Below are 57,671 nucleotides of genomic sequence, written 5' to 3'. Positions count from 1 at the left end.
CCTCGGCACCGGCAGTGGGAGCCGAGACGACCGAGACGACCGCCGCGAATGCACTCACACCGGCTACCAGAATTCCACGCATGTTCGACACTCTCGCAGAAATCACGCCGCTGCAGGACGGAATCGGAAGAGACAACTGGACAATCGTCCTAGACGGCATCGAGGGTGAGGCGCGGTCTCAGGCGGTGAGTGAAGGAAATTATCAGGCAAATAGCATCATGGCTGGAACTGATCCGAGTCGGAGCACTCGGCCCACACCCGCAGAAGGAATCGCATGCAGCTGACTCAATTCGTTCACCGATCCCTGCGAGCATCACCCGATGCGGTGATGACGATCTTCGACGGCCGGCTGCGCACGTGCCGGGAATCGGTGGACCGGATGAGCAGACTCGCCGGAGGGTTTCAGACTTTGGGCCTGCGCACCGGTGACAGAGTCGCAATCTTGGCATCGAACTCCGACTACTACCACGAGGCGCTCCTGGCCTGCTGGTGGTTCGGAGCAGTGGCCAGTCCGGTCAATTCTCGCTGGAGCACGGCGGAAATCACGTACGCCCTGGAAGATTCAGGATCGACGGTATTGCTCGTGGACGAGAACTTTGCTTCCGTCGGATCTACCCTTCGCGAGGCGTGTCCAGGCCTGACCACTGTCGTCTACTGCGGCAGCGGCCCGGTTCGCGACGGAATGCTCGACTATGAACGGGTGATCGCGGAGGCGACTCCGGTCGACGATCTGCGCGTCGGCGGCGACACGCTGGCACTACTCCTCTACACCGGCGGGACCACCGGAGTGCCGAAGGGCGTGATGATCAGTCATCAAGCGCTGATGACCTCGGCGCTTGGTACTCTCGCGGCAGGCAGCGTGGCTGTCAGCAACGGAACGAACCTCGCGATCAACCCTCTGTTTCACATCGCCGGGATAGTCGGATGGTTGGCTCAGTCGCTGATGGGTGGCACCCAGGTGTTCATGCCGAACTTCAGCCCACGCACGTTCCTCGAGGCCGTTGATCGCCATCGCCCGACAACTGTGGGTCTGGTGCCGACGATGCTTCAGATGTTGGTCGACTACGAAGACTCGACCACCTATGACTTGTCCAGCGTCAGGATCCTGAGATACGGCGCCTCGCCCATTTCGCCGACGCTTCTCGAACGAGTCATGCAGATGTTCCCCAACAGCTCGTTTGTGCAGGGCTACGGGATGACTGAAACCGCGCACATCAGCATGCTGAGCCCGGCTGATCACCTCGAAGGTGGTGACCTCCTCCGCAGCGCCGGTCGAGTACTGCCGCACTGCGAGGTGAAAATCGTCGACCCGACCGGCGCGGAACTCCCACCCGGCGAGGTGGGCGAAATCGTCACGTTCGGCAGCCACGTCATGCTCGGATACTGGAACAAACCGAAAGAGACCGCAGAAGTGCTCCGCGACGGGTGGATGCATACCGGCGACGCCGGATACCTGGACGCCCGCGGTTACCTGTTCATCGTCGATCGCATCAAGGACATGATCGTCACCGGTGGCGAGAACGTCTACTCCACCGAGGTCGAAAACGCTCTGGCACAACATGAATCCGTCGCGTCCTGTGCCGTGATCGGCCTGCCCGATACCCAGTGGGGCGAGCGTGTCCATGCCGTAGTCGTCCTTCGGCATGGTTTCGACGCCGACGCCGACGAACTGCGCGCTCACGTGAAAACGCTGATCGCCGGTTACAAATCTCCGCGTACCTTCCAATTCGTCGATGCATTGCCACTGTCGGCAGCAGGCAAGATACTGAAGCGCGATCTTCGTTGCAACGCAACGTAATCCTCTACGACAGTCAGGATTACAGCTGCAATGTCGGTTCTGGATCAGTGATCAAGCGGTGCAGTGACGGCGATGCAGCTACGGCCTCTCCCAGTTGCGTAGCGCTCGCGATTTCGTCGCCGAACTCCGATCGCCAGGCATGCAGTCGTCGGGTGAGTTGTTGCAAGCGGTATTCGCGGGTCATGCCGATCGCACCGTGTGCCTGGTGGGCGGCGCGCACGCTCGCGAGCGCATTTTGTGAAACCACCAATTTGGTTGCGCTCACTTCGAAGTCGGCATCGCCTCTGGTGAGTGCATGTGCAGTGCGATCGACAGCCAGCGTGGACATCGATGCCATCTGAGCGAGAGTGACGATATGCTGCTGGACGGCTTGGAACTGCGCGATGGGCCTACCGAACTGCACCCGCTCCGACACGTAGCGACGGGTCAACGTCGACACCGACTCCATGGCTCCTGCCATCTGTACCGAGCGCAAGAACGCGCCGAGCCTGTTGAGAATCCGCGGGTCGACAAAGTTGTCGCCATCGACAATCCGCGCTTCTGCGAACGTCAGGCTCTGACGCGGTTGCCCGGCAAGATCCGTCCCTCCACCGATCTCGGCGTCGGAGATGTTCAGGAGTACAACGCGATCACCGAGAACTGCTGCCAGCACTGATGCGGCGCTACCCCACGGCACATCGTGAAAGGTGCCCGACAGGAAACCGTCGTTGGTGCGACGCACATCGTCGCGCTGCGATCCCGGCGCGACGGTTGCGATTCCGGAGGGCACCGGTAGCCCGGCCGCTGCTGCCAGCCTGCCCGCGAGGTACGTCTCGGCGAGCGGCAACGGCGCAGCGTGCCTCGCCGCCGCGCGCTGGACAGTCACGGCGTCGAGGAGCGAGCCACCGGAACCACCAACGGATTCGGGAAGACCGACCAGCGGCAACCCCAGTTCGACTGCCGCGCTCCATAATCCGGTGGACAGACCGTCGATCTCCGCCTGCGCTACCACCTCGGTGCCGGACTTCTCGGCGAAAAATTGTTCTACCATCGATTCGAGGTCGGCGTCGAATGTGTACGCGTTGATCTCTGACCCCGAATTCATCGGTTCAATCCTTTCACGATCACGGTGCGGAGAATTTCGTTGGTTCCACCGCGAATCGACCACGACGGCGCCACCAGCACGGCCCGGGCGAGCAGCGACTCGTACGGATCGTCGGAGGCAAGGTCTGGAGCCCGGCCGAGGTGCCGCGCGACGGTCGCAACACAGTCCTGTTCGAAGCGTGTTGCCATCTCCTTGATCAGCGCGGCCTCCGTGACCGGCGAGCGACCGGAGTCGACCATCCGTGCAATGGACAGCGACATCCCACGAAAAGCCCAGCAGCGCGCCGTAATCGAGCCCAGATCGGCGAGGGCAGAGGGACCGCCCTGCGCCGCCTGGTTGGCTGCCCAGTTCTCGAGGACCGGCATCAGCGACATCCAGCGGTCGACGCCACCTCGCTCGAGTGCGAGTTCACCGGTGTTTTGTCCCCAGCCCGCTCCGACGTCTCCGAGGCGACGCGAGTCCGGCACGAAAACGTCCTGGAACGACACCTCGCAGAAGTCCTCGCTTCCGTCGATGAACGGAATGGGTGAGACGGTCAGGCCCTCGCTGTCGCGATCGACGATCAGCTGAGTGAGTCCGTTGTGCTTGTCTGCCGAGGTTCGCAGCAGGGCGAGTATGTGTGTGGCGTGGAAGGCGCCGGTGGTCCAGATCTTGGTGCCGTTGACTTTCCAGCCACCATCGACACGTTCGGCGCGAGTGCGTACCGATGCCAGGTCCGAACCCGAGTCGGGCTCACTCATCCCGATCGAGAACGAGAACTCACCGCTCGCGATACCGGGAAGGAAGTACCGCTTCTGTTCTTCCGTGCCGTTGGCGGCGATGCTCGGACCCGACTGTCTGTCTCCGATCCAGTGATAGCCGACCGGCGCTCCCCGCGCGAGAAGTTCTTCGACGACGACCAATCGATCCACTGCTGACCGTCCGCCCCCGCCGTATTCCTTCGGCAGTGACATTCCGAGCCACCCACGGCTACCGAGATCTCGCGAGAACGCCGGATCCACAGCCCCGGACATCCCGAGTCCGAGGGGGTAGCTGCCGGGGGTTAGCCGCTTGTCGAGGTACTCCCGCACTTCGGCCTGAAGCGCGAGTTCCTCGATCGTCAGTTCTGTTGCGTCGAAACGCATGGACGTACTGCGTACCACCATCGTGACTTTCTCCTTCGCGGCAGCGGACAGGCTTCAGGGTACCGAGCCGAGGAACGAATGCATGAACCGAACCGCCTATAGCAGCGACGACCCGATGCACCGTTCACGAACACGGAATCCCGCTCAGGAGCTGACGAACGACTCGACCATCCGTCGCTCGGCGGCCCTGTCTGCAAGAGGCCACGCCAACAGCATCAACACGATCCGAACCACCCACTGCGACTGTTGACCTTCGGGATCCAATCCGGCAAGTTCGAGTGCAGTACGCGGCAGCAACGGAGAAGACACGAGATACTCGTCGATACCGTTGGCCCGCGCCGCCGCAAGTCCGTGACTCATGGCGGCGTCGGCTCTGATCGCGTCGACGGCGACGAGGATCGACTCCACGATCCGCTGGTCGCCACGCAGTGATTCGACGGCAGCCGCAACCTGGCTCGCCACGGACGCCGCACCTCGCGACAACAGCCCCTCACGGATCGCGGACTTGCCACCCACGTAGCGGTAGAGCGTCGCCCGCGAACAGCCTGCGCGGGAAGCGACGTCGTCGGCATTGAACCGATCGAATCCCTGTTCTCGAATCAGCTCTGCTGCAGCCGCGAAGATGCGCTCGGTTGCGAGTTCACGGCGGTTACCGCCGGCCAACCAGTCGGCGGCGCGGCGCTCGTTTGCACCGGTCACTCTCCGTCACCTCGTCTCACTCTGAGACAGATTCAATCAGAAATCTCAAGGCTATGGAAGGCCGCGAGCCTCTGACCTGGGAGAAGTACGAGGGGGGGTTGAAGTGCGTGAGATTTTCTCAAAATGCCAGTTCAGAGGCATTTTCCACCTGTTGACTTCTCCTCGACGGCCGTGAAATCTTCCATTCGTGACACCACCGACGCTGGACATCAACCCCTTTCTCCCGTCGAATATCGACGACCCTTACCCGCTCTACGACGTACTCCGGCGCGAGCACCCCGTGTATCGAATACCCGATACCGACTTCTATCTGGTGTCGACGTGGGAACTTGTCACCGAAGCCGTTTCCCGTACCGAGGACTTCTCCTCCAACCTCACCGGCGTACTGGTTCGAACATCGGACGGATCTGCCGTGACGTTCGACATAAACGGCGGCGGGCAAGCCGTTCATGTCCTCGCGACCGCCGACGAGCCCGACCATCAGCACCAGCGCAAACTTGTGCTGCCGACACTGGTCGCCAAACGCATACGAGCACTCGAGCCGACGATGCGCGAGTACACGCAGCAGTTGTGGGACAACGGCTTCGACGGTCGCCACATCGACTGGGTCACGTCGATAGCGGACACCCTCCCACTGCAGATGGTTGCCGCACTGATCGGCTTGCCGACAGCCGACGTCCCCCAATTGCTGGCGTGGTCTTACGACAGCACCGAACTTCTCAGCGGCATCGTGACGGCGGAACGGTTTACGGACGTCGTCACCTCGGCGGCCGAACTCACCGGGTACCTCTACAGCAAGTTTCGTGAGGCGCGGACAAACCCGATCGACGATCTACTCGGAGACCTCGTCCGTTGCTGTGACGCAGGCGAACTCAGCGAAGACGTGGCCGTTCTGATGCTGGTGCAACTCGTCGGTGCAGGCGGCGAATCGACCGCCGGACTGATCGCCAACTCTGCTCGGCTACTCGCCGAGCGCCCCGAGATACAGACGCAGCTGCGCGAGGACCCTCTACTCGTGACCGCATTCCTGGAGGAGACGCTCAGACTCGAGTCGCCTTTTCGCGGACACCACCGACATGTCAATGCGGACACAAACCTCGGCGGAGTGGCGCTACCCGCCGGCAGTCATCTCATACTGCTGTGGGGCTCGGCGAACCGCGACCCGGAGTCGTTCGCCGAGCCACACGCGATGAACCTCGACCGGGCCAATCTCCGAGCGCATTTCGCCTTCGGCAAGGGAGCACATTTCTGTGTCGGGGCCGCGCTGGCCAGGCTGGAAGCAAAGACCGCCATCGCCGTACTTCTCGAAAACAGTTCGCATGTCACAGTCGATTCCGAATTCCCGCCACGTTGGGTCCCCAGCATGTTCGTACGCCGCCATCAGAGTTTGCGTCTCGCTGTCACCGGATAGTTTCACTCAGTTGTCGAAATTGTGGGCTATCCAATCGATTGTCTGCATTCCGAACAGGTCTGTCCCCCAACTGTATGGATCCGCGACTGCGCGATCCATACTGCAGTCGGTGGGCTGATAGCTCACGTCCGTCCCTCGGCTTCTGTACGTGTCCGCCAGTTCTCGCGCATCAGCTGCCGGTACAAGTGACATCGGGGAGTCGTCCTTTGCACACGAAGTTATCAATACCTTCGACGCCGGAGCACCGTGACCCAATACGTTGTCGTCGTACGCACGCTGGAAGCTGGGTTCTGTGATCGGATCGATTCCCGGCTCGAAAAGGCTTGCCAACGGCACGAACGGAAGCGTGAAGTACGCCGGCATCTGGCACTCACCCCGGTACACGTCGGCAATCGCTCGGCCCACGGGATTGAGCTTGTCGTTCAACTTCATCTCGGGATACCTCGGTTCGAGACCGAGGAGCGTCGCAAATCCGAAGCCTGCGCCGACCGAGGAATCTGTTGTCTCCATGAATGTTCGGGGCTTGATCACCATGCCCTCGAGGACTGTCGAGACGATGTCGAGTTCCGGCGCGTAGGACTGCGCAGATTCTGCGGCGAATGCCGAACCGACTCCACCACCAGCGATTCCGAACAACGCAATCTCCGCCTCCGGATTCAGCTCGGAATCCTGCAGGTGAAATGCTGCGCGCACTGCATCCAACTGGGCGTGCCCGGCGAACTTACCCGCGAAGACACCGTGGGGATCACGGTCTCCGTTGTTCCCGACGTCGGAAATCACTACGGCATAACCTTTTCCGAACATCAGCGCCAGCGGACCCAAGGCCGACCAGGAGGCGCCGTCCAGCGGATCGCCGCCGGTCCAGTGTGAACTCGGATGACAGTAGCCGCCGACGCTGTCGTTGGCCTCCTGATAGCTGATGATCTTCTTCTCCGACGCCGGCGTTCCGTCGATCGGGATCATCATGATTCCAGTGCTCACTACCGGCGTCGAACCGTCGATTCCGGTTGTGACATACATGATCTTGTAGGCGTCGAGCTGTCCCGGTTTGTATCCGGTGAACAGTACATCCACCTTCTTCGACTTCAGGAGATCACCGGGACGCTCGGCGCCGGTCAACACCGGCTCGTCGTAAAACGGATCAGCGGCGGTGAGAGCAGTGAAGATCTCCTCTTCGGATGCGAACTCCCCTGAACTGAGAGCACCGACGGTGAACCCGTTGAATACCTCTCCCAGAGTTGGGGTGTCGGTCCGAAACTCCTCGGATACAGGAGTTTGCACGTCTTTCGGGACATCATTGTCCGGCACCTCAGCCCCCGCAGTTGCAGGCAGAACCAGCGCAACGGTCAGCGCTACCAACGGCGCAAACCTTCGGTACGTGGCCGCCGACATCACTGAACCGTCACTTTCAAACTGGAGAGGGCCGATTCGAGAGTTTGTGGGAGGGTCATCATCGGGCGGTGGCTCTCCAATTGAATTTCGTAGGGAACACTCAATGTGGCTGCGAGCCGTGGCCAATCTTCTTCGACCATCGCTCGGTACTTCGGCAATAGCTGTGAGGTGATGTAGTCCCACCGGTCCTCGTACACCGACCAGTTCCAATCCGGCAGTGGCATCGTCACGTTCGCGGTGCGTCCGTCAGCAAGTGTCGTCGTGAACTCGAGGGGCCGGAACGAGCGAGGCGGGACCACGCCGGCGACCGAGGGCGAGCCGGCAACGGTCGATGCGTAGGTGATCGCTTCTCCCACATCACCTTTGTAGGCGCGCACGGTATCCCACTGGTCGCGGATGATCACCCCTTGCTCACGTTGGAGCAGCGCAACGTTCCCCAGTGCGATCCGATTCGAATCACTGGACGCGACATCACGCCAGGCGTCCATGACATCCTTGCCGAATAGTCCGGCACTCTGCATTTCCTCCAGTGCGGGAAGCCCTTCATCCACGTACGCCTGATGCATCGGCATCAGATCCGAGAAGATGTTCTTCTGCATCACCAGGATCATCCCCAGCGCATAATCCAAGTCGTCCGCCGTGACGTTCCTGCCCACCACCGCGAGTGCGCGCAGCCCTGCCGGCAATTGGTTCAGCGCTTGCACGCCAACCTGATCCGTGACCTGAGAAACTATCGAATTGGCAACCTGCTGGAGATTCGGAAACGAGTACACGTCCGCCATCAGTTCGAAGTCGATCAGTCCCCCGCCGAAATCCGCGCCTACCTGTCCGCCCATGCCCGCCCACTGCAATTCCGGGTGACCGAGTTGCAGATCCTCGTAGTAGCGGTACGACTTCACCAGGTTCGTGCGATTAGCCGACACTCCGGCGCGCGGATTCCACGATGAGAGATCGATTCCGGCGGCTTCCGTGGCAGCGACCAATCGATACTGAAACAGCAAGGCAGCATAGGATTCCGGACTGCGACCACTGGCGCGGGCTTCTTCCACAAGGGCTTGCAAGGTGCCGAGATCAGTCGGCAACGCGGGATGGACACCGCCCGGACCGTGTTCGGCATTGCGATTCACAAGGGGCAAATTCACATACTCGTGCAGTTCGGACGCCGACGCCGATATCTGGACCGACAGCAACGCGGACATCGCCAGCGCACATGCCGCCGTGGCTGCCAATACGTCTCGCGCCCAACGACGTCGCCGAACTACTGCCCCCAGGTTTAACCGCATATCGGTCCTCGTACTCAGGTCGGCAATCGCCCCGATCGATCACCGACACCAAACTTACTTTGCAGTAAGATAGCTCGAGACCTGAAGAAATACCAATTCCGTACGAGCACTCTTGGCACTTCTACACGTCGTTGCCACCTGCAGTTGCTTATCCCGTTCCCGAATCGCCGAAACCTCACCAGCGGGCGACCGGCCGGTTACCTGTTGCCCGACACGATCAGAGCATGCGGATCCACGCCTGTGCCCCCGGGTCCGCAGACTCGGGGGCACAGACGAGATATCGAGTGATCAGCCGCTACCCGAAGTCAGGCATGTTCTGCCCGCTGTCCTTGTAGAACTTCCACGTGCCGTCCTGCGGCGACTCCATGATGCGGTAGACCTCGGTTGCCCCGACAATCCACAACTGGCCGTCGTACCAGTGCAGAGTGGAACCCGATTCGACACGGCCACTTGCGAGTTCGTTGCCGTCGGCGTCGACCACTGCAACCTTGTTACCACCCGCAGTCCAGCCGCCGGTGAGGCCGCCACTCTCGACTGTGTCCGTCAGAACCGGCTTCGGATCCGCCGAGGGAGTGGTCTCCGGCGACGTGGTTTCCGGGGTGGTCGGTGCCGGAGTCGTCGTGCTCGGTGCCGTCGTGGTCGTGGCCTCGGTTGTACTGGTCGGCTCGGTGGACGTTGTCGGATCGACGGTCTCGCTCGTGGACGGAGCTTGGGTAGTGGTCGTCTCCAACGCATCCGGCTCGTTCGGCACCATCGCTTCGGCCTGCATCCTGCTCAGAGGGTTCGCCCCGTTCGGGGCCGGGGTAGTCGGATCCCAGGTGGAGACGTTCTCCCACGCCTGGTTCTCCAAGCGCCACGGATTGCCTGAACACGTCGTGTCCTGGGCACCATTGTGATAGAAAGCCGACCGCAGAGATCCACTCGAGACCTGACGATTCACCGGGAGAATTGATAGGTCTGTATCACTGACAACTTGAACGACGATGTTGTAGGTTCCCAGTCCACCTGTTCCGTAGTCAAAGTTTCTTGAAGTGTTCGTCTGGTACCACGGTCCACCCTTGACAGAAGTTCCCTGAACGACGGACACCTTGTAGCTGGTTCCTGGCCCCGCCGAAGGCCAAGACATCGTCGCATCCCGAAAGCCAGCCCATCCGTTATTGCTGCACGAAATGTTGCCAACAGGCAGCGGCGTCGGATAGAAGTTACCCGTCGCCACCTGTGCGCCAGTCGAATTGACCGCATCAGTCGAATTGGCCAACGTCCCGGTGGCCTGAGCCAGGCCGAAAGCCATTGCAGCAGCGCCGCCGATGGCGATCAACGACCGCAGCGACTTCATGCGGGTGCTAGCCCGACGCATTTCAATCATTATGAGCCTCCTGAAGCTCCCCGCAGGTTTCGTCAGCATCGACGCGGGCGTCATTTGTAGTGGCGGCGCAGGCATTCTCCAGACGCCGGTCTTTAGTTCGTCCAAATGCGATGACCAGCACCGCGCCTACCAATCCGCCACCGAGGAAAGTTGCGAGCGGACTGGAAAGCCAAGCAACGACATAGCCGAGCCCACCGACACTGGTGAACACGCGGTCCGCCTCGGTGATGGTGTACGGCAGCCGATCAGCCACATTGTTGGCATCGCCCTTGAGCGTGGCGAGCACGGTGTCCGCTCCTGCCGATTCGAGTGCGACCACACGGTGGGTGATACGCACGCCTTGGTCGTTGTCGACGCTGATCACGTCGCCGACAGCGAGTTCAGTTGCAGGCACGGCCTTCGCCAGGGCCAGCGCACCGGTGGAGATTGCAGGTTCCATCGAACCCGAGCGGAACACCAGTGGTTTGATCCCGAATATCAGGGACGCGAGAGTGGCGATTATGCAGATGAGCCCGGCGACCGCAGCCACATTCAGGGCAATTTCCTTGCCGCGACTGCGTCCCACGGTCACCTCCTCATCGGTGCTGTCCATCGCGATGATCACTGCCCCGTTGCGGTGAAGTTGAAGCCCAGATCGGCGATCTTGAACTGCTCCGTCTGACCTGCGGTCGAATCGACGGTCACCTTGATACACACCTGCTCCGAAACACCGGCAGCGAGTGATCTGCCGGAGACGAGTGTCGGGTTGCCGGAGAACGCTTGCTGCGTCCCGATGATCGGTCCTGAACAGGTACTGCCGTCGTTGGCGCCGCTCTGATGTAGAGAAACCTTGAGCTTCCCGATCAGCGCGGACGAGCCGGTGGCCGTTGCCGATACTGCCCACTGGAAGTTGGCCGTTCCGGTGTTCTGAACCGTCAATGCCCCGGCCTCACTCTGGCCTGGCAGCATGCTGTTGCGCTTGAGTTCGGTGAATTGGTGTGCGGGCCGCTGGTTGTCGACTTTCAGCTGGACCGACGAAGTGCTGAACATGCCGGTGGTCGCGGTAGCGCTGTCGGACCACGCCGCCATCGTGCCGACCGCTCCGAGGCCCAGGACCATGCCGAGAGAGAGCACGGCCCGGGTACGTATCCAACCGGTCTCGCCCAGACGGCTTCGCATCCGCGCCCCGAGACGCGCGCCGCCGCCCGATTTCTGTTCTGTAGACATTCTGCTGTCCTATTTCGATTCGGAGTTTGGTGCCGATGGATCGGCGGGCAATACCGGCGCGCCGAGTTCAGGGCCGGAAAGAGTCGGGTCGGTGCCACTTTCGTCGTCATCGGCCTTGCCCCGCTTGTCGCGGATGCCACTGACGACCATCCACACGGCATATACAGCCAGGCCCGCAGCCACTCCCGTGGTGAGAATCGAACGCGATTGCCCGTTGATCACCGAGTTCACCCGGCCCAGATACGGCACCGAGTAGATGACCCGACCACGGATCTGCTCGGGCACCAGCGACCACGAGTCGGCGACGGGGTTGTTGTCGCCGCGAGTGTGGATGCGACGCTCCCCTTCCCCGGTGTAGTAGATGCCCTCGATGCGGTGGGTGACCACCGCTGGATCGCCGGAGACGGGCTGGAACGTAATCACGTCCCCGGTGGTCAGATCCTCGTTGGGAGTCGGCTTGACCACTATGAGCGTGCCAGGGGGCATGGTGGGTTCCATCGAGCCGGTGAGAACCGTGTACGCGGTGGAGCCGGTGAGTCGAGGGATAACGACCATCACCGCGAGAACGCCGATCATCAACAGCAACAGCACCCACGAGACGATGGTGCGAGTCCACCACCAGAGGGTGGTCTTCTCTCCTGAGTCTTGTTCGGGATCATGTTGCCGCTCAGATGTTTCCACGTGTGCGCTGTGCCGGGGTCGATACTCGGCACGTTCGCCCGCGCGCCGGCTTCTCGCGGTGACGGTCATGACTGGCTCACTGAGCTTGCGTCGAAGGTGAACGTCGCGTTGGACTGTTGGCTCGCTGCCGCGCCCTGGCCCAGCGTGGCCCGCAGGCACAACACCTGCATCTGCCCGGCCGGAACCAGCTGCTCCGAAAAGGCCGCACCGTCCATGGCACCGTTGTAGAGCTCAGTGCCCACGTCACCAGTGGCGGTGCAGGCCGCCTCGTTGGCTACCTTGGCCACGCGCAGGCTCAGCGGCGGTGGGGTGGCGCCGTTGAGTACAACATCGGAAAGCACGTAGTTCATCTGCACATTGCCGGAGTTGATCACCGGCAAGGGCATCTGAATGCTGTCGCCCGGGCCCTTGTTGTCCAACTTGAACCCATCGAGGTTGAACTGCTTGACCCCTTCACCGCCGGCAGAGATATCGAGCATGCCTGCCTGAATAGTGCCGCCGGTCGATTCTGCGGTATCGCGCCACAGCGCGCCGGTCTGCTGCACCGAGACGAACCCGATGAGCAGAACCGACGACGCTGCGATCGCCCATTTGTATTGGGTCTTCACGTGACCTTCTTCTGGTCTCGAATTACGGGGTGAGCGTCTGCTCGAGGGTGACCGAGGCTCCGGACAGCGTGGCGGCCTCGCCCGCACCGTCCGTGTCGGTGGTGGCTGGCTTGAACGTGATCGTGGTGGTGATATCCCGCGTGCCGGTGCCCGCGGTGACGCTCGCGTTCTGGCCACCGGCAGTCGCGACCTCCAGCTTGCTCGCGAGAGCCCCGGAAATACCGCCGACGGTCGGTGTGAGCGTGGCCTTGAGGTTGGTGCCGACGAGGTTGTAGTTGTACGTCGCGGTGTAGGTGAGGACGTCACCGGGGACGATTTTGTCGGTGGTCGGGTTGAATGCACTCCCGCCGAGCTTCCACACACCGGAGCCCGCCGCTTCGCTGATCGTCATCGAGCCCGCGCCTACTGTCTGGCTTCCGCCAGTGCCGGTCGATGCATTCCACGCGGCCATGGTGCCCGCACCGCCTGCGAGCAGAACAGCAGCCGCACCTGCGGCGATCGCACCCTTTGTGGTCTTGTTCATCTGGTATTCCTCCTGTGCAGTTCGCGGCGGGACATCCGACGCGCTTGGTTGAGCCCGGGCCGTGCGGATGTGCACTCCGGTGAAACAGCCCCAGGAAGGGGCATGGGAAATGAAGCCGCCGAATTGAATTCGGTGACCGAGAATGCCGGCGATGCGCGGAGATGGTCGAGATCGCCCCGCGCATCGCGAGTTCTAAGTGGCCGGTTGGGCCGGAGTGGTTATCCGCCGAGGCTTCCGAAGAGGTCCAAGCTTCCGAGCGAACCGGTGCTACTGCCGAGCGAACCGCTGCTGCTGCCACCCGGATCGGTAGTTTTCGCCGTGACCTTGACCGTGACTCCCGCGGAGGCGGGGCTGGTCCCACCCGCATTTGTCGCAGTGGCGGTGATCGGATGACTGCCGGGTGTGGTGATAGTCAGGTTGCAGCTGAAGTCCCCACTCGCATCCGCGGTGGCGGTGCAGGTGGCACCCCCTCCGGTGACAGTGACGGTGCTGTTCGGCTCTGCCTTGCCGGAGACCTTGACGGGTGTACCCGCCTCTACCTCGGCGGCGCCCAGAGACAAGTCGGTCGGAGCACTGGGGGCGACCACAGCAGGCTCGCCCTCCACCAGGACCAGACCCCAGCCGGGGTTGATCTCGTATCCCTGCAGGACTTCGCTGGCCGGGATACCAATCATGAAACCGACCATCACGTTGACGTTCTGCGCGAGAGGCGTCTTCACCAACTCGATCCGAGTCGCGGAATTCGCATCCGGTCCGATCACGAATTGCTGGCCGACCTGGCTGCCGATTTTGCCCCGTACTGTCGCGGTGCCGCCGCCCGAGACGGACCAGCCCTCGCTGAAGAGTGTGAGCGTGGCGGGAAGGTCGCAGACATTGCGGACGTCGAAGGCCATCTGCGTGCCCTCATCTCCGGGGATCGGGATGTAGTCGGTTCCATTAGGCCCGAAGGCTGGCGGCTTGACCCAGGGTCCACCGTTCTGGGACATCTCCAGGCACTGGTCAGTGATGTCGTCGCCCGGGGCAGCCACGGCGCTACCGGGAGCAAGCAGCGCACCCGAGGTCGCGAGGAGCAATGCAGCCGGCAGCGCCGCCAACACAGCAGTGGCGCGCCGGGGGAGACGGGATTCGCGTCCGTCCCCGACCGGGAAAAATCGAGGCATGTGAAGACTCATTTCGTCTGTCCCGTTGCCGGGCATTGGGGTGATAAGACGACAGATCCAGGTACATCCGCCATCGGTGCCGAACATGTTGCAGAAGGCTTGCGAGCCGAACCGTGACGCTGTGCATGCCCTCGCTCATACATAGCTACTGCTCCGCTTCGGATCAATTTTTATCACACGTATCAGCTTTTGTGGCGGTTTTACTGGTCAAACGTTCAGGAGGAATTCGAACACTCCATGCGGGTGAATTATGCGCGCTGACCAGTACTGTTAGAAACAGTTAGCTGCGCTTCGTAACTTGTTCCCGAAAAACCCTTTGGCGCCGAACGGGCGATTCGTTCCACTCGATATGAGAACACGTTCTACATACTCTTGGTATGTCCGAGGATATTCACGAACGAACTCGTCGAGAACAGCGACCCTCGAGCAAACAGAAGGATCGAACCGTTTCGAGCACGTGCTGCATTTCGTTCACGAATGCCACGGACACGGGCATCATCGATCGCCGCGCCTCGCCGGATCAGACGGCCATGACAAACCCTCGCACGCTCCGAAACCAGCACTCCACCAATAACTTTGTCCGACCATCGAATAGCGACTGCCCCCTGGTGCGTCCAAAGCTGTGGGCCGGGAAGCAAATTCGCTACCCGGCCCACGTGCGTCTACAGTTGCGAAGCCGGTAAGGAGTTGACTACCGGCACCCAATCCCAAGGTAAAACTACGAGCACCTACACCTCGAAGACGGTCTCACCGCCGACAACCGTGCGCAGGACCGACAGTTCGTTCAATTCCTGAGAAGCGCTCCGCAACGGATCTCCGTCGAGCACAACAAAATCCGCCAAAAGTCCCACCGCTATCCGACCTTTGTCCGATGACTCACCGGTGAGACGGGCGGCAGCGCTTGTGTAACCGGCCAACGCATCGGACGCGGAAACCCGTTGCTCTGCACCCAGAACATGACCTTCTCGCGTCACACGGTGTACGGCTGTGTTCATCGTGAAGAGCGGGTTCACGGGAGTGACAGGGCAGTCGCAATGCAGCGCGTAGGCAAGCCCCGCCGCCACGACCGACGCCACGGGGCTGATCCGCTCGCCACGACCCGGTCCGAGGAACCGATCACGGTGCCGGTCGCCCCAGTAGTAGACGTGGTTCACGAAGATCGACGCCACCACCCCGAGTTCGACCATCCGCACGATCTGATCTTCCCGCAACGTCTGAACGTGCTCGAGTCGATGCGAAACTTCGACGTCCGGGTGTGCCGTCCGTGCCGCTGCAATTGCGTCCAGTGCAAAATCGATGGCTTGATCACCGTTGGTATGGATCGCAACCTGCCGGCCGGCAGCGTGATGTTCCGCGACGAGCACCCCGAGTGCACCTGCCGGGATTGCCATTCCGCCGCAGTGGCATCCGCCCAGATCGTGGTACGGCTCGGTCAGCGCAGCGGTGTGCAACTGAATCGACCCGTCCGAAATGAGTTTGACGCCGCCCACACGAACTCGATCTGTCGAATCGGCGAGTTCGCCCAATTGATCGTGCACCCCGTGGCCGAGATAGAGGCGCGCACGCAGACGCAGGTCACCATCAGCGTCCAGTTGTCGGTACGCCTCGTACATCTCGGCTGTGACGTACATGTCGTGAAAACTTGTCACGCCCACCGAAGCCATGACTTCCTGCGCCCGCAGCATCGCGATCTTGGACGCATCCGGATTCATATCCGGAACAAGTCCGTGTACCAGAGACATTGCCGGAACCTCGCACAGTTCACCGGTGGGTACACCGGCGCTGTCCCGAACGATGACACCACCCTCCGGATCGACCGTGGTGGCATCGATCCCGGCCTTCTCCAGTGCGACCGAGTTGACATAGATCCCGTGAGCAGACAAGTGCCGCACCAGAATCGGATGCTCGGTGGATGCCTTGTCCAGATCAGCTGCGGTCAGACCTCGATCCTCCGCCACGAGGCTGTCGTCGAAGCCCCACGCTTCTATGGGCTCGCCAACTGGTGTGATCGCGGCCCGCGCGGCCAACGCCGTGATCAACTGCTCGATGGTCGGGCACGCACTCGTCGTTGCGTCGACCCCACTGAGCATCAAACCCCACATCATCGGATGAAGGTGCGTCTCGATGAACCCCGGAACAACAACTGCTCCGGCAAGATCGACAACGGAGGTTTCGGAATCGGTCAGCGCCGAGATCTCGGCATCAGTTCCGAGGGCGACGAATCTGCCGTCCTTGACTGCCACAGCGGTCGCGTTATCGCCGACCGCACCGTCCATGGTCCTGATCTCGCCGTTGATGTAGATGTGGTCAGCCACCGGTGTCATACGCTTGTCTCCATTCGTTTTCCGACTACAGTCGTCGAGGACTTCTTCGCAGGTATCCGCGTCGCCACAACCACTCCGGCCAAAATCATTCCGGCACCTGCAAGTTGGACGAGAGTTGGGGTCTGCGCAAGCATCACCGCGCCGAACAGCAGTGCCGACGCCGATTGCAACACCAGGCTGGCGGCGACTGCACTGGCAGGCAGACGCTGACTGGCGCTGGCCACCAGAAGCCACCCGATCACCTGAGATACCAACGCGAGCAGCACAAGCCAGCCTTGAGCTACGAGCGAAGGGGTCAGATCCAAAGTTCCACTCACGAGGCCGTATGCACCTGCAGTGAGGGCAGTGGCTCCCGTCGAGACGAACATCGGCAGAGCCGTTCTACCCGCCGCCCGAGTAGCCAGACCCATCAGGAAGATGTAGACCGCGTAGGCGCCTGCGGCGATCACGGCAAACGACACTCCGACAGCAGGATTCGACCCCGTGAGCGTTGTGCTCGTCCCGGCTACCAGAGCAACTCCGACGAAGAGCAACGGAAGGCTGGCGACCAGTTCCCGGCCGATCCGTTGGCGCAGAACAACGTAGCCGAGGATTGCGACGAACAGCACTTGCAAATTCAGGATCACAGTCGAAAGACCTGCCCCGATCGAATGAATCGACTCGTGCCAGAGCACCAGATCGATTCCGAGGAACGCGCCGGCAAGCAAAGACTTCACGATCCAGGGCGCCGAGATCGAAGGCCGGGATGACCGACGACGCTGAACGAGCACGAGTATGCCGAGAGGGATGAGCGCATAGAGACACCGAAAGAAGGCACCCGTCGACGGAGACACTCCTGAGAGTTCATAGAGCACCGAGGTCAACCCGAGGATGCATGCACCGGTGACGACTACACGCAGGTCACGACGGCGTAGTTGATCGCCGGACGGCACGCGTGGCGATACTTCATCACTCATGGTGATAATGTATCACCAACGCAAAACCTGTCATACAGGGAAGATGCGTGCATGAGAACTCCGGTTACCCGTGAACGCGTGATCGCTGCCGCAGCCGACCTGGTCGACAGCAAAGGCGCCGACGCTCTGGTACTGAGTCAACTCGCCGAGACCCTCGACGTCCGGCAGTCAGCCCTGTACAAACACGTCGACGGGGTCGACGACGTCCACCATCAACTCAGCCTCCTCGCACGCAACCTTCTCGCCGAACAACTGCGTGCCGCCGCGGTTGGTCTCTCGCGCGACGACGCCGTCATGGCGCTCGCAGACGCATGGCGTGCCTTCGTCCGGGTGCACCCCGGGCTCTACGCCATCACCGACCGCTACCCCACTGCTCCGCATCCCGATCTGGTCTCCGCCGTGGGCGAGGTGGTAGACGTCATCAACAAGGTGATCGCGGGATACGGTCTGAGCCCGGATGATTCGGAGCAGGCGGCGTGGTCTCTTCGTAGCGCGCTGCACGGTTTCTGCATCCTCGAATCGGTAGAGGGTCAACCGGCCGGCACCGACCCGGATCGGGTTTACCGAAGACTGGTCGAACTTCTCTGCGCCGGTATTGCTCGTATGTAAATACCGGCTCCTGTTATCGTCGGATGAAACGACACAGACCAAAAAGGATCAGACATGGTTGGTGAACTCGACATCTCCGGATAAAACCGGGCATGACGGCCACCGGCAGACGCCTCGGAGCGCTGCCGTAGTGGCCATGTTGTCGTTCACTTACCCGACTTTTTGCGGAGCAGCGTTGCCGCGCCCGCACGACACCTGAGGTCTATTCATGTCCGATACCTACATCGTTTGCTCGAATCTGTCTTTTGCCTGGCCGGACGACACTCCGGTCTTCGACGAATTGTCCTTCACCGTGCCCGGTGGCCGAACCGGGCTGGTTGCCCAGAACGGCGTCGGGAAAAGCACTCTGCTCAGATTGATCGCCGGTCAACTCCGCCCACGCGCCGGCAGTGTGTCCGTCGACGGCGTTCTCGGATACCTTCCGCAAGACCTTCCACTGACGGGCGATCTGACCGTTGCCGAGGTCTTGGGCATCGCCCCGACGCTCGCTGCGCTGGACGCTGTCGAATCCGGAGACACACGAGAAGAACACTTCACCACAATCGGGTCCGACTGGGACGTCGAAGAGCGGACCCGAGCCCAACTCGGTCGACTCGGGTTGGCCGACATGACGTTTGATCGTCGGCTCGACACTCTGAGCGGCGGGCAGGTCATCTCGCTCGGACTGGTGGCTCAACTCCTGCGACGCCCCGATGTCCTTCTCCTCGACGAACCCACCAACAATCTCGACCTTGACGCGCGCCGCAGACTTTACGACGTTCTCGACGACTGGAGTGGCTGTCTGTTGGTAGTCAGCCACGATCGAGGACTACTCGACCGTATGGACCGCATCGCCGAACTTCACAGCGGCGAGATCAGCTTCTACGGTGGCAATTTCACCGACTACGAAGCTGCGGCACGCTCGGCTCGCGAGGTGGCGGAGAAGAACATCCGCAACGCCGAGCAGGACGTCAAACGCGAGAAGCGCGAACTGCAGCAGGCCCGAGAACGCGCTTCACGACGCGCAAGTAACGCTGCCCGCAATCTCGGGAACGCGGGCTTGCCCAAGATCTTTGCGGGGACCATGAAGCGCAATGCTCAGGAGTCGGCCGGCAAGGCGAACGAGACACACCTCGCCCGGGTCGACGCGGCAAAGGACCGACTCGACAGAGCGGGCCGCGCTCTTCGAGACGACCAGACGATTTCGCTCGAACTGCCAGGTACTCACGTACCTGCCGGACGCATGGTGTTCCTTGGTGAGCGAATGCAATTCGCGTTCGGCGATCGTGAGATCTTCGCCGACCCCGGCATTGACCTGGCCATTCGAGGACCGGAGCGTATCGCGTTGACCGGGCCGAACGGCGTCGGAAAGTCGACGTTACTTCGCATCGTCAACGGGGATGTCGCGCCGACTTCCGGTGAGGTCAAGCGAGCCGACGGCCGGGTGGCATATCTGTCGCAGAGGCTCGACCTACTCGACCCCGCCCGCACCGTCGCCGAGAACTTTGCATTGTCGGCTCCAGGCCTTCCGGCACCGGAACGCATGAACATACTGGCGCGCTTCCTCTTTCGGGGTGCGGGTGCTCACCTACCCGTCGCTGCACTCTCGGGCGGTGAACGACTGCGGGCTACCTTGGCATGCGTTCTCTTCGCCGATCCGGCCCCGCAATTGCTTCTTCTCGACGAGCCGACCAACAACCTCGACTTGGTGAGCGTTGCTCAACTCGAAAGTGCCCTGAATGCATATCAGGGGGCGTTCGTGGTGGTCAGCCACGACGAGAGATTCCTGGCCGAGGTCAAGGTCGAACGCTGGCTCAGGCTCTCGGACGGCCGTTTGACCGAGGTCGCCGCACCGGACGCAGTGGGCTGACACGACCAACGAACAGGCGAAAGGCCTTCACACACATCGTGTGTGAAGGCCTTTCGTCTGCACTACTGGTCAAGGCGTCCTGGTGTACACCGGATCGTCGAAGGATCGACGTTGCGTCACCCAGTCAGTGGGCAGGATGTTCTCGATCATGTCTTCACGGGATTCGTCGAACACGACGATCCGATCGGCGATTCGCCACTCACCACGGCGCCTTTCGAACCTGTCGACGTAACGGCACTTGATCGTGGCAAGCGTCTGCACCGAATCCGTACCGGAACGCTCCTGCCGCAGAAAACACAAACAGTACGACTCACACTGAGCGACATCGCCGTTGACGTCGATCAGTATGTTGGAAATGCAGTGAATCGACGAGTCGATCGTCTTGTGCCTGAGCTTCATGTCTTCGATGAGCCCGTCGACAGTTCCGATGTAACCACCGTGGTTGTCTATCGCGTCGTCGAAGTAGCAGAAGGCTACGCTGTCGAAATCTTTCCGATCGACGGCCCGAGCGTAGCGATACAGAACTTCGGTGATTTCTTGCTTGTCAGCGAGGGACACAACGCGTCTCCTGTTCTCCCGAGGTGATCAATCGACCTGCAGTTCAACGCCCTTGGTCTCCTTGATGAAGAAGACCGTGACGAGGGTGATCACGGCACAGAACACGAAGTATCCGGCCGGGGCGAGAGAGTTACCGGTCAGGCTGATGAGATAGGTGGCGATGAAGGGCGCGGTGCCACCGAGGAACATGTTGGTGACGTTGTTGCCCAAGGCCAGACCGCTGTACCGCACAGATGCTTTCAGCATTTCGACATAGGTCACGTACGAAGCACCGTTGACAACGGAAACGCAGATGAAGAGCACCGACTGACCGACAACCGCCTGCCAGATACCAGAACCGGCCATCATCATGAACATCGGGATTCCGAGAACCACTGCGGCGGCACTACCGGCGAACAGCACCGGCCGACGCCCGTACTTGTCGGCCATGTATCCCGAGATCGGCAACGTGATGACGCCGAGAACCAGTGCAAGAGAGGTGGAAAGGAAGGCAACGCGCGACGAGTGACCGCCGGTGGTCTGCAGGTACGTCGCGGCATACACCGAGGCGATGTAGTAGCCACCGGTGATGAGTGCGCCCAACAGGATGATCTTGACGACGCTGCCGCCGGAGGTACTGAGCAGCTCACGGATGGGAAGCTTCTTGGTCTCACCCTTGTCCTGCAGCTCCTCGAACTGAGGAGTGTCTTCCATCTGGCTACGGATCCAGATACCGATGCCGCCGATCAGCAGGCTGAGCAGGAACGGGATACGCCAAGCCCACTCGAGGATCTGCTCTTGCGAGAATACCGACGTCAGGCCGAGGGCCATGAGCGAAGCAGCCAGCGAACCCAGGTAGGTGCCGGTATTGACCATCGACGTCTGCGTCGCTCGCCACCGCTTGGGAGCGGACTCGGAGACAAAAGCGTTGGCACCGCCGAGTTCACCGCCGGCCGCGAAGCCCTGCAGGCAACGAGCCAGAACGAGGATGGACGTGGCCCACACACCCAACGTGGCGTACGTCGGCAGCAAGCCCATGCCTGCTGTCGCCAGAACCATCAGAAGGATGGTCCAGGAGAGAGCATTCTTTCGGCCGTACTTGTCGCCGATGTGGCCGAAGAAGATTCCGCCGGGTACGCGTAGGAAGAAGGCCACGGCAAATGCTGCAAAGGTACCGAGCAGTGCTGCGTTCGGGTCGTGGGAAACGAAGAACAGCGCGGCGATTGTCGTGGCCATGTATCCGTAGATACCGAAGTCGTAGTACTCGACGACGGTACCGACGATGGCCGCGCGAATTACCTTCGTCGTCGACTGTCGTTCGGTTGCCACGCTGCTGCCCTCGGTGGATTCGGCTCTCGCCATGGTCTCATTCTCTGACATGTTGTTCCCTGCCTGGATTGGATACTGACTGGATTCGGTGCCGCGCAGACGTCGGACGTCAGGAGTGCGCGATGGAATGGACCGGTGCGCTCTCAGCGCTGGTCCTGGTGTAATTCGCCGCATTACGTCCCGCTACGCGGCCCATGGTCAAAGCGTTGGCAACTGCATTGCCGCCGCCCACGTATCTCAGTCCGAGGATTCCGGCGCCGGCCTCACCGGCCGCGTACAGACCCTCGATAGGTACTCCGGTGCTGCCGAGCACGGCCGCATCGGTGTTGATTTCCATTCCCGCATGCGTGCATACGAGCTCCGCCGGAAGGATTTTCGCGGCATAGAACGGTGCTGTCGCAATAGGATCCGGGTTGCCGACGGCACCCTTGTTCCGCAGCGTGCGATGACGGAGGAAGTCGTCGTCGTGACCGCTGGGCAGTTGGTCGTTCCATCGACGCAGGGTTTGCGCCAACGTCGCAACCGGAACACCCGTCGCCACTGCGAGGTCTTCGATCGTGTCCGCACGAATCGTGCCACCGGCGGCAACTTCTTCCTCGATGCGTTCGGGATTCCAATCCGCATATCCAGGAGCCAGATTCACGCGAGCGTTCTCGTCGAAGATCATCCAACCGTATCCACCCTGATGGTCGATGATGCCGGTCGAGACCGCGTACGAGCTGTCCTCGTCCATGAATCGACGACCGTCCTGGTTGACGTAGATCCGCGATTTCGGCGGAAAACCTGCCTGCCAGTGATGGAATCGCTGGAAGTAGACCGTGGGCAGCATCAGGCCCCAGCCGTCGCCCGCCACGGAAGCACCGAGGTCTTCGGCAAAACGAAGATGGTCTCCGCGACTCCCCTCGGCTGCGACGACGAACAAGGCGTCTCCGGCCTTGTTCGCGTCCGGGAAGTGGCGCGCCACCAAGCCCGGATCTTGCGCGAATCCACCGGAAGCAACAACGACGGCGCCCGCACGTACCTCGATGTCGTCGGCGACAACACCGACAACCCGACCGTCTTCCTCGATCAGCTTCTGCACCCGTGTTCCGAAGATGACCTCGATCCCGTGCTTACGACGAGCCTTGTCCAGCACCTGAATCAGTCCGTATCCCTGATCCTTGGGCACATGGCCGCGCCAGACGTCCTCGACGCCGGCCTGGGCGAGTCCCGGTTGGTGGGCGTTACCCGAGATCGCCGCTGGAATCTCGACGCCGAGTCCGATGAGCCATTCCAGTGTCGGACCGGCATTTTCGCAGAACGCACGAATCAATCCGGGTGAGAGCATCCACTGGTTGAGGTCCATGTAGTGCTGGAAGAACTTCTCTGCCGAGTCGTCGACTCCGAGGCCTGCCTGCACGCTTGTTCCGGCGGCCGTGAAGATTCCGGCCGAAAGCGCAGTGGATCCACCGAGTTCGGTTTCGGACTCGAACAGCAGAACGGATGCGCCTTCTTCAGCTGCCGACACCGCAGCGGCGAGACCGGCTCCGCCGCCACCGATGACAACGACGTCCCAGTGCTCGGTCATGAAAGTTCTCCAGTCTCCGCGATGATGCGGTGGTAAAGACCGTTCGACACCAACCCGCCGTCGACGGTGAGCTCCGTACCGGTGGTGTAGGTCGAACTGTTCGAGAGCAGGAACAGCACTGCTTCGGTGATCTCGTCGAGAGTTCCCATGCGTCCGAAGGGAACCGACTTCAGTGACGCGGCGACGAAGTCGTTTGCGCCGCCGAGCAGCGCCGTACCGACCAGTCCCGGGTGCACAGAGTTGACGCGAATCCCCCACTGCGCGAAGTTGCCCGCGGCCGACTTCGACAGACCGGTCAAACCCCACTTACTCGACGAGTAAGCCGGAGAGAAGTATCCGATCTGACCGGCGATGGACGAGATGTTGACGATCGATCCGCCACCACTCTCGCGCATCAGCGGCGCCACCGCCTTCATACCGTAGAACGGACCGAAGAGGTTGATCTTCATGGTCAGTTCCCAGATGTCGTTCGGGGTGTCCATGAATTCGAGCCGACGCGAGATGCCGGCGTTGTTGACCAGTCCACCGAGTTCCCCACGGGTGGTGCGAATTTCGTCGACAACCCGGTCCCAGGCCTCGGCATCGGTGACGTCCAGAAGATGAGCGGACGCCGATCCGCCGGCGGAGACAATGTCGTCGACCACGCCGGATGAATCCGAAACATCGGCAATGCAGACATGCGAACCGCGCGCGGCGAGAGTGCGCGCGTGATGCGCTCCCATCCCGGCAGCACCGCCGGTAACGAGAACGACGCCGGGATATTTCGTGGACTCAGACATGCCGCGAACCACCGTCCACCGCAATGCTGTGCCCGGTGACGTAGCGCGCGCTGTCCGAGAGCAGGAACAGCAGCGGGCCGAAGACCTCTTCGGGCGAGCCCAGACGATGCAGCGGCACCGCGTCGAGTGCGTTCGCGAGCGCGATCGGATCTTCTTGAACCCACTTCGTCATCGCCGTGTCGATGTAGCCGGGCGCAATGGAGTTGACCCGAATACCCTTGTCCCCGAACTCCACTGCGAGAGACTCCGTGAGGTGCGCGACGGCAGCTTTCGACGTGCAGTAAGCGCCTCTCCCCTTCCGCACACGCAGCGCAGATACCGAGGACATGTTGACGATGGCGCCGCCGGGACCGAGGTGGCGTGCCGCAGCCTGAGCACCGTAGAGCACTCCTTCGACATTGACACTCAGCGTTGCGCCGATCTGCTCCGGGGTAATCTCCTCGGCCAGCGCGAACGGGAAGATACCCGCATTGTTGATCCAGAAATCGACCCGGCCGAACTCCTTCAACGCCAACTGCGCAAGCAGTTCGTGCTCGTCCGGCTTGGTGACGTCGACCCGAGCTCCGACGACGCGACCCGGCTTGTCCGCCAGTGCTTTCGATTCCAGGTCCGTATTGATTCGTGCGGCCGTGGCGAGCATCTGCTCTTCGTTGATGTCGGCGCCGACGACATGTACGCCGCGTGTTGCCAGTCCTTCGGCGAAGGTCGCACCCATCCCCTGAGCCGCGCCGGTCACCACTGCGACCTTGCCTGCCAACTCCGGGTACACCGCCGACATCTGCGTCACAACGGTGCGGCCCGGGTTCGTCTGGTCAGAGCTTTCGGTCATGATGTACTTCTCCTACTGAATATTGTTGTGCAAGAAACTTTCGGTACTTCAGCCTTGTTCGGACACTCGAGGTGCGTCATCTCGGGAGACGGTGCGGCGGGCGATCTTCCATTCCTCACCGACCCGAACCACGCGGTCAGCGACCGTCGTCATCCGCACCAGTCGCGATTCGCCGCCGCGAGCGGTGGCAACTATCTGCAGGTACCCGCGCACTGCGAGAGCACTCTCGTCCACCGCCTCGACGACGAGATTGGTCAGAACGTGCCGATGCACCTCGTCGACAGCTTCCGCAGCAGCGTAAAAGCGAGCAGCAAACGCTGCAAGGTCGTCGAAACCGACCACAGGTTCCGGATAACTGGGTGAATGAAATTCACCGTTGTCCGTGAATGTCTGCGCCCAATCCTGCTGGCGCCCAGAGTCTATGCAATGACTCTGGTGGCCGTACAGCTGGTGGATTGCGACAACATCCTCCGTTGCCACGACGCGGTAGTTGCTCATGAAGGTTCTCTCCGAACACGCTGCGCTGCATCCACCCGAAGGTTGTGCAGCTTCGTAAAGTGTGCGATAATCGCACACACTGTGCGATATATTCAAAGCGTAGGTGGCATACCTCACAAACGTCAAGAAAGGGATTTGATGTCAGAGCTGAGCGAGGAACACCGACCGCGCAAAAGCGCAGTTCAAGTGGACTCGAGCATGTCGAAAACGCTGCACCACGGACTCGAGATCTTGGAACTCCTGACGTCCTATCCGCACGGTTTGTCAGTCACGGACATTGCCGACGGAGTGGGAGTCCACCGGACTGTCGCACATCGGTTGATCCGCACGCTCGAGGCTCATCACCTGTGCCGCAAGGACTCCTTCAAGCGCGTCACTCTCGGCGCCGGACTGGTCACCCTCGCCGAACCGGTGGAACAAGATTTGCGAACCCTGGCCCGCCCGATACTTCAAGAACTTGCCGAGGCCACCGAGGCGACAGCACACCTGGTGGTCCGCGAGAGCGACACCGAAGTACGCGCACTGATGGTGGTCGAACCGCGCAGCGCCAAGGTTCACGTCGCGTTTCATCCAGGGCAGGTTGATCCGATCGACCGCGGCTCCGCCGGGCTTTCCATTCTTGCCTCACTCCCACCGGTGAGCGGGGAACGAGAGGAAGTGACGGCTGCCCGCGCACGGGGTTACGCAGTGACCGTCGGGGAGGTCATCCCGTCCGTCCTGGGAATCTCGGCAGTCATCCCCGGCAGACGCCGCGACGCCATCTCCAGCCTCGGAATCTCCGTGTTCGACTCCGAGGATCAAGCAGCCCTGGGCGCCGAGGTCATGGCAGCGGCAAAAACCCTCGGCAGCATGTTGCGCTGATCCAGACAACAGGCTGATCCGAACACCAGTCGAGCCCCGGGAATACCCGGGGCTCGACTTTGTTGACTCCGAATGAGATAGTTGAACAATCAACTACCTGACATCAGCTTCACGGATACAAGGAGTACGACATGCCTGCTGTGACAGTCGAGAACATCTTGGCCCTGCCCCGCCTCGACGAGCCGGCAGAGGCAGCAGTCGACCGCCCCGTCAAGAGCATCACCACCGCGCCGGTCGGATACGAAGGTGAAGGCTTTCCCGTCCACCGCGCGTTCGCCGGCATCGACCTCTCCGCCCTCGACCCGTTCATCCACATGGACCAGATGGGCGAAGTCAACTACGCACCCGGAGAGCCCAAGGGCACTCCGTGGCACCCGCACCGCGGCTTCGAAACCGTCACCTACATGATCGACGGCATCATGGAGCACCAGGACTCCAACGGTGGCGGCGGTGTAATCGGCGGCGGCGACACCCAGTGGATGACCGCCGGTGGCGGCATCCTTCACATCGAAACTCCGCCGGAGCACCTCGTCCTCAGCGGCGGCCTGTTCCACGGCGTCCAACTGTGGGTCAACCTGCCTCGCGACAACAAGATGGCATCTCCGCGGTACCAGGACATCACGGGCAACAAGGTGGCCCTGCTTTCCTCGCCGGACGGCGGAGCCTTGGTGCGCGTCATCGCCGGAGACATCGCCGGCCACGCCGGACCCGGATCGACGTACACACCCATCGCGCTCTCCCACACCACTATTGCCCCGGGTGCGAGCCTGACTCTGCCCTGGAACCCCGAGTTCAACGCCATCGTCTACGTGCTCGCCGGCGAAGGAACGGTCGGAGCCGAGCGTCGACCCATTCGAGTAGGGCAGACGGCTGTCTTCGGACGCGGTGACTCCATCACCGTCGCCGCTTCCGATCGCCAGGATTCGCGGACCGAATCCCTCGAGGTATTCATCCTCGGTGGCAAACCGATTCGTGAGCCCATCGCGATGGCCGGGCCGTTCGTCATGAACACCAAGTCCGAGGTCATGCAGGCCTTCGAGGACTTCCAGGCCGGACGCCTCGGATCCATCCCGGCAGCACACGAGAAGCTGAGCTGACATGTCGTCGGTGGTCGTCCAACGAGCAGCCGAACGTGCGCACCTCAACTACGGCTGGCTCACCGCGCGTCACAGTTTCCCCTTCGCCGGAAACTTCGATCACGCCGCGTACGCGCACGGACTTCTGTTGGTGAACAACGACGACATCATCGAAGCCGGCTCCGGTTTCGACACTCATCAGCACCGCGATACCGAGATCGTGACGTGGGTGCTCAGCGGATCTCTGGTTCACCAGGATTCCGCTGGGCACTCCGGCGTCATCCATCGCGGACTCGCGCAGAGAATGAGCGCCGGTACCGGAATCCTGCACTCCGAGCGCAACGATCGCTTCCGGGCCGACGGCTCACGCGTCACCGAACCCGTTCACGTCGTTCAGATGTGGATACCGCCGGACGAATCCGGAGTGACCCCGAGCTATCAGGAACTCGACATCAACTCCGAACTCGACAGCGGTGGCCTGATCACCCTGGCATCGGGGATGCCTGCGCATCGCGGTCACAGCGCCATCGGCCTGCACAACAAACATGCGGCACTACATGTTGCTCGCCTCGAGACCGGCGGGTCGGTATCTCTTCCGGATGCGCCGTACGTGCACGGGTTCATCGCCAGCGGCACTGTCGACGTCGAGGGAGTCGGATTGCTGGGACCAGGAGATTCGTTGCGACTCAAGGACACTGGCGGTCAACGAGTCAAGGGAATCGACGATGCGGAGATACTCGTGTGGGAGATGCACGCGTCGACGAACTGACGACACCACCGAGTACGCCCAATGTTCGGACTACACAGCAGGTTCGTCGTAGGGTGGATGCCGGTAGTGGTGGATCCGGTAGTGATGGATCCCGGTGGCACAGAAGGAGGAGCCATGGCATCTGGTCGAGCACAGGCCCCACGGACGACACCGCACATCGATGTGCACCGCTCCGGTGATCGCTTGAAATCCCGCGTCTCCTGGCTGGATTCGAAACATTCGTTCTCGTTCGGACAGCATTACGATCCGGACAACACTCATCACGGATTGCTGCTCGTCAACAACGACGACACCGTACTGGCGGGAACCGGTTTCGATACCCATCCGCACAAGGACATGGAAATCGTGACGTGGGTACTTCGCGGTTCGCTCGTGCACCAGGATTCCATCGGCCACACCGGCGTCATCTATCCAGGCCTCGCCCAGCGCATGAGCGCCGGTACCGGAATCATGCACAGCGAGAAGAACGATTCGTGGCGTATTGGCGGCGAACAGCATTCCGACCCCGTGCATTTCATCCAGATGTGGGTGGTACCGGACGAAGGTGGACTGACTCCCGGCTACGAACAACTCGAGATCGACGACGAACTGCTGCGCGGCGGACTGATCCCGGTGGCCTCCGGAATGGAGCGCTACAAGGATCACTCGGCGATTCGCATCAACAACAAGAACGCCGCCATGCACGTCGCGCGGATTCTGCCCGGCACCTCCGTGAATCTTCCCAGCGCACCGTTCCTGCACGTCTTCGTTGCGCAGGGCACTGCCGAGATGGAGGGCGTCGGCACACTGTACGAGGGTGATGCCGTCCGGTTGAGCGATTCGGGTGGGCAGCAACTGACCTCCGATGCCGGGGCGGAAGTCCTCGTCTGGGAGATGCATTCACGTATCGGTGGTTGAGACCCGGTCTCGGCAGGACTGGGCGCGCTGGAGATACTCGACGGATGAGCATCGACAACTCCGCCGCACCCGTCACACAACTTGACCCCCTCAACACCTTGATGGGTGTGCGCGCCGTATCGGTCGTGCCTGGCGACTTGGCCTTCGCGCAGGCAGTCGGCCCGCGCTTCCACGATCACCGTGGCAAGACGGTGCTCGGTTCCATCGGCGTCATGATCGACGGTGCCATGGGCGGCGCGGTGTACTCGGGACTGACCTCGGGCCATCAATCCGTGCTCGCGCAGGTCACGGTCAGCGCGGGCGCCGACATTCCCGCTCTCGCAGACGTCGGCGCCTCCGGCACGCTCGTGCATCTCGACGACGGCGTCGGGCTCGCGTCCGGTCAACTTCGCGACGAGAACGGCACCCTCCTGGCCGTGATGGCCGGCCGCGCAATGGTGGTCTCGCGTCCACCCGTCGTCGGAATCGACGACTACGTGGACGGTGCGCCGCTACCGGTCCCGACGCCGGAGAAAACGAGCAACCTGAGTGGGTTGTCGGGGTCCGACGTCGTCGAAGGTATCCGAGGCGGCAAACTCGAACGCGGACCGCTCGCCGGGCTACTCGATCTTGCTGTCGTCGACGTGACGCCAGGTTCCGTCGTCGGGGAGTTCGCACCCGTCGCCTGGATGGCCAACCCGCTGGGCGCCGTGCAGGGTGGTGTCCTCATCTCGGCAGTCGACGCCATTACGGGACTGGCAGCACAGACCCTGACCAGCTCCGATCAGGACTATCGCGTCCTCGACCACAAGATCGACTTCCTGCGCTCACCCGACATCGGCGGGCCGGTCTTACGCGCCGAGGCCTCCGTGATTCGTGCCGGGCGCAGGCTCGCGCTGATCGAAACGCGCATCGTCGACGCCGGCGGACAGGTCTACGTACGGGCCACCTCGAGCATCCAGATGCTCTCCCAGCAAGTTCACAGCGGATAACCAGTTCCGCACCAGGTCGCCCGTCCACCATTGAGACAACAGCCCACACAATGGAGGTACAGCGGCGTGAACAAAGACATCGAAGCGAGCAGGCTACGCGTGAGCCGTCGACGGGCCCTCGCTCTCGGCGGAACCATCAGTCTCGGCGGGCTCATCGCAGCCTGTTCCGGTAACAGTGGCACCGCCACGACGACTTCGGCCGCGGCTGCATCGACGACAACCACTTCCGGCGCTTCCGCAGCGGCCACGTCCGGCGATGCCGTCACCGCACTTCTGGCCAAAGCACCGCAGTGCGTCATGAGCAAGGAAGAGACACAGGGCCCCTACTGGTTCGACGTCGACTCCATTCGAAGCGACATCCGCGAAGACCGTCCGGGCACCACACTGCAGGTGGCAATGCGCGTGCAGGACAACAGCCAGTGCAACGTCGACGGCAGCATCGGCGCGGTCTCCAACGCCGTCGTCGAGATCTGGCACTGCGACGCCGGCGGCGTGTACTCCGGCTTCGAATCCGGTTCGCTGAGCGCCAACGGCGGCGGCGGAACTCCCCCGGCCGGAGGGATGGGTGAACCTCCGTCAGGTGCACCCGGAGGTGGAATGGGCGAACCTCCGTCAGGCGCCCCCGGAGGAATGGGCGGCGGCATGGGTGGTTCCGGCGAGACCTCCGACGGTTCGTACAGCGTCGGCGACACCGAAGCCACCACCACCGACGACGGCACCTACCTGCGCGGCGCCCAGACCACCGATGCAAACGGCATCGCGCAGTTCACCACGATCTTTCCCGGCTGGTACATGGGCCGCACCACCCACATTCACGTCAAGGTGCACATCGACAAGAAGACGGTCCTCACGTCGCAGACCTTCTTCGACGAGACCCTTCTCGACGAGGTGTACTCGCAGTCCCCGTACAGCGAGCACACCGGTCGTGAGAACAACACGAACAACGCCAGTGACGGTATCTACGACGACACCGGCCTCATGACCGTCGAGAAGCAGTCGGACGGTTCCTACCTCGCCGTCATCAACCTGGGTATCGACGCCTGAGGTAGGAGCCAGGTCAGCCGCCGACGTATGCCGCGAGGTGCTTTCCGGTGAGGGTGGAGCCGTCGGCGACGAGCTCCTCGGGAGTGCCTTCGAAGACGATCCGACCGCCGTCGTGACCGGCTCCAGGGCCGAGGTCGATGATCCAGTCGGCGTGCGCCATCACGGCCTGGTGGTGCTCGATGACGATGACGGACTTACCGGAATCGACGAGTCGATCGAGCAGGCCGAGCAACTGCTCGACGTCGGCCAGGTGCAGTCCGGTGGTCGGCTCGTCGAGGACGTACACGCCACCCTTCTCGCCGAGGTGCGTCGCCAGCTTGATGCGCTGACGCTCACCGCCCGACAGCGTCGTCAACGGCTGGCCGATCGTGAGGTACCCGAGCCCCACGTCGACCAGTCGGACGAGGATCTTGTGCGCAGCGAGCGTCTTCGCCTCACCGTCGCCGAAGAACTCCTCGGCCTCGGCCACCGACATCGTGAGAACCTCGTTGATGTCCTTGCCACCGAATTTGTATTCGAGAACTTCCGCCTGGAAGCGCTTGCCTTCGCACTCCTCGCAGAGAGTGGCAACTCCGGCCATCATCGCCAGGTCGCTGTAGATGACGCCGTTGCCGTTGCACGTCGGGCAGGCGCCTTCGGAGTTGGCACTGAAGAGCGCCGGCTTCACGCCGTTGGCCTCCGCGAATGCCTTGCGGATCGGGTCGAGCAGCCCGGTATACGTTGCCGGGTTGCTCCGACGCGAGCCGCGGATCGCACTCTGATCGACCGACACCACGTCCTCGCGTTTCGCGAGCGAGCCGTGGATCAGCGAACTCTTACCCGATCCGGCCACACCAGTCACCACGACCAGTACACCGAGCGGTACGTCGACATCTACATCTTGGAGGTTGTGTGAGTTCGCTCCACGAATCTCGATTGCTCCGGTGGACTCCCGCACGGTCTCCTTGAGGGCGGCCCGGTCGTCGAAGTGACGCCCGGTGACCGTATCGCTGGCTCGCAAGCCATCGACTGTGCCCTCGAAGCAGACGTTTCCACCGGCGCTACCCGCGCCTGGCCCGAGGTCGACGATGTGATCGGCGATCACGATCGTCTCCGGCTTGTGCTCGACAACGAGCACGGTGTTGCCCTTGTCCCGCAGGCGCAGCAGAAGATCGTTCATCCTCGCGATGTCGTGCGGATGCAGGCCGGTAGTGGGCTCGTCGAATACATACGTGATGTCGGTGAGCGAGGAACCCAGGTGCCGAATCATCTTGGTGCGCTGAGCTTCACCACCGGACAGCGTTCCCGACGGACGGTCGAGACTGAGGTAGCCGAGTCCGATCTCCACGAAGGAGTCGAGCGTTTCGCCGAGCGTCGTGAGCAAAGGCGCGACCGATGGTTCCTTCAGACCGCTGACCCATTCCGCGAGATCGCTGATCTGCATCGAGCAGGCGTCGGCGATGTTGACGCCCTTGATCTTCGACGACCGCGCGCCCTCGCTCAAACGCGTCCCGTCACATTCAGGGCAGGTGGTGAACGTGATCGCCCGCTCGACGAATGCCCGGATGTGGGGCTGCATCGCGTCGACGTCCTTGGCGAGGAACGACTTCTGAATCTGCGGAATCAGACCCGTGTACGTCAGGTTGATGCCTTCGACCTTGATCTTGGTCGGCTCTTTGTAGAGCAGATCGTTCAGTTCCTTCTTGGTGTACTTCTTGATCGGCTTGTCGGGATCGAAGAAACCGCAGCCGCGGTAGATCCGGCCGTACCAACCCTCCATGCTGTAGCCGGGGACCGTGATCGCACTCTCGTTGAGCGACTTGGTGTCGTCGTACAACGCGGTCAGATCGAAATCGTTGACCGCCCCTCGTCCCTCACATCGCGGACACATGCCGCCGGTGATCTTGAAGCTACGACGCTCTTTCGTCTGACGTCCGCCGCGTTCCATCGTGACCGCGCCTGCTCCGGAGATCGAGGCCACGTTGAACGAAAACGCCTGAGGCGAACCGATGTGAGGCTTTCCGAGACGGCTGAACAAGATGCGGAGCATCGCGTTGGCGTCGGTGGCGGTTCCGACTGTCGAGCGCGGGTCGACGCCCATCCGCTGTTGATCGACGATAATCGCGGTGGTCAGGCCGTCGAGAACATCGACGTCCGGCCGCGCGAGCGTCGGCATGAATCCTTGAACGAAAGCGCTGTAGGTCTCGTTGATCATCCGCTGCGATTCCGCGGCGATCGTACTGAACACCAGCGAGCTCTTTCCCGAACCGGAGACGCCGGTGAATACCGTCAGCCTCCGCTTCGGGATCTCGACGCTGATGTCTTCGAGATTGTTCACCCGCGCGCCTTGCACGCGGATCAAATCGTGGCTGTCTGCAGTGTGCAGGGCAGTCATCGTGTCTCCATCTGTCAGTCGATCGCCGACGGTCTCAGCGCAGTTGACGGTCTCAGCGCAGTTCTTGAATACGGATCAGGTTTCCCGCTGGGTCGCGGACGGCGCAATCGCGAACGCCGTACGGCTGCTCGGTCGGTTCCTGGACGACGTCGATGTCGCCGGCCTGAAGCCGCTCGAACGTATCGTCCAGATCTTTGGTGGCCAGAAGAAGTCCGCCGTACGTGCCCTTGGCCATCATCTCGATGATGGTGCGGCGCTCGTCGTCGGTGATTCCGGGATCGACGGCCGGCGGATGCAACACGATGGAGGTGCCGGGCTGGCCGGGCGGCCCCACCGTGATCCAACGCATCCCGTCGTAGCCGACGTCGTTGCGCACCTCGAACCCGAGGGTGTCGCGGTAGAAGTTCAGGGCGGCGTCAGGGTCGTCCTGCGGAAGGAAACTCGAGTGAATGGTGATGTCCATGGCGATCACGTTAATTGCGGTTGTGGGTTCTGCGCTTCTCGATTCCTGATCGGTCTGGTGACTTGTTTGGACACGCAGGACGGCATTCCGGCCGTCGACTGCTCGGCCTCGCGCCGATAGACGCTGGGCGGGACCCCTACCAATTCGGTGAACTTACTGCTGAAAGTGCCGAGAGAGCTGCAGCCGACTTCGAAGCAGACGTCCGTGACACTGAGATCTCCGCGGCGCAGTAACGCCATTGCGCGCTCGATTCGCCTGGTCATCAGGTATGCGTACGGCGGTTCGCCGTACGCCTGACGGAATTGGCGACTGAGATGCCCCGCAGACATGTTCACTCCCCGCGCGAGCGCCTCCACGTCCAGAGGCCGCGCGTACTCCCGGTCGATACGGTCACGCACGCGTCGTAGTCGCGCGAGGTCCTGCAGGTGCGGATCTGCGGCAGGTCTGCTGGTCACGTATTCGATCGTGCCATGCGGTACCGACGTTGCCCAGCACAAGAGATGAACTGGGGTGTGGAGCGATCACGCACACACCGAGCAGTTCGTCATGATCGTGTAAGGATGGAGAAATGACCACGGCTCATCGCTCAGGCATCGACCTCACCCACCTCGACGGCGACACACGGGCGCAGGACGATCTGTTCGTCCACGTCAACGGAAAATGGCTCGCCGAATACGAGATTCCGGCAGACCGCGCAGTCGACGGGGCCTTCCGGACGCTCTACGACAAGGCCGAAGAAGACGTACAGACCATCATCACCGAAGCCGCGGAGTCCAACTCTGCCGCCGGTACCGATGCACAGCGCATCGGCGACCTGTACTCGAGCTTCATGGACGCCGACGCCGTGGAGGCCGCGGGCCTCAGCCCCATCGACGACGAACTGGACGCCGTCGCCGATGCGCCGGACCGGTCGTCGTTGGCCACCGTGATCGGACGCCACCAGCGCGTCGGCGTCGGCGGTGCCATCTCGCATTACGTCGACACCGATGCCAAGAATTCCGAGCGGTACCTGATCCACTTCAGTCAGTCGGGAATCAGCCTGCCCGACGAGTCGTACTACCGCGAGGACAACTACGCGGAGATCCGCGAGAAGTACGTCGCGCACATCGACAAGATGTTCACCCTCGCCGGCGTCGGCTACGACGCCCAGCGTGTGTTCGAACTCGAGAAGAAGATCGCGGCCGGGCATTGGGACGTCGTCAAGCGTCGTGACGCAGATCTGAGTTACAACCTTGTGGGCTTCGAGGAACTGACCGAGCAGAACCCCGGTTTGGACTGGGCGGCATGGTTGTCCGGTCTCGGCGCCGATTCGGAGAAGTTCGCCGAGATCGTGGTCCGTCAGCCCGATTTCCTGCACACCTTCACCGCACTCTGGGCGTCGGAGTCACTCGACGACTGGAAGGCCTGGGCGGCGTGGAAGGTGCTGCACGCTCGCTCCCCCTACCTGCATTCCGCGCTGGTCGACGAGACCTTCGCTTTCTACGGCACCACGCTCTCGGGTACCGAAGAGAACCGTGAGCGCTGGAAGCGCGGGGTCAGCCTGGTTCAGGATCTGCTCGGCGAGGCCGTCGGCAAGCTCTATGTCGACCGTCACTTCCCCGCTGAGGCGAAGACCCGCATGCTGGAACTGGTCGCCAACCTACAGGAGGCGTACCGCCGCAACATCTCCGACCTCGAGTGGATGAGCCCGCAGACTCGTGAGGCCGCATTGGCCAAGCTCGAGAAGTTCACCCCGAAGATCGGTTACCCCGACAAGTGGCGCGACTACGCCGGTCTCGATATCTCGGCTACCGACCTGGTGGGCAACTACCGTCGTGGATACGCCGCCGAGTACGACCGTGACCTGGCCAAGCTGGGTGGCCCCGTGGACCGTGACGAGTGGTTCATGACGCCGCAGACCGTCAACGCCTACTACAACCCGGGCATGAACGAAATCGTGTTCCCCGCAGCCATTCTCCAGCCGCCGTTCTTCGACGCCGCAGCCGACGACGCCGCCAACTACGGGGGTATCGGCGCCGTCATCGGCCACGAGATCGGGCACGGCTTCGACGATCAGGGCGCCAAGTACGACGGCGACGGCAACATGGTCGACTGGTGGACCGACGAGGATCGTAGCGAATTCGGCAAGCGCACAAAGGCTCTCATCGAGCAGTACAACGAGTTCGAGCCCAAGGAACTGCCGGGCCACCACGTCAACGGTGAATTCACGATCGGCGAGAACATCGGCGATCTCGGCGGGCTGTCGATCGCGATCGCGGCGTACAAGATCGCGACCGAAGGTACCGAACCTCCGGTCATCGACGGACTCACCGGTCTGCAGCGCGTGTTCTTCGGGTGGGCGCAGGTATGGCGCACGAAGGCCCGTGAGGCCGAAGCGCTTCGCCGTCTGGCCGTCGACCCGCACTCGCCGCCGGAGTTCCGGTGCAACGGCGTCGTCCGCAACCTCGACACGTTCCACGAGGAGTTCGACGTCAAGCCAGGTGACGCACTGTATTTGGAGCCGGAGAAGCGTGTGAAGATCTGGTAGCAAGGGCAAGCCCCTGTGCGCGCTTAAGGACCCCCTGGACTCCCTGAGCGCGCACGGGGCCGAAGGCCCTACCGGGCGTACATGATCACCCCGACGCCGACCAGACAGATCAGCGCACCGGCGATGTCGAAACGATCCGGGCGGAATCCGTCCATCACCACCGCCCACAGCAGTGAACCCGCTACGAAGATCCCGCCGTACGCGGCGAGGATGCGCCCGAAGTTCGCATCGGGTTGCATGGTCGCGACCAGACCGTAGAGACCGAGCGAGATGACGCCGAGCCCTACCCAGATCCAGCCCTTGTGCTCGCGAATTCCCTGCCACACCAACCACGCACCCCCGATCTCGAGCAGCGCGGCGAGTACGAACAGCAAAAGCGAACGTGCGACGGTCATGCCGCACACAGTATCGCTACAGACGTACCCCGGTCTCCGCGGAAAAGAAGTACACCTCGCCGGCCTTGGGCAGCAGATGAAGCGACTCCCCCGGTGCCACCGACATCTTCCGATCGACGCGAATGACGATTCGGCCGGATCGGCTCTGCCACTGCGAATCCGGGGCACCCTTTGCATAGACGAACGATTCGGCGCCCAGCTCTTCAAGCAGGTCGGCATCCACGGCCAGCGAGCCCTTTCGCCACGCTCCCACCAGATCCCACGACTCGGGACGCACTCCCACGACGACCCGCTCCCGCTCGGACGCCCCGGTGGGCAGCGGAATCCGCAGGTCACCGAGCACTGCGACGGTACCCTCGACCGGCGCTTCGATCAGGTTCATGCCGGGCGATCCGATGAAGGCGGCCACAAAGGTGTTGACGGGGTTGTCGTAAAGTTCCCGCGGCTTCGCCACCTGCTGCAAACGACCGTCCAGCATCACCGCCACCCGGTCCCCCATCGTCATCGCCTCGACCTGATCGTGGGTGACGTAGACCGTCGTGGTGCCGAGTCGACGCTGTAAGGCAGCGATCTGCGACCGCGTGCTCACGCGTAGTTTGGCGTCCAGATTGCTGAGCGGCTCATCCATGCAGAACACCTTGGGATGGCGAACGATGGCCCTACCCATGGCAACTCGCTGACGTTGCCCACCGGACAGCTTGGCCGGTTTACGTCCGAGCAGCGGTTCGAGTTCAAGCATCCGTGCTGCCTCGAGTACCCGCTCGCGCCGTTCGGACTTTCCCACTCCCGCGTTCTGGAGCGCAAAACCCATGTTCTGCTCGACGGTCATGTTCGGGTACAGCGCGTAACTCTGAAACACCATGGCGACGTCACGTGCTCGCGGCGCGAGATGCGTGACGTCCGTGCCGCCGATCTCGATCCGGCCGTCCGACGCGGATTCGAGACCGGCGAGCATTCGCAGGCTGGTGGACTTACCGCAACCGGAAGGCCCTACGAGTACCAGGAACTCACCGTCGGCGATGTCGAGGTCGAGACGGTCGACTGCCGGTCGATCGGTTCCTTCGTAGCGGTGCGTGACTCCCGCGAATTGCACGTTGGCCATGAGTGTTCTCTCCTACTACTTCGGCAGCTTTGGGGTGATCTGCCGGTCGATGATCTGCTGCAACTGGGTGGCAACGCCGGCGAATGTCGATGCGACGTCGGCTTTCTGGAGAGCGATCTGCTCGAGTCCGGTGCCGATGATCTGATCGCCACCCGGGACGAACACGCGTGCGTAGTCCTGCGAGCGCGTACGCGAAAGCTGATCCACAGCGGTACGGGAGTTCGGATTCGCGTCGAGGAATGCCTTCATGCTCGGCTCCGACGTTGCCGACTTGCGGACCGGCATGTAGCCGACGTTCTGCGAGAAGTACGCCGTGTTCTCACCATTGGTGATGAAGTCGATGAACTTGAGCGCGTTCTTCTTACGCTGATCGGAGATCTTGGACGGGATGGCGAGCCCGGCGCCGCCGGTGGGGCAACCGGGAGTTCCGTCCACTGCCGGGAGGAACGCGGTGCCGAAGTCGAAGTTGGCAGTCTTCTTGATGCCGGACAGGTCACCCGTCGACGCGATGGTCGACGCCAGGATGCCCGTACCGAATTCGTTTGCGATGTCAGTGGAGACCGCGGCGTACTTCTTGTCGTGAATCATGCTGGAGAGGAACTGCCCTGCGGCAATGGTCTTCTCGTTGTCGAGCTGCAAATTCCACTGGTCGGAGTACGATCCGCCGAAGGTCCAGATGGGGCCTTCGTAGGTCCAGCCGAGGTAATCCTTCGCGTTGCCCCACCCGTGTGCCAACTTGCCGTTGCCCACGACCTTCTGCAGCTCAGGTCCCCACTCGTCGAACTCCTGCCACGTTGCAGGCCCGCGATCGGGAAGTCCGGCCTGCGACCAGACCGCCTTGTTGTAGTAGAACAACGGCGTCGACCGCGCATAGGGAAGTGCGTAGTGCTTGCCCTGGAACAGGTAGTCGGCGAGCAACGAGTCGACGTAGTCGGCCGAGTCGACGCCCACCTCGGAGAAGAGTCCGTCGAGCGGCTCGATTGCCCCGGCAAGTGCGTAGTTGAACCACCAGACATCCGACAGCACAACCACATCGGGAACATCTCCGCCGGAGAGAGCAGCGTTGAACTTCTGCGCCACCTCTTCGTAGTTCTTGCCGCCGTCCACCAAGTTGACCTTCAAGTCCGGGTACTTGGTCTGGAAGCGGTTGATCAATTCCTTCTCCACGTCGGTGGACTTACCCGGGTGGTTCGACCAGAAGGTGATGGTGTTGGAATCACCCGACGCACCGGATGTTCCCGCAGCATCAGCGCTGGAACCACCGGATCCCGCGCACGCGGTCAGTGCTGCGCCGGCGGCGATTGCACCGCCGAGGCTCAGAAATCCGCGCCTGTTCATGTTTGCCATTACTGCTCCTCGAGAAAGAAATGTGACGGGAAAAGCTGTCAGCCCTTGACCGCACCGGAGGTGAGGCCTTTGATCATGTGTCGTTGCAGCAGAAGGAAAATCACCAGGATCGGTAGCATCGTCAGTACCGTTCCTGCCATGACGGGACCCCAGTTGGTGAGTCCGTCGTTGTTCTGCAGTTGGGTCAATCCGATCGGCAGCGGCGCCACCGAGGAATCATCGGACATGAGGAACGGCCACAGGTACTCGTTCCATTCGTTGACCACCGTGATGATGCCGAACGCCACCATCGTGGGCCCGGAAACGGGGAGCACCACGCGCCAGAGAAGCCGCCAGTGGCCGGCGCCGTCCATCCGCGCTGCCTCGACGATCTCCGAAGGGATCGAGAGAAAATGGTTGCGCATGAGGAACGTACCGAAGGCTACACCCGCGAGCGGAACTATGATGCCCTGGAACGTGTTACGCCAGCCCCACTCGGCCACGAGTGCGTAATTCGAGATCACGGTGATCTGGTTCGGAACCATCAATGCGGCGATGATTCCGAGAAAGACGAAGTTCTTCCCCGGGAAGCGCAGGAACACCAGCCCATAGGCGCTGAGAGTCCCCAGAACGAACTTCGCCGCGGACAGTATCGTCGTGATCACTATCGAGTTCCGCAGAAACATCCAGAACGGAACCGATGTCGTTGCTTCGGAATAGTTTTCGGGATGCAGCGACGACGGCCACCACGTTGCAGGCTGCGTGTAGATCTCCGGACGCTCCTTGAACGAGGTCATCACGATCCAGTAGAGCGGCAGGACGATGATGACCAAGGCGATCACCATTGCCGCGTAGCCGAGGATCTTCACACCGACCTCACGCCGGTCCACGTTCTTGCGATCCGGCCCGGGCCGGACGACGGAAGTCGGAGCAGCGCTTTTCTTTTCCTCTACCGCTGTCATTTCTCTTCTCCCCGATCCATGGCACGAACCTGGTAGACGGTGATGATCAGCAGGATCAAGAACATGATGGTGGCAACCGTCGCGCCGTAGCCCGCCCGGAAGTTTCGGAATGTCTCGTTGTACACCTGGTAGACCATCGTCGTCGTCCCTGTACCCAGCGGGCCACCACGGGTCATGACGTTGATGATGTCGAAGACCTGGAGCGAGTTGAGCATGACGGTGATGGAGAGGAAGAACGTCGTCGGGCGCAACTGAGGTAGGAGAACCCGGCGGAACTTGGTCCACGGCTTGGCGCCGTCGATTTCGGCTGCTTCGTTCAATTCTTGCCGAACTCCTTGCAACGCAGCGAGGTAGATGACAAACGTGTAGCCGAGGTTCTTCCACATGTATGTCACCGTCACCATGAACAGCGCCCAGTGGGGGTCCTGATAGAAGTCGGGCGATTGGAGTCCGACGCGGTGCAGGAGATCCTGGATCAGACCGAAGTTGGGGTCGAAGACGAACTGAAACGCGACACCGATCGCTGCACCGGAGATCACGAACGGCGCGAAGATCGCCGACCGGACCAGGTTTCGCCCGACGAGCTTGCGATCGAGCAGCATGGCCAACGCCAGACCGATGACCATCGAACCCACCACTGTGACCAATGTGAATACCACTGTGTTGGTGACGATCTGCCAGGTGTCGCTTCGTCCGAACCACTCGCGGTAGTTGCTCAGCCCGATGAACGTCGCCTTCGGGTCCGCAATGTTCCAGTCGAAGAACGAAAGTCGGATGTTGTCCACCAGCGGGCGATAGGTGAACAAGATCAGCAACGCGAGATTGGGACCTACCAAGAGCGCAAAGAGCGCGTAATCACGCCATGGTCTGCCCCACAGACCTGGCTTGCCTGATGTGGGCAGCGTTCTTTCCGGACTCGATCTCACTGAGGCAGTCTGACCGCTCGCAACGAATGAATGGTGAACGTACAAGACACTCGAGCTGAACGCGACACGAAAAAGGCCCTGCGCGAATACTTCTCGCGCAGGGCCTTCCTCGTCGATGTCTAGCGGTTCCAGTCACCCAATCCGTCGGCGCCGCTGAGGACTCCACCTGCGGTGTTCTGCACGATCACCGGGTCACCCTTGCCTGCGTTCTCGAAGAACCACTTGGCGTCCTCGGTGCTGACATTGAGGCAGCCGTGGCTGACGTTGGTGAAACCCTGTTGCGCTACCGACCACGGAGCGGCATGGACGAAGATGCCACTGTAGGAAATTCGTGTCGCGTACTCGACGTAGGTGCGGTAACCCTCGGGAGAATCGATCGGAACGCCGTACGTGGACGAATCCATGTACATGTCGCGCAGCTGCTCCCCGACGATGTACGTGCCGTTCGGTGTTTCGTGACCCGGCTTGCCGAACGACGTCGGCATGGTGCGCACGACCTCACCGTTGCGGGTGACGGTGACCTGCTTGGTGTTGTCGTCCGCGACGGTGACGAGTGCGTCACCGATGTTGAACGTGGAGTGCGAATCACCGGCGTCGACGGTCACGGAGATGTTCGCCGGCCAGAACTGTGCCGGCTTCCAACGGACCTGGCTGTCGTTGATCCAGTAGAAGCTGCCATCGACCGGAGGATCGGTGGTCACGCGAATCGCGCGCTCGGCCGTGGCACGGTCGCCGACTGCCTCGTTGAAACGAATGATGATCGGCTGCGCGATGCCGACTGTCTCACCCGCGGACGGGTTGAGCGACGGCGCGGAGAAGTTGGGAGCGCCGATGGGAGCCTGAATCGGTGTACCCGGGATGCCCGGAACCGGAATCGCCGGATCGAGGTACGGAACTCCGGGAATGACGGGCAACGGAATGTCCGGCCCACCGGGGAAGAGAGGAACGGCCGCGGAAGGTCCGGCGAGAGCCAGGCCGGCAGCCACCGCTCCGACGATTGCCACGGCAACCCGTGACGTCCGACGACCCTGTTTGCTGCCCATGTCACTACCTTCGCTCGAATGACCACGTACTCACGTGGATTTTGCGCGGCCGGCATCGATACCCGCCTGGTACCGATGCCGATGCACCATCCGGACGCGCCCGCCGGGCGCACACCTACACACCCGAGCACGCCAAAGAGAGCAAACCGCACATTTCCATAGTCATTAACACACAAATGCGGCAATCGAGCAATTCGGATGTTCGCCCAAACGTTGCTATCCCTCGCTGCGAGCAGCCGCCAACATCGATTCGATGGAGATGAGTTTGGTTCGCGGTCGACCGGCGGCGGCACCGGATGCTCGTTCTGCCTTGTCGATCCGCTGCCAACCTTGGTAGTCCACCTGATCCGGCGACCGATCTGCCAGGAGAACCTGCAACTTGTCAGCGTCCTCGGTCGGCGTGGCGAGGCGCCCACCAGCGAAGTCGTCGAAGATCATCGACACCGTCTCGGCGGAGCAGTACTTGTTGGTGCCGATCACGCCCGTCGGTCCGCGCTTGATCCAACCCGCGACGTAGACACCCGGGATCGGCGTGCCGGTCTCGGTGTCGATCACGCGACCGTTCTCGTTGGGGATCACGCCGCGAGCGTCGTCGAAGGGCAAGTCGGCCATCGGTGTACCGCGGTATCCGACCGACCGAAGCACCAGGGAGGTGTCGATCGTCTCCTCGGTTTCGGTAGGCCGGGCGGAGAGCTGACTGGTCGGCGTTGCCACCAATTCGTTTTTCACGATCCGCACCTGTGAGACTGCACCGTCGCCGAGGATCTCGACGGGCGAGGTGAGGAACCGGAGAACGATCCGCTTGCGGGAAGGATCTGCGGTACGGGAAGCAAATTCCTGCGCCTGCTTGACCTTGAGCAGCACGGACGGCTCCGCGGCATCGCTGTCCACGAACGCCTGACTGGCCTCGTCGAGTTCGGCTTCGATCGGGTCGACGACTACGTCCACGTTCGCCATCTGTCCGAGGGCCAACAGTTCGGGATTGGTGTACGCGGCCTGCGCCGGCCCGCGCCGCCCGAGAATGACGACCTCACGAATCTTGCTGTTACGCAGCGCTTCCAATGCATGCTCGGCGAGGTCCGTCTTCGCGAGCTGGTCCGGGTCGGTCACCAGGATGCGTGCGACGTCGAGTGCGACGTTGCCGTTTCCGACGATCACCGCTCGCTCGCCGGACAGATCGAAAGTCCGATCGGCATATCCCGGGTGGCCGTTGTACCAGGCCACGAACTCGGTGGCAGCGTGACTTCCCGGCAGTTCCTCGCCCGGGATCTCGAGCTTCCGATCCCCGGCAGCGCCGACCGCGTAGATCACTGCGTGGTGATGGTCCAAGAGTTCCGAATGCGAGATGTGGGTACCCACCTCGACGTTGAAGTGGCAGCGCACGGTCTTTTTTGCGACCACGGCGCGGAACTGGTCGGTGACGCCTTTGGTTCCGGGATGATCCGGAGCCACGCCGGCGCGCACCAATCCGTAGGGAGTGGGAAGCCGATCAAACATGTCGACCTCGACGCGAGGCTTGCCGGTCAGTTCCATCGCCGCATAGCAGGCTGCGGGGCCGGAGCCGATGATCGCCACTTTCAGCGTTCCCAGTTCGGGATCGATCTTGGCCATCGTGATCGGCTCGGGCCAATCCGGGCCCATCGGATGCTTCTCGAAGTACGACGCGTTCATCTGCAGGTACGGCGCGTCGTCCTCGTCGAGTTCGTTGTCCGGGAAGATCGCCTCGACCGGGCACTCGTCCACACACGCACCACAATCGATGCAGGTGTCGGGATCGATGTAGAGCATTTCGGTGGTCGCGAACGGAGCTTCGTCCGGTGTCGGGTGAATGCAATTGACCGGACACACGTCAACACACGAGGCGTCGTTGCAGCACGGCTGCGTGATCACATACGCCATGACATTCCCCTATCCCTGAAACACGAAGCACGAACTGATTCCCAGACTATAACGTGTTCCAATTTGGCGCGAGAATCGTTTTCAGATCACCCCATTGCGCTTCAGCAGCCATATCGCCTGCACGGTGGCGTGACCTCGCCATTCCAACGCCGCGGCGGGCGAATAGCTGTCGAAATCCACCGCCCAACCGCCGTCGTCGTGTTGCCGTGCAGCGAGCGCGGACAGTTCGGAGTCGATCACCGCTGCATCGAACAACGCGCGGGTCGGACCGCCAGGAAGCGGTGAGAAATCGAGGGGCCGCATGAATTCGCCCTCGGCTCCCCCGTCCACGTGAACCAGGCCGTCAGCCGGGATACGCGAACCAAGAGTGCTCACCAACGACGACGCTTCGGGACTGTTCCGGTGAACCGCGTCGAGAAACTGCAAGGCAAAGGCCAGCTCGAGGGCATGCAGAGAATCCGCCCCGTCGATCGCGTCGAGGCAATATCGAACGGCAGAGGCAAACCACGGATGTTCGGCGACGGCCTCGTCGAATTCGGCAACGCGAGCCGCTGCAGCACACACGATGCTGGTGATCTGCAACGACGGCGCCGACGGATCCGCGCTCACCCAGAAGGGCGCACACCCGGCTGGGTCGGCAATCGGGAAGGCGAAGGGTAAACCGCCGCCTGCCAGCGAATTGGTCTGCAACCAGTCGCACAGCTCGACGGCTCTGGGCGTCGGCGTTCCGATGTCGGCAAAGGCTTCGAAGGCATGCAGCGCTCCGCCAGGTTGGCTGGTTACCGAGCGAAGATCCGGTTCGAGTCCCCAGCCGTACCCACCGTCCGGGTTGCGATAACCGTCCACGGCCGCACAAGCCGCGGCCCGGTCACCCTGTCCGAGAATCAAATTCAGCCGATGCCGATCGAGAGTCCTGGCATGTCCCGCCATGAACCCGACGGCTGCCGTGAGATCAACACTCATGAAGAACGGTTCAGGATTCGTCGCCGTCGAGCCGGAAGCCGACCTTCAACGTGACCTGGAAATGCGCCACGGCGCCGTTCTCGATGTGGCCGCGAGTTTCCACCACCTCGAACCATTCGAGGTTGCGCACCGTCTCGTTCGCCCGGGCGATGGCGGTGCGAATTGCCGCGTCACTGCTCTCGGTGGACGAGCCGACGATCTCGGTCACCCGGTACACGTTGCTGCTCATGGCATTCCCTTCGTGTCAGATTCGACGAACCAACTCCTGCGCCTCGGCGCCGAGCCTCGCAAGGCGAAGATCACCGAGAGCTGTCACAGCACTACCCAACCTGTTGGTGGTGAAACCGAGCGAGAGTCCGCTGGACAGGTCCGCATACGCGCCTGAACCGCCGACTCCGTAGTGGCCTATCGCATTCCGCGGCTGCCGCCGCGCGGCAATGATCGGCGGGTGGTAACCGAGAGTCCAGTTGGGCCGCACCGCCAGCACGTAATCCCGATCGCGAGTCTGGATGGTCGACATCTGGTCGATGGTCGATTCCTTCAGGAACCGCTTCCCGTCGATCACGCCGCCGTTCGCGATGGCGCCGTACATCTTCGCGAGAGCGCGCGCGCTGAACACTCCGTTCCAGCCCGGCATGACGGCGTCGTGGACAGCCGGGTTGCGCACCATGACGTCGAAACCGTCCGGCATCGCGGCCTCCGCGAGTCCGCGAGTCGGACCGACGTGTGAGAGCACGGTAGACGCGAAGGCCCAGTTCAAGCCGGCAGGGTTGATATGTGGGAACAGCTTCGCGATCCGTGGGCGCTCGGTTTCGGGTACGCGGTACCAGAATTCGTCGACGCCGAGGGGCTTCGCTATCTCCGCTTGTACGACGTCGATGAACGGCTGACCGGACACCCTGGCCACAAGTTCGGCTACCAACCAGCCGTAGGTCACAGCGTGATAGCCGGGGCCTCGAAGCCGACGCGGATCCGGCTTCTCGGCAGCCAGGGCGGCAACGACCGCGTCGTAGTCCATCAGGTCGAGGGGATGCGGCATCAGGCCGCGAACGCGGTGAAGGCCCGCGCGATGTGACATCAGTTCCCGGACGGTGATCTTGTCCTTGCCGGCCGCTGCGAATTCGGGCCAGTACTGAGCAACCGGAGAGTCGTAGTCGATCAGCCCGCGTTCGGCCAGTCGGTGAACGACGGTGCTGGCCACGCCCTTGCCGGTCGAGAAGGAAAGCGACACCGTGTCGTGGTCCCAGCGCCTGTCGCGGTCGGCATTGCCGGCCCAGATGTCGAGAACTTTCTCGCCGCCCAGGTACACGACCAGCGCGCCGCCGCCTTGTTGCGGTTGGCGATACATCGCGAAGAAGCGGTCGGCCAAGGGAAGGAATCGCCGGTCCACATACAGCTCGGTGCGCGAAGGCACCTCCACCCGGGCGAGCGAACCCCGTCGTGCATTGGGAGCCATCGCGTCCTCCGATCCCCGCTGATTCAAGTTGTCCGGTCACCGGATCGGTGGCAGGAGCTTGACACCATTGTGACCACTGTCACGCAAGAGGCTCAGGACCGGGGTGCACTCACGGGGTGACCCACGTCGAAGTGCCGTCGCTGACACATCCCTGACCTGTGGCAAGGTTGAAAACAAGGGTGGGACCACCCGAGCAGATCGCCCCGACGTCCGCGTCACCCACCGCCGCTCTGCCGCCAGGTCCGCTGAGCACCACGGCAAAGGGTGAGGAGTCTGTGCGACCGAGTGCGAGCGAACCCGGGCCGTACGCAACGGCGGCAAGCAGCCCACCGCGCGACTCCGCTGCAGCAACGCCGCCAAAGAGTCCGACGCCCGCCGACCGGCCACCGTCTCGCGAATCGGCGACGCCGACGCCATCGCCCTCCACGTGTGAAATCGCGTAACTGGAGGGATCTGCCACCGCTCGGCATGCGGATGACCCGTCGACGATCGTCTGATCTTGGCCGCGCGCCGAACAATCCAGCGTCGCGGCCGACGCTGTTCCGCTACCGAGTGACAATCCGAAGGCGGCAAGAATCACGCCACCCGCCGCTAAGCCTGCTGCTCGCATTTTCCGGCGATCCATATCCAACCCCCACAGTGCATTCGACGTGACCGTACATTCGACGTCTAATCGAATTACCCGATATGTCCGCCTCTGACGCTACCCGTCTTTGTTCTTCCGATCGCGGTCCTTGCTCGGTTGAACTCGTTTGGGTTCACCGGGCATTTTGGGATAGTTCGGCGGGTACGGCAGATCGCCAAGTCCCGCCGCCAGATCCTTCTCCCACATCTCCAACAGAACGTCGAGGGCAAAGGCCTTGTCGTGCATCGCTTCCATCGGATCACCACGATCGGCGAGCAAGCCGGGAACCGTGGCGATGGTGCAGTCGTCTGGATGCACGTCCCGCAGTTCGTCCCAGGTCACCGGCGTGGACACAGTTGCGATCGGCGTCTTACGAGCCGAATACGCCGCCGCGATCGTCCGGTCACGGGCATTCTGATTGAAGTCGATGAAGATCCGTTCACCCCGCTCTTCCTTCCACCACGCGGTTGTGGCGCGATCGGCACTACGCCGTTCGACTTCACGGGCGAGGGCGATACCCGCGTGGCGGACCTCGACAAAATCCCAGCGCGCCTCGAGCGGGATGTAGACGTGAAGGCCTCGGCCACCGGACGTCTTGGGAAATCCTTCCAATCCCAACTCGGCGAGCAGAGGGCGAAGGACCTCGTCCGCGATGGCAACGGCCTCGTCGAACCCGGTCCCCGGTTGCGGATCGAGATCGATGCGGAGTTCGTCCGGGTGGTCGGTGTCCGGGCAACGCACGGCCCAGGGATGAAACGTGACAGTCCCGAGATTCGCAGCCCACACTATGTTCGCAGCACTACGCACTCGAAGGACGTCGGCCTTGCGACCCGACGGGAACGTGACCTCGCAGGATTCGACGTGCTCGGGCCGCTTTGCCGGCAGCCGCTTCTGGTAAACCTCTTCGCCCTCGATGCCGTCGGGGAATCGCTGAAGATGCGTTGGCCGATCTTGGAGCGCCCGCAACGCTGCACCCTGCAGCGCCACCGCTCGGTAGTACTGGACAAGATGCCGTTTGGTTCCGCCGTCCTCACCCAACTGCGGATAGTAGATCTTGTCCGGGCTCGACAACCGGACCGCGATCCCGTCGACGTCCAGTTCCTCTGCGGGACTCGCCATCACTTACCACCTGCAAGAACATCCGCGAAGTCGTATCGCACCGGAACCTCCAACTGATCGAAAGTGCATTCGTCGGGCACCCTGTCCGGACGCCAGCGCAGGAACCGCGCGGCGTGCCGAAAGCGTTCCCCTTCCATCTGGTCGTACGCCACTTCCAGCACCCGCTCAGGACGAAGCGGAATCCAGGAGCGGTCTGCGGCCGATCTCCACCGGCTGGCCTCTCCCTCGGCCACAACGTCGTCCCCGAGGCGCAAAGGTTCGAGTTCGGCCAACAACTCGATCCGCCGCGCCGCGGTGAAAGCCGAAGCGCCACCGATCATCTTCAATTCGGAACCGTCGAACAGACCCAGAAGCATCGACCCGATACCCGGCTGGCTCTTGTGGGGACGGTAGCCCAGCAGTACGACATCCGCGGTCCTGGCGTGTTTCACCTTGATCATCTCGCGTTTGTTCGGCAGGTACGGTCCCGCCAGCTTCTTGGCGACAACCCCGTCGAGGCCCGCGCCTTCGAATGTTTCGAACCAGGCCATTGCTTCGGCGCTGTCGGCCGTCGCTGCCGTGACGTGGCAACTCGGCCCGCCACCGACGCAATCGAGGAGCAACGCACGTCGCACACCGAAGTCCTCGATCGAGACGTCGCGATCCCCGAGCGCCAGTAAATCGAACCCGACAAATTGCGCGGGCGTCTGTTCCGACAACAATGCGACGCGGCTCGCGGCGGGGTGAATCCGCTCGGAGAGCGCTTCCCAACTCAGGCGCGTCACACCGTCGATCTCACGGGGAACCACCAGTTCTCCGTCCACCACACATTTTTCGGGCAATTCAGACTTGACGGCTTCCACCGCCTCGGGAAAGTACCGCGCCAAGTCCTTTCCTCCTCGCGATCCGAGCACCACTTCGTCACCGTCACGAAAGATGATTGCTCGAAATCCGTCCCATTTCGGCTCGTACGACCACGTCGGGTCACCGGACTCGGGTTGAGGCGGCACAGTGGCCGCAGCCTTCGCGAGCATCGGGGCAAGCGGCGGCATCAGGGGTAGCTCCACCTACCCATACTGACAGTCCGGTTGGCAATTCGACTACCGATGTATTGGAATAGGTCCCGAACAATCTACGAACCAACAGAATTATCCAAGAATCAACAAAGGGGTCCTTATGTCCGGAATCGTCCGGCGACTTTGCACTGCGGTGATCGCAACTTCTGCAATCGCCGCCTTCACCGTCGGTTGCGGTTCCGACATCGAGCCGAAAGCCATTGCGGAATCATCTTCCTCGGTTGCCGATTCGACCACTACCTCCGCAGCCCCGACCACCTCGAAGATCACCGGCCAGGAAGGTTCGGACGACGGCGGCGACGTCGACATCGACGTGTCGATCGGTGATTGCGTCAAGCTCGGCGGTACCACGACGGCCGCGGAAATCGACAACGCGGACTGCGGTAGCAAGGATTCCAACTACAAGGTGGTCGCCAAGGTTCCCACCTCTGATCAGTGTGCCTCCGATGTCGACTCGTACTACTACGAGACCCTCGCGGGTGACGAGCAGGGCGCTGTCTGTCTCGACGTCGACTGGGTAGTCGGCGGATGCATGGACCTCGGCAGCGGAATGGACGAGCCCGCCCGCATCGAATGCTCGGATACCAGCGGCACCAATGTAGTCGAGGTCGTCGAAATCCTGCAGAACTCCACGTCGATCGACGAATGCGGTTCGGGGGCAGACTCGGGATTCGAGCACCCGGAACGTAAGTTCACGGTCTGCGTCGCAACGCTCTGATTCGAGCGCCCTCCCGAAAAACACCCGTGCGCCTTGTCAACCGATCTCGGTTGGCAAGGCGCACAGGTGTTTTCTACAGCCAGTGCCTTCTACAGCCGGCGCTTTCTACAACCAGCCCCGACGTTTGAAGATCGTGTAGAGACTTCCACACGTCAAGAACATCATCGAGAGCGCAAACGGATAGCCCAAGTGCCAGTGCAGTTCCGGCATGTCGTCGAAGTTCATTCCGTACACGGTTCCGATAAGCGTCGGCGCGAAGAGAATCGCCGCCCACGCCGAGACCTTCTTGATCTCCTCGTTCTGCGCGTAGCTCGCCTGCGTCAGATTGCGCATCTCCTCGTTCTGGTTCTGCGACACCAGAGTTGCGTTCACCGTGAGGATGTTTCCGAGCAACTGACGAAAGCCGTCGGCCCGCTCCACCACAGTCGTCGCATGGTCGGTGACGTCGCGGAGGTAACGCTGGAGTTCCTCGTCCGTGTGGTACTTGTCGAACCCCGCCGACAACCCACGCAGCATTCCCAGCAGCGGACGCGTCGCCCGCTGGAATTCGATCACCTCACGGGTCAGTTCGTAGATGCGACGCGAAACTCCGGGATCGCCACTGAACACTTCGGTTTCGATCTCGTCGATATCGTTCTGCAGGCCGGCCACCACCGGGGCGTACCCGTCGACGACTGCGTCGAGAATGGCGTAGAGAACGGCCTCGGTACCCAACCGCAACAGGTCAGGATCGTTCTCCATGCGAGTCCGCACCGCCGAGAGATCCGGCGATTCACTGTGACGGACGGTCAGAATGAAGTTCGGACCACAGAAGATGTGCAACTCGCCGAATTCGACCCGCTCGGTCTCGTCGCGGTACCGCGCAGCACGCAGGACCACGAACAGTGTCTTGCCGTAGCGCTCGAGCTTGGGGCGCTGGTGCGCGACAATCGCATCCTCGACCGCCAGTTCGTGGAGGTCGAAATGTTGTGCAGCGGCATACAACTGGGCATCATCGGGCCGGTACATGCCGATCCACGCCATCGACTGCGAATCCGGAAGGCATGACAGTGCTTCCGCCAGCGTGGACGGCGACGCTATCCGCTCGCCGTCGCGGTACACGCCACTGTTGACGACGGTCGATTCGACGGGCGCCACCGCCTCGGACGGGGCAGCCTTGACGACGGTGCGTGCGGCACGCGAGTGCCCGGGATGTGAGTCACCGAGACCCGCGGAACGACGTGGCAGTACCGAACGTGAACGACGAAATTCGCGCATGCTGAACAGCTTTCGAGGGAAGAGTGAACGACGACACTTGCTTCACAGCAAAGCCGAAGCCGATGAACACACGATGAAGCTGCAGCAAAATACCGGATCAACCCGGGCGGCTACAGCTTCAGTTGGTACTCGGAGGTTGGCCACGCATTACAGCCACACCTCCTCTTCCCTGAATTCCTACGCAAGTCCGCGCACGACGCCAACATGCTACCCCGACTGTCAGAGCGGGACAAACCGAACGACAAGCCGCAGGACAGCACGAACCGGTCGGAGGACACCCGCTCGACGAATGCAGCTTTCAGTCAGTTCGCAGCGCGCAATCCGCCGATCAAGAGTTCGACGATCTGGTCCGCCAACGACTCCGTCTCCGCCAAAGTCTGCCCTTCACGCCTTCGGTACCAGAGGTCGATGCCGTTGAGACTGCTGAGGAGTACTTTTGCCGCCATTCGAGGCGAGCTCGCACGAATGGAACCATCCGCGATACCTTCGGTCATCACGTCGACGAACAGATTCTCGTAGTCGAGTCGCAGCGAATTCAGTTCCACGAGGACTTGCTGTTGCCTCGGCTTGAGCGCGGAGTTCATCTGGCCCCGGACACCTTGGTGGATCGTGTGGTGGTACCCGAGATGTGTCATGAGATTGACCAGGTGGGCGTGCGACATCGCTTCGAGACGCGCGAGGCCGCTGTCTGCCCCGTCGATCCGAGACTCGACCTCGGCGCGGAGCAGGCTCATCCCGCGCTCGTAGATTGCCAGGTAGATGTCGAACTTCGAACGAAAGTGGTAGTAGACAAGACCTTTGGTGGCCCCGATTCGATCGGCCAGCAAATCCATGGTCGTGGCCGCGTAACCGTCTTCGGCAAAGGCGTCGGCGGCGCTGGTGATGATCGCGGATCGCACGTCCGGAAGATCACTACTCATTCGACTTCCACTCCCATTCGCACTGCCTGCCGGCCCTTGACTGTTTCCACGCTATCGCATAGTAATACTGAGTAGTATCCCAGATCAGAGAGGTTTTCCAATGTCGTTGGATTTTTCCGGCACGGTAGCGATCATCACAGGCGCAGGCGGCGGACTCGGCCGTTCGCATGCATTGGCCCTCGCCGCACGCGGCGCACGCGTCGTCGTCAACGACATGGGTGGCTCGGTCAACGGCAGTGGCGGCGCTGATACCGCAGCAGCCAAAGTAGTGGCGGAAATCGTCGAGCTGGGTGGCGAGGCCATCGCGGACCACTGCGACATCACCGACGTCGACGCCGTCGCCGCCATGGTCGCGACGGCCGTGGACAAGTGGGGCCGCGTGGACATCCTGATCAACAACGCCGGAATCTTGCGCGACAAGTCGTTCATCAAGGCCGAGCTCGACGACTTCCGCAAAGTCATCGACGTGCATCTGATGGGTTCCGTCATCTGTTCCAAGGCAGTCTGGCCGCACATGGTCGAACAGAACTACGGACGCATCCTCATGACCACGTCGGCGTCGGGAATTTACGGCAACTTCGGCCAGGCAAACTACGGCGCCGCGAAGTCCGGCGTCGTCGGCCTGATGAACGTTCTCGCTATCGAGGGCGAACGCAAGGGCATCCGCGTCAACTCGCTAGCCCCGACCGCCGCGACCCGCATGACCGAAGACCTCCTCGACGAGAAGACTCTCGCTCTGCTTGCACCCGAATCGATTTCACCCGGCGCACTGTTCATGGTCTCCGATGACGCACCGACCAAGACCATCCTCAGCGCTGGTGCCGGTGTCTTCGCGATCGCTCGCATGGAAGAGTCGCAGGGCGTGTACATCCCCGAAGGCGCACTCTCCCCTGAGGTCGTCGCCGAACGGTGGTCCGAGATCAGTGACATGACCAATTCCGTCCAGGTGCCCGCGGCGTTCGATCAGACCCGCCGGTTCGTCGAGAAAGCTGTAGCCGAGCAGCCTGCCAACTGAGCAGGGCAACCAGCCAACTGATCGATCCTGCTCCCCCTAAGGTGTGGTGGTGACCACACCAACGGGAGTTTCGATCGTCGACATCGTCGACAGACTGGGAATGACGTTCCTCAGCGGAGGCGACACCGTCGACGACGCCCGCACTGTCAGCCGAGTGACCCTGCACGAAGGGTCCGGAGTCACGCAAGGCAGTGCGGGCGCCGTCGTGCTCGGCGCAGGACTGGCCGAGTCGGCCGACATTGCCACTGCAGTAAAAGAATACGGTTCGGCCGGAGCCGTCGCGCTGATCGTCAGGGAGCCATTGGCCGTCGACGACAGCGTCGCACGGGCGGTCGCCGAAGCCGATATCGCACTACTTGGAATGGTCAAGGATGCAAGCTGGCTGCAAAGTGCGTCGCTGATCAACGAGATCCTCGAATCCGGCAACAACGGGGACCGCACGTCCGCCGCCGACGCCGACCTGTTCGATCTTGCCAACTCGATCGCTCAGGTATTGAACGGCCCGGTCACCATCGAGAATCAGTCGAGCCGGATCCTCGCGTTTTCGGCGGATCAAGCCTTCGGCGACGAGGCACGTAAGCAGAGTGTCCTCGGACATCAAGTGCCGCAGCACTATTCCGACCGGCTCAGGTCAATGGGGTACTTCAACAAGATCTACGGCTCTACCCTGCCGGTATTTCTACCGGGTATCGGGCCGGGCATCAGGCCCCGGGTCGGCATGCGAATACATGCGGCATCCCAGATCCTCGGTTCGATCTGGGTGATCTTGGACGAGGAGCCGAACGAATTGCAGGTGAAAACGCTCGTCGAGGCGGCGGGGGTAGCCGCGATGAGTTTGCTTCGCGCCAAGCTGGCCGCCGATTCCGCACGACGGCTGAGGTTGGGCGAGGTGATCACGCTACTGAGTGGCGGCACTTCGGCCAAGGAAGCGGCCGAGCGACTGGGCTACGGCCGCTCGAAAGCAAACGTACTTGCGGCCGGCTTCCGTAGCGGCGCCGGCGCATCGTTGGAGGCCGAAGCCGACGTCGATCAACTGGCCCTGACACTCAATACCTATCTCGACCAAGTATTTCCGTTGTCGGTGGCGGCAGCGATCGGCGGCACCGTCTACGCCGTCATCCCACACACCCGGCACCAGACCGACGACGACTACGTGCGTCGGATCGCGTCGGAGTTTGCAGACCGTTCCCGTTCGGAAAAGTCGGTGGTCATCGGAATCGGTGCGACAGTGGCCGACGTGATGACGCTGGAGAAGTCACGCGACGAAGCCGACCGAGCGCTTCGCGTTCTGAGGTCGACGTGGAATTCCTCGGGCCGGACCGTCGCGCGCGCCGACGACGTGCAGATCAATTCCCTACTTCTGCGCCTCTCCGACGCCCTGGCGGACGAGAACGAGACCGCGTCGGGTCCGCTCACGGTACTGCGTGAGTACGACCGCACTCACGACATCAACCTCGTGGACACCCTTCGAGCCTGGCTCGACACGTTCGGCGACATTCCGGCGGCTGCGTCGTTGGTTCACATCCACGTCAACACGTTTCGATACCGCCTCAAGAAGCTTGCCGGGATTGCCGGAATCGATCTCGATGATCCGGAAACTCGATTCAGCCTGATGCTCCAGCTTCGTCTCTTCTATCCGACAGCGTTGTAGCGATCTACCAAGTCTCACGAAACATTCGTAAATCCGGACGATGTTCTCCTCCTTTTGTTGGGTGAGGATTCAAGCAATCGTTTATTGCTCCTGACCCGACAGACCTCGCGTCACTCGGGCGGGACTACACCTTCCGGAGGCACCATGAAACAACGGTCCTACGCACTGCTGGCTGCGGCAACTGGCACCGTTCTTGCCCTGACCGCGTGCTCATCGGGTGGCTCGTCGGGTTCGGGTTCGGGTTCGGGTGAACCCGTCACGGACGGCACCTTCAAATTGGCTCTCGTGGCCGACCCCGGCGCTCTGAATCCGCTGATGACGGCCGCATCGCCGGCGCACCAGCTGGCGCGTCTGAGCTACGACTATCTGCTCCACCCGGATCCCGATTCCGGTGTCACCAAGCCATGGCTCGCCGAGAAATGGGAAGAGACAACCACTTCCGCGTCCTTCACCATTCGCGACGGCGTCACCTGTACCGACGGATCCGCTCTGACTGCCCAGACTGTCGCCGACAACGTCAATTTCATCACCAACGCAGCAAACAAATCTGCTCTCCGCGGGGTGTACGCACCGGCAACTGCGAGCGCCACCGCCGACCCGGCGACGCGGACAGTGACGGTCACGACTCCGGAGCCCTCTCCGTTCCTGCTTCTCAACCTGGCGCGAATACCGATCATGTGCGAGGCCGGGTTGAAGGATCCGACGGCGGCAAACAAGACGACCTTCGGGTCGGGCATGTTCCAGATGACAGAGGCAGTCGCCAACGATCATTACTCCTACGTTCGGCGCGACGGCTACAACTGGGGACCGGACGGCACCACCTCGGATACGGCCGGAGTACCCAAGAATGTCGTCGCGTCCATCATCACGAACAACAGCACAGCGGCCAACCAGGTGTTGTCCGGTGATCTGAATGCCGCAGCAGTTTCGGGCCCCGACCAGGATCGCATGAACGCCGCGAACCTGGATACCGTCAAGCAGCCCGCTCCGGCGGGCGAGATGTTCTTCAACCACAGTCCCGGCAATCCGACGAGCGATCCTGCCGTCCGCAAGGCTCTGGTCCAGGCTCTCAATCTCGACGACCTCGCCGAGATCTTCACGGCCGGTCGCGGAACCAGATCGACCACGATGGTGTCCATCGAACCGCGGGCCTGCATCTACGACTCTGTCGCCGGAAACCTGCCGGAATTCGACACCAGTGCAGCCGCAGCAACTCTCGAGTCTGCGGGCTGGAAGGTCGGCGCGGACGGTAAGCGCAGCAAGGACGGCACACCGCTCCGAATTCGGATGGTCTACGAGACGTTCGGTGACGCGACCGATGCTGCCGCCGACGTCGCGGTCAACGCGTGGAACGACCTGGGCGCCACCATTGAACTCACCAGTGGAGACTCGAACAAGATTCTCGATGTAGCACTCAGCGGCAAGGACAACACGGCGTGGGATGTTGTGTGGGAGCCGATCAACGTCGCGCTGCCCAGCATGCTGGTCCCCTTCCTCTCCGGTCCTGTGCCCGCTGCGGGAATGAATTTTGCGTCGATCTCCAACCCGGCCTACGACGCAGCCGTCACCAAAGCTTCCGGGCTGACGGGCGAGGACGCTTGTGCCGCTTGGGCAGACGCTGAGTCCGAGATCATCAAAGCAAACTCGGCGGTACCTTTTGCCGACAAGATCACGACTCTCTACTTCAACAATGCGGGTCTTGCATTCGGCCGCAATTTCATCGGTTCGGCCCTGCGCCTGTACCAGTAGACCGCCGGTAGCGACCGGGGAAATCGTCGTGTTTCGCCGGTCGCTGTCGGTATACGGACAGGTATTCACCGATCCAGGCGGTTTTCGTGGGAGCGGACGAAAATCGACCCGATTTTCGTGAGGATCGACAGAGATGCGCGTCACGTCATGCGCCAAGATTTAGCAGTCAACACTCAATCGCGCCCTCACGTTTTTCGCTCGGGCCCCAGCTCCATCCCGGAGGCACCATGAAACACCGCTCCTATCCAACACTTGCGGCAGCCGCAGGGCTCACGCTTGTGTTGTCTGCTTGTGGCTCGGGAGGCACGTCCTCGGGCGCCAGTGGCGGTGAACCGGCCACGGACGGGACCTTCCGTTTCGCCCTGCAGGCCGATCCGGGCGCACTCAACCCGATCATGTCGGCCTCTCAGGCAACCGCCGAGTTGTCTCGTTTGGCCTACGACTACCTGATCTACCAGGATCCCGATACCAGCGAAGTCGGACCGTGGTTGGCGGAGAAGTGGGAGGAGACTCCGACCTCGGCGTCCTTCACCATCCGTGACGGGGTGACCTGTACCGACGGATCGACGCTGACTTCCCAGACCGTCGCGGACAACATCAACTTCGTGGCCAATCCGGACAACGGTTCACAGTTGCGCGGGTCCTCCGTTCCGACCGGTGCCACAGCAACCGCCGATCCGGCAGCGCGCACCGTCACGGTGACCACTGCGGCGCCGAGCCCGTTCCTGCTTCTCAACGTCGGTCGACTGCCGATCCTGTGCGAGGCCGGGCTGAAAGATCCGACAGCATCGAACAAGAAGTCGCTCGGCACCGGCATGTTCGAAGTCACCGAAGTCGCCGCCAACGACCACTACACGTTCCAGCGACGTGATGGCTACAACTGGGGCCCCGACGGC

Annotated in this window: 55 protein-coding genes (2 of these 55 only partly in view); 16 read left to right on the top strand and 39 right to left on the bottom strand. The window is 62.0% G+C overall.

Features of this window, described 5'->3' with window-relative positions:
- A protein-coding gene (locus tag EEB12_RS20765) for a phosphatidylinositol-specific phospholipase C domain-containing protein (RefSeq protein ID WP_181447523.1) crosses the window boundary here: on the bottom strand, positions 1 to 82 show its start. Its footprint begins 965 nt before the window's first position; 82 of the gene's 1,047 nt are visible here — the first part of the coding sequence; the start codon lies at positions 80 to 82; its stop codon lies off the left edge, out of view.
- 192 nt (positions 83 to 274) lie between these two features.
- Here EEB12_RS20765 and EEB12_RS20760 point away from each other — a divergent pair, with 192 nt between their 5' ends.
- On the top strand, positions 275 to 1,798 hold the full coding sequence (locus EEB12_RS20760; protein WP_069145652.1) for an acyl-CoA synthetase: 1,524 nt from the start codon (positions 275 to 277) through the stop codon (positions 1,796 to 1,798).
- Positions 1,799 to 1,817: 19 nt separating this feature from the next.
- Here EEB12_RS20760 and EEB12_RS20755 read toward each other — a convergent pair whose 3' ends face one another.
- From EEB12_RS20755 to EEB12_RS20745, 3 genes are all read right to left on the bottom strand, one after another.
- Positions 1,818 to 2,882 (bottom strand): acyl-CoA dehydrogenase, encoded by a 1,065-nt coding sequence (locus EEB12_RS20755; protein ID WP_141488420.1) that lies wholly within the window; start codon positions 2,880 to 2,882, stop codon positions 1,818 to 1,820.
- On the bottom strand, positions 2,879 to 4,027 hold the full coding sequence (locus EEB12_RS20750; protein WP_225989617.1) for an acyl-CoA dehydrogenase family protein: 1,149 nt from the start codon (positions 4,025 to 4,027) through the stop codon (positions 2,879 to 2,881). Before EEB12_RS20750 ends, EEB12_RS20755 begins: the two co-directional genes overlap by 4 nt.
- A 123-nt stretch (positions 4,028 to 4,150) precedes the next feature.
- Positions 4,151 to 4,705, bottom strand: coding sequence for a TetR/AcrR family transcriptional regulator (locus tag EEB12_RS20745; protein WP_141488419.1), 555 nt, complete (start codon positions 4,703 to 4,705; stop codon positions 4,151 to 4,153).
- Positions 4,706 to 4,892: 187 nt separating this feature from the next.
- Between EEB12_RS20745 and EEB12_RS20740 the strand changes: the two genes are divergently transcribed.
- Positions 4,893 to 6,116 (top strand): cytochrome P450, encoded by a 1,224-nt coding sequence (locus EEB12_RS20740; RefSeq protein ID WP_141488418.1) that lies wholly within the window; start codon positions 4,893 to 4,895, stop codon positions 6,114 to 6,116.
- Positions 6,117 to 6,122: 6 nt separating this feature from the next.
- On the opposite strand, the gene EEB12_RS20735 is transcribed toward EEB12_RS20740, so the two are convergent.
- The 11 genes from EEB12_RS20735 to EEB12_RS20685 all read right to left on the bottom strand — a co-directional run bounded on the left by EEB12_RS20735 (position 6,123) and on the right by EEB12_RS20685 (position 17,615).
- Positions 6,123 to 7,508: a lipase family protein gene (locus tag EEB12_RS20735; protein WP_410055712.1), complete on the bottom strand. Its 1,386-nt coding sequence runs from the start codon at positions 7,506 to 7,508 to the stop codon at positions 6,123 to 6,125.
- Positions 7,508 to 8,791 (bottom strand): hypothetical protein, encoded by a 1,284-nt coding sequence (locus EEB12_RS20730; RefSeq protein WP_141488416.1) that lies wholly within the window; start codon positions 8,789 to 8,791, stop codon positions 7,508 to 7,510. Before EEB12_RS20730 ends, EEB12_RS20735 begins: the two co-directional genes overlap by 1 nt.
- Positions 8,792 to 9,086: 295 nt before the next feature.
- Positions 9,087 to 10,148 (bottom strand): hypothetical protein, encoded by a 1,062-nt coding sequence (locus EEB12_RS20725; protein WP_258537168.1) that lies wholly within the window; start codon positions 10,146 to 10,148, stop codon positions 9,087 to 9,089.
- A 1-nt stretch (position 10,149) separates the two neighbouring features.
- Positions 10,150 to 10,749, bottom strand: coding sequence for a signal peptidase I (locus EEB12_RS20720; RefSeq protein WP_181447535.1), 600 nt, complete (start codon positions 10,747 to 10,749; stop codon positions 10,150 to 10,152).
- 8 nt (positions 10,750 to 10,757) lie between these two features.
- Complete coding sequence (locus tag EEB12_RS20715) at positions 10,758 to 11,363, bottom strand: SipW-dependent-type signal peptide-containing protein (protein WP_021345457.1); 606 nt, start codon at positions 11,361 to 11,363, stop codon at positions 10,758 to 10,760.
- A gap of 9 nt (positions 11,364 to 11,372) precedes the next feature.
- Complete coding sequence (locus EEB12_RS20710) at positions 11,373 to 12,044, bottom strand: signal peptidase I (RefSeq protein ID WP_223257981.1); 672 nt, start codon at positions 12,042 to 12,044, stop codon at positions 11,373 to 11,375.
- A 65-nt stretch (positions 12,045 to 12,109) separates the two neighbouring features.
- Complete coding sequence (locus tag EEB12_RS20705; protein ID WP_019745195.1) at positions 12,110 to 12,652, bottom strand: hypothetical protein; 543 nt, start codon at positions 12,650 to 12,652, stop codon at positions 12,110 to 12,112.
- Positions 12,653 to 12,674: 22 nt separating this feature from the next.
- Positions 12,675 to 13,175, bottom strand: coding sequence for an alternate-type signal peptide domain-containing protein (locus EEB12_RS20700; protein ID WP_141488414.1), 501 nt, complete (start codon positions 13,173 to 13,175; stop codon positions 12,675 to 12,677).
- 218 nt (positions 13,176 to 13,393) lie between these two features.
- Positions 13,394 to 14,335: an Ig-like domain-containing protein gene (locus EEB12_RS20695; RefSeq protein WP_037133753.1), complete on the bottom strand. Its 942-nt coding sequence runs from the start codon at positions 14,333 to 14,335 to the stop codon at positions 13,394 to 13,396.
- Between the two features lie 728 nt (positions 14,336 to 15,063).
- Positions 15,064 to 16,659, bottom strand: a complete 1,596-nt coding sequence (locus EEB12_RS20690; protein WP_020970705.1) for an amidohydrolase — start codon at positions 16,657 to 16,659, stop codon at positions 15,064 to 15,066.
- Complete coding sequence (locus tag EEB12_RS20685) at positions 16,656 to 17,615, bottom strand: DMT family transporter (RefSeq protein ID WP_134999057.1); 960 nt, start codon at positions 17,613 to 17,615, stop codon at positions 16,656 to 16,658. Before EEB12_RS20685 ends, EEB12_RS20690 begins: the two co-directional genes overlap by 4 nt.
- A 51-nt stretch (positions 17,616 to 17,666) precedes the next feature.
- Here EEB12_RS20685 and EEB12_RS20680 point away from each other — a divergent pair, with 51 nt between their 5' ends.
- Entirely contained in the window at positions 17,667 to 18,224 is a 558-nt protein-coding gene (locus tag EEB12_RS20680; RefSeq protein WP_003940110.1) for a TetR/AcrR family transcriptional regulator, read from the top strand.
- Between the two features lie 208 nt (positions 18,225 to 18,432).
- A complete protein-coding gene (locus EEB12_RS20675; protein WP_141488413.1) occupies positions 18,433 to 20,073 on the top strand; it encodes an ABC-F family ATP-binding cassette domain-containing protein in 1,641 nt (546 codons plus the stop codon).
- Positions 20,074 to 20,142: 69 nt separating this feature from the next.
- Here the strand turns inward: EEB12_RS20675 and EEB12_RS20670 are convergent, their stop codons facing one another.
- The 6 genes from EEB12_RS20670 to EEB12_RS20645 form a co-directional block, all read right to left on the bottom strand.
- Positions 20,143 to 20,631: a nuclear transport factor 2 family protein gene (locus tag EEB12_RS20670; protein WP_141488412.1), complete on the bottom strand. Its 489-nt coding sequence runs from the start codon at positions 20,629 to 20,631 to the stop codon at positions 20,143 to 20,145.
- Positions 20,632 to 20,658: 27 nt separating this feature from the next.
- Positions 20,659 to 21,972, bottom strand: coding sequence for an MFS transporter (locus tag EEB12_RS20665; RefSeq protein ID WP_007731424.1), 1,314 nt, complete (start codon positions 21,970 to 21,972; stop codon positions 20,659 to 20,661).
- 76 nt (positions 21,973 to 22,048) lie between these two features.
- A complete protein-coding gene (locus tag EEB12_RS20660; RefSeq protein WP_141488411.1) occupies positions 22,049 to 23,506 on the bottom strand; it encodes an FAD-dependent oxidoreductase in 1,458 nt (485 codons plus the stop codon).
- On the bottom strand, positions 23,503 to 24,285 hold the full coding sequence (locus EEB12_RS20655) for an SDR family NAD(P)-dependent oxidoreductase (RefSeq protein WP_020909036.1): 783 nt from the start codon (positions 24,283 to 24,285) through the stop codon (positions 23,503 to 23,505). Before EEB12_RS20655 ends, EEB12_RS20660 begins: the two co-directional genes overlap by 4 nt.
- Positions 24,278 to 25,114, bottom strand: coding sequence for an SDR family NAD(P)-dependent oxidoreductase (locus EEB12_RS20650; RefSeq protein WP_070386415.1), 837 nt, complete (start codon positions 25,112 to 25,114; stop codon positions 24,278 to 24,280). The genes EEB12_RS20655 and EEB12_RS20650 overlap by 8 nt, the downstream gene beginning before the upstream one ends.
- A 48-nt stretch (positions 25,115 to 25,162) precedes the next feature.
- Positions 25,163 to 25,612 carry a nuclear transport factor 2 family protein gene (locus EEB12_RS20645; protein WP_141488410.1) on the bottom strand — a complete coding sequence of 150 codons (450 nt, stop codon included), beginning with the start codon at positions 25,610 to 25,612 and terminating at the stop codon, positions 25,163 to 25,165.
- Between the two features lie 138 nt (positions 25,613 to 25,750).
- Here EEB12_RS20645 and EEB12_RS20640 point away from each other — a divergent pair, with 138 nt between their 5' ends.
- From EEB12_RS20640 to EEB12_RS20615, 6 genes are all read left to right on the top strand, one after another.
- Positions 25,751 to 26,473 (top strand): IclR family transcriptional regulator, encoded by a 723-nt coding sequence (locus tag EEB12_RS20640; RefSeq protein WP_029256190.1) that lies wholly within the window; start codon positions 25,751 to 25,753, stop codon positions 26,471 to 26,473.
- A 131-nt stretch (positions 26,474 to 26,604) separates the two neighbouring features.
- The gene (locus tag EEB12_RS20635; protein WP_021332042.1) at positions 26,605 to 27,570 is read left to right on the top strand and encodes a pirin family protein; all 966 of its coding nucleotides are present in this window, start codon (positions 26,605 to 26,607) and stop codon (positions 27,568 to 27,570) included.
- A 1-nt stretch (position 27,571) separates the two neighbouring features.
- Positions 27,572 to 28,318, top strand: coding sequence for a pirin family protein (locus EEB12_RS20630; protein WP_060938027.1), 747 nt, complete (start codon positions 27,572 to 27,574; stop codon positions 28,316 to 28,318).
- A 114-nt stretch (positions 28,319 to 28,432) separates the two neighbouring features.
- Positions 28,433 to 29,215, top strand: a complete 783-nt coding sequence (locus tag EEB12_RS20625; protein WP_020970714.1) for a pirin family protein — start codon at positions 28,433 to 28,435, stop codon at positions 29,213 to 29,215.
- 44 nt (positions 29,216 to 29,259) lie between these two features.
- A complete protein-coding gene (locus tag EEB12_RS20620; RefSeq protein ID WP_069145638.1) occupies positions 29,260 to 30,186 on the top strand; it encodes a PaaI family thioesterase in 927 nt (308 codons plus the stop codon).
- Between the two features lie 66 nt (positions 30,187 to 30,252).
- The gene (locus tag EEB12_RS20615) at positions 30,253 to 31,230 is read left to right on the top strand and encodes an intradiol ring-cleavage dioxygenase (protein ID WP_141488409.1); all 978 of its coding nucleotides are present in this window, start codon (positions 30,253 to 30,255) and stop codon (positions 31,228 to 31,230) included.
- Positions 31,231 to 31,243: 13 nt separating this feature from the next.
- Here the strand turns inward: EEB12_RS20615 and EEB12_RS20610 are convergent, their stop codons facing one another.
- From EEB12_RS20610 to EEB12_RS20600, 3 genes are read right to left on the bottom strand one after another with little or no spacing between them, the layout of a single operon-like run.
- Positions 31,244 to 33,604, bottom strand: coding sequence for an ATP-binding cassette domain-containing protein (locus EEB12_RS20610; protein WP_141488408.1), 2,361 nt, complete (start codon positions 33,602 to 33,604; stop codon positions 31,244 to 31,246).
- A 52-nt stretch (positions 33,605 to 33,656) separates the two neighbouring features.
- The gene (locus tag EEB12_RS20605) at positions 33,657 to 34,067 is read right to left on the bottom strand and encodes a VOC family protein (RefSeq protein WP_020909044.1); all 411 of its coding nucleotides are present in this window, start codon (positions 34,065 to 34,067) and stop codon (positions 33,657 to 33,659) included.
- 5 nt (positions 34,068 to 34,072) lie between these two features.
- Entirely contained in the window at positions 34,073 to 34,522 is a 450-nt protein-coding gene (locus EEB12_RS20600; RefSeq protein WP_019745214.1) for a helix-turn-helix transcriptional regulator, read from the bottom strand.
- A gap of 113 nt (positions 34,523 to 34,635) precedes the next feature.
- Between EEB12_RS20600 and EEB12_RS20595 the strand changes: the two genes are divergently transcribed.
- Positions 34,636 to 36,594: a M13 family metallopeptidase gene (locus EEB12_RS20595; protein WP_019745215.1), complete on the top strand. Its 1,959-nt coding sequence runs from the start codon at positions 34,636 to 34,638 to the stop codon at positions 36,592 to 36,594.
- Between the two features lie 68 nt (positions 36,595 to 36,662).
- Here the strand turns inward: EEB12_RS20595 and EEB12_RS20590 are convergent, their stop codons facing one another.
- From EEB12_RS20590 to EEB12_RS20530, 13 genes are all read right to left on the bottom strand, one after another.
- On the bottom strand, positions 36,663 to 36,989 hold the full coding sequence (locus EEB12_RS20590; RefSeq protein ID WP_003940244.1) for a YnfA family protein: 327 nt from the start codon (positions 36,987 to 36,989) through the stop codon (positions 36,663 to 36,665).
- 16 nt (positions 36,990 to 37,005) lie between these two features.
- The gene (locus EEB12_RS20585; RefSeq protein ID WP_019745216.1) at positions 37,006 to 38,091 is read right to left on the bottom strand and encodes an ABC transporter ATP-binding protein; all 1,086 of its coding nucleotides are present in this window, start codon (positions 38,089 to 38,091) and stop codon (positions 37,006 to 37,008) included.
- Between the two features lie 15 nt (positions 38,092 to 38,106).
- Positions 38,107 to 39,438, bottom strand: coding sequence for an ABC transporter substrate-binding protein (locus EEB12_RS20580; RefSeq protein ID WP_003940485.1), 1,332 nt, complete (start codon positions 39,436 to 39,438; stop codon positions 38,107 to 38,109).
- Positions 39,439 to 39,476: 38 nt separating this feature from the next.
- On the bottom strand, positions 39,477 to 40,379 hold the full coding sequence (locus tag EEB12_RS20575; RefSeq protein ID WP_003939837.1) for a carbohydrate ABC transporter permease: 903 nt from the start codon (positions 40,377 to 40,379) through the stop codon (positions 39,477 to 39,479).
- On the bottom strand, positions 40,376 to 41,350 hold the full coding sequence (locus EEB12_RS20570; protein ID WP_019745218.1) for a carbohydrate ABC transporter permease: 975 nt from the start codon (positions 41,348 to 41,350) through the stop codon (positions 40,376 to 40,378). The genes EEB12_RS20575 and EEB12_RS20570 overlap by 4 nt, the downstream gene beginning before the upstream one ends.
- A gap of 74 nt (positions 41,351 to 41,424) precedes the next feature.
- A complete protein-coding gene (locus EEB12_RS20565) occupies positions 41,425 to 42,348 on the bottom strand; it encodes an Ig-like domain-containing protein (RefSeq protein WP_019745219.1) in 924 nt (307 codons plus the stop codon).
- Positions 42,349 to 42,564: 216 nt separating this feature from the next.
- A complete protein-coding gene (locus EEB12_RS20560; protein WP_141488407.1) occupies positions 42,565 to 44,247 on the bottom strand; it encodes an FAD-dependent oxidoreductase in 1,683 nt (560 codons plus the stop codon).
- Between the two features lie 81 nt (positions 44,248 to 44,328).
- Positions 44,329 to 45,210, bottom strand: a complete 882-nt coding sequence (locus EEB12_RS20555; protein WP_141488406.1) for a hypothetical protein — start codon at positions 45,208 to 45,210, stop codon at positions 44,329 to 44,331.
- Between the two features lie 10 nt (positions 45,211 to 45,220).
- Complete coding sequence (locus tag EEB12_RS20550) at positions 45,221 to 45,439, bottom strand: dodecin (protein ID WP_003939815.1); 219 nt, start codon at positions 45,437 to 45,439, stop codon at positions 45,221 to 45,223.
- A gap of 15 nt (positions 45,440 to 45,454) precedes the next feature.
- Positions 45,455 to 46,666 (bottom strand): serine hydrolase domain-containing protein, encoded by a 1,212-nt coding sequence (locus tag EEB12_RS20545; RefSeq protein ID WP_041815251.1) that lies wholly within the window; start codon positions 46,664 to 46,666, stop codon positions 45,455 to 45,457.
- A 109-nt stretch (positions 46,667 to 46,775) separates the two neighbouring features.
- A complete protein-coding gene (locus EEB12_RS20540; RefSeq protein ID WP_020970725.1) occupies positions 46,776 to 47,291 on the bottom strand; it encodes a DUF6764 family protein in 516 nt (171 codons plus the stop codon).
- 78 nt (positions 47,292 to 47,369) lie between these two features.
- Entirely contained in the window at positions 47,370 to 48,410 is a 1,041-nt protein-coding gene (gene ligD, locus EEB12_RS20535) for a non-homologous end-joining DNA ligase (protein ID WP_141488405.1), read from the bottom strand.
- On the bottom strand, positions 48,410 to 49,456 hold the full coding sequence (locus EEB12_RS20530; protein WP_019745225.1) for an ATP-dependent DNA ligase: 1,047 nt from the start codon (positions 49,454 to 49,456) through the stop codon (positions 48,410 to 48,412). Before EEB12_RS20530 ends, ligD begins: the two co-directional genes overlap by 1 nt.
- Positions 49,457 to 49,565: 109 nt before the next feature.
- Between EEB12_RS20530 and EEB12_RS20525 the strand changes: the two genes are divergently transcribed.
- Complete coding sequence (locus EEB12_RS20525; RefSeq protein ID WP_019745226.1) at positions 49,566 to 50,183, top strand: hypothetical protein; 618 nt, start codon at positions 49,566 to 49,568, stop codon at positions 50,181 to 50,183.
- Between the two features lie 105 nt (positions 50,184 to 50,288).
- On the opposite strand, the gene EEB12_RS20520 is transcribed toward EEB12_RS20525, so the two are convergent.
- Together EEB12_RS20520 and EEB12_RS20515 are read right to left on the bottom strand one after the other, a co-directional pair.
- Entirely contained in the window at positions 50,289 to 51,440 is a 1,152-nt protein-coding gene (locus EEB12_RS20520) for a magnesium and cobalt transport protein CorA (protein WP_141488404.1), read from the bottom strand.
- A gap of 302 nt (positions 51,441 to 51,742) precedes the next feature.
- Positions 51,743 to 52,360, bottom strand: a complete 618-nt coding sequence (locus EEB12_RS20515) for a TetR/AcrR family transcriptional regulator (protein ID WP_141488403.1) — start codon at positions 52,358 to 52,360, stop codon at positions 51,743 to 51,745.
- A 100-nt stretch (positions 52,361 to 52,460) separates the two neighbouring features.
- Between EEB12_RS20515 and EEB12_RS20510 the strand changes: the two genes are divergently transcribed.
- From EEB12_RS20510 to EEB12_RS20495, 4 genes are all read left to right on the top strand, one after another.
- Positions 52,461 to 53,375, top strand: a complete 915-nt coding sequence (locus tag EEB12_RS20510; protein ID WP_141488402.1) for an SDR family NAD(P)-dependent oxidoreductase — start codon at positions 52,461 to 52,463, stop codon at positions 53,373 to 53,375.
- Between the two features lie 49 nt (positions 53,376 to 53,424).
- Complete coding sequence (locus tag EEB12_RS20505) at positions 53,425 to 55,026, top strand: PucR family transcriptional regulator (RefSeq protein WP_141488401.1); 1,602 nt, start codon at positions 53,425 to 53,427, stop codon at positions 55,024 to 55,026.
- 144 nt (positions 55,027 to 55,170) lie between these two features.
- Positions 55,171 to 56,775, top strand: a complete 1,605-nt coding sequence (locus EEB12_RS20500) for an ABC transporter substrate-binding protein (RefSeq protein ID WP_141488400.1) — start codon at positions 55,171 to 55,173, stop codon at positions 56,773 to 56,775.
- Positions 56,776 to 57,002: 227 nt separating this feature from the next.
- On the top strand, positions 57,003 to 57,671 hold the beginning of the coding sequence (locus tag EEB12_RS20495; protein WP_019745231.1) for an ABC transporter substrate-binding protein. The gene runs 933 nt beyond the window's last position; the window shows 669 of its 1,602 coding nt (coding positions 1–669); its start codon is at positions 57,003 to 57,005; the stop codon falls past the right edge of the window.

Origin of the sequence: Rhodococcus sp. WS1 (assembly GCF_003797745.1) — a bacterium.
Classification (GTDB): Bacteria; Actinomycetota; Actinomycetes; order Mycobacteriales; family Mycobacteriaceae; genus Rhodococcus_F; species Rhodococcus_F erythropolis.
The sequence above is the reverse complement of the archived record's forward strand: the minus strand, read 5'-3'. Positions and strand labels throughout refer to the sequence as shown.

What these genes read in the sequence shown, in the direction of transcription:
- EEB12_RS20500 (WP_141488400.1), top strand. Translation starts at nt 55,171, where the DNA reads ATGAAACAACGGTCCTACGCACTGCTGGCTGCGGCAACTGGCACCGTT.
- EEB12_RS20715 (WP_021345457.1), bottom strand. Translation starts at nt 11,363, where the DNA reads ATGTCTACAGAACAGAAATCGGGCGGCGGCGCGCGTCTCGGGGCGCGG.
- EEB12_RS20620 (WP_069145638.1), top strand. Translation starts at nt 29,260, where the DNA reads ATGAGCATCGACAACTCCGCCGCACCCGTCACACAACTTGACCCCCTC.
- EEB12_RS20660 (WP_141488411.1), bottom strand. Translation starts at nt 23,506, where the DNA reads ATGACCGAGCACTGGGACGTCGTTGTCATCGGTGGCGGCGGAGCCGGT.
- EEB12_RS20725 (WP_258537168.1), bottom strand. Translation starts at nt 10,148, where the DNA reads ATGCGTCGGGCTAGCACCCGCATGAAGTCGCTGCGGTCGTTGATCGCC.
- EEB12_RS20730 (WP_141488416.1), bottom strand. Translation starts at nt 8,791, where the DNA reads ATGCGGTTAAACCTGGGGGCAGTAGTTCGGCGACGTCGTTGGGCGCGA.
- EEB12_RS20755 (WP_141488420.1), bottom strand. Translation starts at nt 2,882, where the DNA reads ATGAATTCGGGGTCAGAGATCAACGCGTACACATTCGACGCCGACCTC.
- EEB12_RS20550 (WP_003939815.1), bottom strand. Translation starts at nt 45,439, where the DNA reads ATGAGCAGCAACGTGTACCGGGTGACCGAGATCGTCGGCTCGTCCACC.
- EEB12_RS20630 (WP_060938027.1), top strand. Translation starts at nt 27,572, where the DNA reads ATGTCGTCGGTGGTCGTCCAACGAGCAGCCGAACGTGCGCACCTCAAC.
- EEB12_RS20760 (WP_069145652.1), top strand. Translation starts at nt 275, where the DNA reads ATGCAGCTGACTCAATTCGTTCACCGATCCCTGCGAGCATCACCCGAT.
- EEB12_RS20525 (WP_019745226.1), top strand. Translation starts at nt 49,566, where the DNA reads ATGTCCGGAATCGTCCGGCGACTTTGCACTGCGGTGATCGCAACTTCT.
- EEB12_RS20650 (WP_070386415.1), bottom strand. Translation starts at nt 25,114, where the DNA reads ATGACCGAAAGCTCTGACCAGACGAACCCGGGCCGCACCGTTGTGACG.
- EEB12_RS20590 (WP_003940244.1), bottom strand. Translation starts at nt 36,989, where the DNA reads ATGACCGTCGCACGTTCGCTTTTGCTGTTCGTACTCGCCGCGCTGCTC.
- EEB12_RS20720 (WP_181447535.1), bottom strand. Translation starts at nt 10,749, where the DNA reads ATGGACAGCACCGATGAGGAGGTGACCGTGGGACGCAGTCGCGGCAAG.
- EEB12_RS20580 (WP_003940485.1), bottom strand. Translation starts at nt 39,438, where the DNA reads ATGGCAAACATGAACAGGCGCGGATTTCTGAGCCTCGGCGGTGCAATC.
- EEB12_RS20735 (WP_410055712.1), bottom strand. Translation starts at nt 7,508, where the DNA reads ATGTCGGCGGCCACGTACCGAAGGTTTGCGCCGTTGGTAGCGCTGACC.
- EEB12_RS20635 (WP_021332042.1), top strand. Translation starts at nt 26,605, where the DNA reads ATGCCTGCTGTGACAGTCGAGAACATCTTGGCCCTGCCCCGCCTCGAC.
- EEB12_RS20675 (WP_141488413.1), top strand. Translation starts at nt 18,433, where the DNA reads ATGTCCGATACCTACATCGTTTGCTCGAATCTGTCTTTTGCCTGGCCG.
- EEB12_RS20545 (WP_041815251.1), bottom strand. Translation starts at nt 46,666, where the DNA reads ATGGCTCCCAATGCACGACGGGGTTCGCTCGCCCGGGTGGAGGTGCCT.
- EEB12_RS20665 (WP_007731424.1), bottom strand. Translation starts at nt 21,972, where the DNA reads ATGGCGAGAGCCGAATCCACCGAGGGCAGCAGCGTGGCAACCGAACGA.
- EEB12_RS20520 (WP_141488404.1), bottom strand. Translation starts at nt 51,440, where the DNA reads ATGCGCGAATTTCGTCGTTCACGTTCGGTACTGCCACGTCGTTCCGCG.
- EEB12_RS20750 (WP_225989617.1), bottom strand. Translation starts at nt 4,027, where the DNA reads ATGGTGGTACGCAGTACGTCCATGCGTTTCGACGCAACAGAACTGACG.
- EEB12_RS20685 (WP_134999057.1), bottom strand. Translation starts at nt 17,615, where the DNA reads ATGAGTGATGAAGTATCGCCACGCGTGCCGTCCGGCGATCAACTACGC.
- EEB12_RS20510 (WP_141488402.1), top strand. Translation starts at nt 52,461, where the DNA reads ATGTCGTTGGATTTTTCCGGCACGGTAGCGATCATCACAGGCGCAGGC.
- EEB12_RS20540 (WP_020970725.1), bottom strand. Translation starts at nt 47,291, where the DNA reads ATGGATCGCCGGAAAATGCGAGCAGCAGGCTTAGCGGCGGGTGGCGTG.
- EEB12_RS20655 (WP_020909036.1), bottom strand. Translation starts at nt 24,285, where the DNA reads ATGTCTGAGTCCACGAAATATCCCGGCGTCGTTCTCGTTACCGGCGGT.
- EEB12_RS20575 (WP_003939837.1), bottom strand. Translation starts at nt 40,379, where the DNA reads ATGACAGCGGTAGAGGAAAAGAAAAGCGCTGCTCCGACTTCCGTCGTC.
- EEB12_RS20560 (WP_141488407.1), bottom strand. Translation starts at nt 44,247, where the DNA reads ATGGCGTATGTGATCACGCAGCCGTGCTGCAACGACGCCTCGTGTGTT.
- EEB12_RS20565 (WP_019745219.1), bottom strand. Translation starts at nt 42,348, where the DNA reads ATGGGCAGCAAACAGGGTCGTCGGACGTCACGGGTTGCCGTGGCAATC.
- EEB12_RS20595 (WP_019745215.1), top strand. Translation starts at nt 34,636, where the DNA reads ATGACCACGGCTCATCGCTCAGGCATCGACCTCACCCACCTCGACGGC.
- EEB12_RS20515 (WP_141488403.1), bottom strand. Translation starts at nt 52,360, where the DNA reads ATGAGTAGTGATCTTCCGGACGTGCGATCCGCGATCATCACCAGCGCC.
- EEB12_RS20695 (WP_037133753.1), bottom strand. Translation starts at nt 14,335, where the DNA reads ATGCCTCGATTTTTCCCGGTCGGGGACGGACGCGAATCCCGTCTCCCC.
- EEB12_RS20680 (WP_003940110.1), top strand. Translation starts at nt 17,667, where the DNA reads ATGAGAACTCCGGTTACCCGTGAACGCGTGATCGCTGCCGCAGCCGAC.
- EEB12_RS20690 (WP_020970705.1), bottom strand. Translation starts at nt 16,659, where the DNA reads ATGACACCGGTGGCTGACCACATCTACATCAACGGCGAGATCAGGACC.
- EEB12_RS20585 (WP_019745216.1), bottom strand. Translation starts at nt 38,091, where the DNA reads ATGGCCAACGTGCAATTCGCGGGAGTCACGCACCGCTACGAAGGAACC.
- EEB12_RS20625 (WP_020970714.1), top strand. Translation starts at nt 28,433, where the DNA reads ATGGCATCTGGTCGAGCACAGGCCCCACGGACGACACCGCACATCGAT.
- EEB12_RS20700 (WP_141488414.1), bottom strand. Translation starts at nt 13,175, where the DNA reads ATGAACAAGACCACAAAGGGTGCGATCGCCGCAGGTGCGGCTGCTGTT.
- EEB12_RS20605 (WP_020909044.1), bottom strand. Translation starts at nt 34,067, where the DNA reads ATGGACATCACCATTCACTCGAGTTTCCTTCCGCAGGACGACCCTGAC.
- EEB12_RS20610 (WP_141488408.1), bottom strand. Translation starts at nt 33,604, where the DNA reads ATGACTGCCCTGCACACTGCAGACAGCCACGATTTGATCCGCGTGCAA.
- EEB12_RS20555 (WP_141488406.1), bottom strand. Translation starts at nt 45,210, where the DNA reads ATGAGTGTTGATCTCACGGCAGCCGTCGGGTTCATGGCGGGACATGCC.
- ligD (WP_141488405.1), bottom strand. Translation starts at nt 48,410, where the DNA reads ATGGCGAGTCCCGCAGAGGAACTGGACGTCGACGGGATCGCGGTCCGG.
- EEB12_RS20645 (WP_141488410.1), bottom strand. Translation starts at nt 25,612, where the DNA reads ATGAGCAACTACCGCGTCGTGGCAACGGAGGATGTTGTCGCAATCCAC.
- EEB12_RS20640 (WP_029256190.1), top strand. Translation starts at nt 25,751, where the DNA reads ATGTCAGAGCTGAGCGAGGAACACCGACCGCGCAAAAGCGCAGTTCAA.